The following is a 42483-nucleotide window of genomic DNA, read 5'->3' as shown; positions in this document are numbered from 1 at the left end:
GGCGCCACGCGGCGGACCTGCGGCGCATCGCCGGTCAGATCGCGGCGCTCACCGACCTGCCCGCCGCGGCCCGCACCCCCCTCGGCGAGCTCCACGAAGCGCTCGCCCGCGACGACCCCGCCGAGCTGATCCGCCCGCTGACGGCCACCCGCCCGCACCTGACCGGCACCCATCCGGACCTCGCCGAGCAACTCGACACCCTCACGCCCCCCTGACCGGGCACCCGGGCTGCCTGCGCGTTCTTACGGACCCGCGACCTAGGGGTCGCCCTCGTGGCTCCGGCAGTCGTATGGTCCGGGGTGATTTATGGTGGCTCAAGGAGTATGTCCCACCGGAGGTGCAATGATGCGCGCCGCGGCAGCGACCGTATCTCTGGCTGTCAGCGCGGCGCTCATCGTCGCGGCAACGGCGTGCGACCAGGACGGCACGGAGAAGCCGGTCGTCCGGTACGGGTCCTGCGCGGTGTCCGGCAAGTACGGAGAGTTCCATCTGTCGCCCCGCACGGCGGGGGCCCTCACGGTCAAGACGACGTTGCCGGCACCCGGCTGGTGGAACGGGCAGACACCGGCGACCGTCAAGAGCGGCTACGAGTACTGCATGGCGGCCAACATCGCCTACCGCTCAGGACTCGACCGGCTGAAGGTGGAGAACGCGCCCTTCCCGGTGGTCGTCTCGGGCCGCACCGACAACTTCGACCTCGCCCTGGCCCAGATCACCATCACGCCCGAGCGGCGCGAGGTCGCCGACTTCTCCCCGCCCTACCTCTCCTCGACGCTGGGCGTGCTGATCCGGGACGGCGAGGACATCGACCAGGACAACATCAGTGAGGTCCGGATCGGTGTGGCCGAGGGCACCACGGGTGAGAAGTTCGTCGAGGACCGCATCAAGCCGACCCAGCCCGTCGTCTCCTACCCCAACGACCCCGAGATGGTCGCGGCGCTGGAGAAGGGCCGGATCGACGCGGTCGTCCACGACACAACGATCCTGCTGGCGTACCCGCAGGAGAAGGAGAGCCGGGTACGCCTGATCGGCCAGTACCGGACCAACCAGGGCTACGGCGCCCTGTACCCGAAGGGCTCGCCGAACCAGGACGAGCTGGACCGGATCATCAAGCAGCTCATCGACGACGGGACGCTCGCCAAGCTGTCGGCCGTCTACCTCGGCTCCGCCTTCGGCCAGGACCCGGCCAAGATCCCGTACCTCAAGGTCGTCCCCGGGTCCTGAGCCGCGTACCAGGGCCTTGCGAGCCCCTCACAGCTCCTCCGCTTCCGCCATGAGGAACGCCCCGAGATCGGCCACGGCCCCGCTGTCCAGCGACTGCTCGGCCCAGATGATCTTCCCGCGGTCCGTGTACCGGGTCCCCCAGCGGCGGGACATCTGCGCGACGAGGAACAGACCCCGTCCGCCTTCATCGGTGGAGGCCGCCCGGCGCAGATGCGGTGAGGTGCTGGTGCCGTCGGCGACCTCGCAGATCAGGCTGTCGCGGTCGTGCAGCAGCCGCAGCCGGATGGGGCTCGCCCCGTAGCGGATGGCGTTGGTGACCAGCTCGCTGAGGATCAGCTCGGTGGTGAAGGCCGCCTCGCCGAGCCCCCAGTCGGCCAGCCTGCGGGTGGCCTCGGCGCGGATACGGGGGACCGCCGCCGGGTCGTCGGGCACCTCCCACTCGGCGATCTGGTCCGGGTCCAGCAGCCGGGTGCGGGCGACGAGCAGCGCGACATCGTCACCCGACCGGGTGCGCAGCATGGCGTCCAGCACCGCCTCGCAGGTGTCGTCGGGGCTGGCGCCCTCGGTCTGGGCGAGTGCCTCGCGCAGCACGCCCAGACCGATGTCGATGTCCCGGTCGCGGGTCTCGACCAGCCCGTCGGTGTAGAGCACCAGCCGGCTGTCGGCGGGCAGCTGCAGCTCGGCCGTCTCCACCGGCAGCCCTCCTCCCACGCCGAGGGGCGGGGCGACGGGGATGTCCGGGAAGGTCACGGAGCCGTCCGGGGTGACCAGCGCCGGACCCGGGTGACCGGCCCGGGCGAGCACACAGCGACCGGAGACCGGGTCGTAGACGGCGTACAGGCAGGTGGCGCCGGTGACGGCGTCCGTCTTGCCCTGGGCGGCCGCGTCCTCGTCGATCTGGGTGATCAGGTCGTCCAGGTGCGCCAGCAGCTCGTCCGGCGGCAGGTCCAGGGAGGCGAAGTTGTGCACCGCGGTGCGCAGCCGCCCCATGGTCGCGGCGGCGTGCAGTCCGTGCCCGACGACATCGCCCACCACCAGCGCCACCCGCGCGCCCGGCAGCGGGATGACGTCGTACCAGTCGCCGCCCACACCGGCCTGCGCGGGCAGATACCGGTGGCCGACCTCCAGGGCGGACAGCTCGGGGAGCACGCCCGGAAGCAGGCTGCGCTGGAGGGTGACGGCGGTGGTGTGCTCGCGGGTGTAGCGGCGGGCGTTGTCGATGCACACGGCGGCCCGCGCGGCCAGCTCCTCCGCGGGGGACAGATCGTCCGACTCGAACGGGTTCTGCTCCGAGCGCCAGAACTCCACCACCCCGAGCAACTGGCCGCGCGCCTGCAGCGGTACCGAGATCATGGAGTGGATGCCCTGGGCGATCACCTTCGCGGCCCGCTCCGGGTCCTGGGACTGCCAGGCCCTGGCCGTGGTGAGGTCGGCAACCAGGACCGGCTGCCCGGTGGTGATGCCGATGGCCACCGGATTGTCCGGGACGAACCGCAGCAGCGTCCCGACGGGGTGAAAGGGCGCCGGTTGCCGGACGCCCGCGACCGCGATCCGGCGCATGTCCAGACGCGCCCCCGACGGCTCGTCGCCGCGCAGCACCTGCTCCACCAGTTCGACGGTGGCGAAGTCGGCGAAGCGCGGCACGGCCACCTCGGTCAGCTCCTCGGCGGTGCGCTTCATGTCGAGGGTGGTGCCGATCCGGGTGCTCGCCTCGTAGAGCAGTTGCAGCCGTCCGCCGGCCACGTCCGCACGCCCCGCGAGGGCGCGCAGCTCCGTGGTGTCCCGCAGCGTGGCCACGCTGCTGCCCTTCTGGCCGACGGGGCGCACATTGACCGCGAGCAGGGTGTCCCCGGCCAGGAAGACCTGGTCCGTGGCCGACCGGCCCGATTTCAGCAGCTCCGCCAGGGCCGGGCTCAGCCCGAGTTCGGTGACCGGCTTGCCCTCGGCCTGCGGGGGCAGGGTGAGCAGTCTGCGCGCCTCGTCGTTGACCAGCACCAGCTTGCCGTCGCCGTCCAGGATGATCACGCCTTCCCGGACCGCGTGCAGCACCGCGTCGTGGTGCTCGTACATACGGGTCATCTCGACCGGGCCGAGACCCTGGGTCTGGCGCAGCAGGCGCCCGCTGACCAGGGCGGAGCCGCCCGCGGCCAGCAGCAGCGCGAGACCGCCGGCGGTGAAGATCACCGGCAGTTGGTGCTGCACCACGCTGGTGACCTTGTCGACCGTGACGCCGACGGTGACCAGGCCGACGGCCGTGCCCTCGTCGTCGAAGACGGCCACGGTCGAGTCGACCGCCTTGCCCAGGCTGCTGTCGAACGTGGTCTGGTGGGGCTCGCCGCCGAGCGCCTCGTTGTAGGAGGCGGAGACGTGCTTGCCGATCTGGTCGGGGTCGGGGTGCGTCCACCGGAAGCCGTAGGGGCTGAGCGCCACGACGTAGTCGACACCGGTCTTCTTGCGTACCGCCTCGGCATGCGGCTGGAGGGCCGCCGTCGGGTCGTCGCTCTGCATCGCCTCGGCGGTGCCCGGGGCGTTCGCGAAGGACTCGGCCGCCACCAGCGACCGGTCGCGGGCCTCCTGGATCGCCCGGTTGCGGTCCTGGATCACCAGGGCCACCACGGCCGTGGCGATGAGCAGCAGGACGACCACGAACTGCAGCAGGAACACCTGACCGGCGACACTGCGCGGCTTGAGCAGCGTCAGCGCGCGTCGGCGCTCCGATGGGCGACCGGCCTCCGGTCCGGACTCCGGTGGCGGCCCGGCCTTCGGCGGCTCGCGGTCGTCCCTGCGGCTCGCTGGAGCTGTTCGCCCGAGTTTGCCCATTTCCTCAGTATCAGTGACCGGCCGGGCGGGCGCGGCTCAGGAGGTGCGCTCGGGCCGGTGATGTGCTGTCGGGACAGTCACTCGTACGGGTGTATGTGCGCGGTCGGTCGTCTTGCCGGGGCCCGCGCGGCGAACCGTTCCGCGACGGCGCTCCCGGCGGGGAAGGGGAGCGCTATCGGGTCCCCCTGTTGCAGGACTCCTTCTTGGCAGTGAGCAGTCAGGCGGATAACGTGCCTCGACCGTGTTCTCCCGAAGTTCTCCCGAACTGTCGAACTGTCAGTCGACCTGCGTGAGAGGACCGATATGTCCGCACGTCACAGAGGCGCGGCAACCGCAACCCTGGCTGCCGCCGCACTGGTCACCCCCCTCCTCGTTGCCGGACCCGCCACCGCGGGCGGTGACCACCCGAGCCGGTCACACCGGGGTGACGCACTGGCGAGGAAGCTCGTCAAGGAGTCCACAGCGAAGGGCGCACAGCTCCACCTGAAGGTCTTCCAGGCCATAGCCGACCACAACGGCGATACCCGCGCGGCCGGTTCGCAGGGACACAGGCTCTCGGCCGCCTACGTGGAGGCGGTGCTCAGGGCCGCGGGCTACAAAGTCGCCAAGCACGAGTTCGACTTCGTCTACACCGACGAGATCGCCGAGACCCTCGCCGTGGTCACCCCCACCCCGCGCGACATCCCCATCGAGCTGATGACCTACACCGCCAGCGGCCCCGAGGGCGGCGTGACGGCGGACGTGGCCGTCGCTCCCGTGGACGCCGACGGCACCCACGGCTGCGAGGCCACGGACTTCGCGGACGGCGCCTTCACCGGGAGGATCGCCCTGATCAAGCGCGGCGGCTGCACCTTCGCCGTCAAGCAGGCCAACGCCCACGCGGCGGGCGCGGTCGGCGCCGTGATCTACAACAACACCGAGGGCACGCTCAACGGAACCATCGGCGACCCCACCCTCGGCAAGATCCCCACCGGAGGCATCACCCAGGCCGACGGCGAGGCGCTGGCCGCCGAAGCGGCCGGCGGCCCGGTGCGGATCACCCTCGACGTCCGCGAACTGCGCGAGAACCGCAAGACCTTCAACCTCGTCGCGGAGACCCGCGGCGGCGACGCGGACAACACCGTCTTCCTCGGCGCCCACCTGGACGGCGTCAGCGAGGGGCCGGGCATCAACGACAACGGCTCCGGCTCGGCCGGCCTCCTCCAGGTCGCGCAGAAGCTGGGCAAGTCCCAGTACAAGATCAAGAACAAGGTGAAGTTCGCCTGGTGGTCGGCCGAGGAGTTCGGCCTGCTGGGCTCGGAGGCCTATGTCGCCTCCCTCACCGAGGCACAGCGGAAGCAGATCAAGCTCTACCTGAACTTCGACATGATCGCCTCGCCGAACGCCGCGTACTTCGTCTACGACGGCGACGACTCCGACGGCGTCGGCGCCGGACCCGGCCCCGAGGGCTCGGCCCAACTGGAGAAGGGGATCACGGACTTCCTCGACTCCAAGGGCATTCCGCACGAGGGCACCGACTTCACCGGCCGCTCCGACTACGGTCCGTTCATCGAGGTCGGCATCCCCTCCGGCGGCACCTTCACCGGGGCGGAGGGCATCAAGACCGAGGCGCAGGCCGCGAAGTTCGGCGGCCGGGCGGGGGTGGCGTACGACGTCAACTACCACGGCGCGGGCGACGACATCCGCAACATCAACATGCGGGCCCTGGACGTCAACATCGACGTCATCGCCAACGCCGTCGGCCACTACGCCTACGACCTCGAACCGCTGAGCAAGCCGGTCGGTTCCGCCGCGACGGGCGGGGACGCGGGCAGCGGCGGCGGCCTGCACGACGGCCACGGCCTGGTGACCGAGTAACCGAAGGGCGCTGCGACCCCGCCCGGGGTCGCAGCGCACGCCGGGCGTTACCCCGCTTCCCCCTCCAGCACCCGGCGCGCCGCCTCGGCCTCGGCCGCCGGGGGAGACAGCTCGTCGAGGGTGTCCAGCTCGTCGTCCGAGGCCAGCTCCCGTTCCCAGGCGTCCGCGAGGCGTTCTTGCTCCTCGCGCGGTTTGCCACCCACGGCCTCGCGCTGCTCGGGGTCCAGGACGGCCAGGAAGCGTTCGACCGGGTCGGTGCGCATACGGTGCTCCTTGTCACGAGAACGGGTGCCGCGCCGCCCAGCATCGCCGAACCCCCCACCCGCGAGCCGGCCGACACCGCCCGGGCCACTCCGTTGGCTCACGCCTCCAGCGGTCGCGCCGTCACGACGAGATTGGCCTGATAACCGCCGCGCTCCGGCACGAACGGCGGAGCACAGGTGACGAGCGTGAGCACCGGTGCCCCGGTCCGGCGGAACACGGAGGACGGAAGGTCGTCCTTGGACACCGTCGTCCGTGAGACGACCCGGTAGACGACGGGTTCCGCGCCGGTGCGGCGCACTTCGACGCGATCGCCGGGGCGTACGTCGTACAGCGCGGCGAACTCGCCCAGCGCGCCCGTCTCGCCGTCGACGTGCCCGACCAGCACCGCCGACCCCCGCGCGCTCCCCGGTTCCGGCCCGAAGCGGTACCACCCGGCCCGCCCGGGATCGGCCGGTACGGCCACGGCGCCGTCCGCCGTCACCCCGACCGGACGGATCCGGGCGTCGAGGCCGACCGCGGGCACCAGGACGCGCTCAGGGGCTGCAAAACGGGCCGGTGCCGCCGTGGCGGTCGCCGGGGCCGGTGCTCCCGCCGTCGATCCGAAGTCGACGGGAGGCGCGTCCGGCCCGGCGGTGGAGCAGCCCGTGAGCAGGGCCGCCGCCACCGCCAGCGGAATCAGCGCCGAGGTGCGGGCAGCGCCGCGCCGGGCGTTCTCAGACACGGCGGCCCGAGAAGCGGCGGGCCACCAGCAGGCTCAGCGCGACCGTGCCGCCCGCCGCGGCCCAGGCCATCCACTCGCCGGAGGAGTTGGCGGAGACGGCGGCACCGTTGCCGCCCGCGTGGACGGCCTGCGGCGTCGTCTCCATGCCCCCGAAGGTCTGCGTGGCGAGAGCCAGGTTCTTGTCCTCGGCGCTGCCCCACGCGTACACGACGTTGCCGGTGCCCTCCTTCAGGTCGAGGTCGGCCGGGCCGATGACCACGGTGTCGGTGCCGGCCGCCACGACATCGGCGGAGACCGAACCGGCTTCCACCTCGGTGAGCTGCTCCTTGGGGTTCTCCAGGCCCTTGAACACCGGCTGTCCGCCGGCCCGGACGTCCACGGCGGGCGCGGCGGCGACATGGCGGACCGTCAGGCGTGCCTTGCCCGCGTCGACCTTGGACACGTCGTTGACGAAGGCCGTCAACTGCGGGGTGCCGTCGGCGGACAGATGCGCCGCCACGGTGGCGTTCGCCCCGGCGGGCACCTCGATCTTCTTCTCTATGGCGGGTTCGCCCTCGGGGCCCTTGCCCGCCTCGAAGACCTGGATGTCGTAGGTGCCGGCGTCCAGGGGCTGCGGGTCGGTGACCGTGCCGGGCTTGAAGTCGCCGAGGAGTTCGTCGCCGTTGGCGTACACGTCGACGGTCAGGCCGGGAACGCCGTGGAAGACGGAGACCATGGCCTTGTCGTCGCTGTCGGCGGCGGCGGGGGTGACGGTGACGCCGAGCGCGAGGGCGCAGGCGCCGGCCGCCGTGGCGATGGTGAGGGAGGTGCGAGAGACCATCAGGATCAGTCCTTGGAGGGGAGATGTGCGGTTTCCAGAACCCGGCGCAGCCCGTGCAGGCCGCGGCGGGTGTGGCTCTTGACGGTGCCCAGCGGCATTCCGGTGCGGTCCGCGATCTGGGCCTGGGTGAGGTCCTCGTAGAAGGCGAGGCCCAGTACCTGCCGCTGGTGCCGGGGCAGGCGGGCGAGTCCGTCCAGCAGGACGACCCGGTCGAGCACGTCGTCCAGTGCCGCGCTGTCGGGCCGCGGTGTGCCCGTGCCGTGCGCGGCGGAGTCGACGAGGGTGAGGCGTCGGGTCCGGGCGGCGAGCGAGTCGACGATCTTGCGCCGGGTGATGCCGACGAGCCAGGCGCCGAGCGGCCCCCGGTCGGGGCGGAATCCGGCCCGGCCCCGCCAGGCGCCGATGAACACCTGCTGGGTCACGTCCTCGGCCTCGTGGGTGTCGCCGAGGGAGCGGGTGGCCATGGTGCGGACGAGTCCGCCCCAGTGCCGGTAGATCGCCGCGAAGGCGTCCTCGTCGGCGGCGCGCAGTCCGCGTCCCAGTTCGTCCTCGTCCATGGCCCGGTTCCTTCCGCCCTGTGTGTGCCTCCCAGTGTTTGAATCAGAAACGACGCGGACAACATGCATCGGTTGTGCGTCGTTTTGAGGGCGTAGGCTGACGGCATGGAGGAACACCGGGAGGACATCACGAGCGGCGGCCTGACCACCGGCGAGGTCGCCAGACGGCTCGGCGTCGCGCCCACCACGGTCCGGTCCTGGGACCGCCGCTACCGCCTCGGCCCCGACACCCGCACCGATGGCAGGCACCGCCGCTGGACGCCCGCGGACGTGGCCCGGCTGGAGCGCATGTGCGCCCTCACGGCCACCGGAATGGCCCCCGCCGAAGCCGCCCGCCTGGCACTGAGCGGAGAGCCCGTCGACGTGCCGAAGACGGCACCGTCACGCGGCCGCCGCAAGGCCGGAAGCGGGCTGAGCCTGGGCGACGCCCGCCAGGAGTGCAAGGGCATCGCACGCGCCGCCCTGCGCCTCGACGCCGCCGCCCTGGACGACCTCCTGGCGGCTGCGATCGACAGGCACGGACTGGTCACCGCCTGGACCGAGGTCATCGTGCCCACCCTCCAGGCGGTGGGCCGCAAGTGGGAGCGCTCGGGCGAGCGTTACGTCGAGGTGGAGCACTTCCTGTCCTGGCACGTCTCCTGCGCCCTGCGCCGCGGCCTGCCGCCCGCGGCCGTCGACCGCCCCGGCGCCACCACCCTGCTCGCCTGCGTACCGGGCGAGAACCACACCCTGCCGCTGGAGGTGCTGGCCGCCGCCCTGGCCGAACGCGGGCTCCCGGTGCGCATGTTCGGCGGTGCGGTCCCGGTCGAGTCACTTGTCGCGGCCGTACGCAGGACCGGACCGGCCGCGGTCGCCCTGTGGGCCCAGTCCCGCACCACGGCCAGCCCGCCCCTGGCGCAGCACGTCGCCGCCATGGGGTGGGGCGTCCGAGGGGCCCGCAGGCATGCGGTGGTCCTCACCCTGGGCCCCGGCTGGGCGGGCCGGGCCGTGGCGGGCCTGTCCCGCCCCAGAGGCCTCGCGGAAGCCGTGGCGGCCCTGGAATCGGTCGTACGAACGGACTCGTGATCCTGCGGTTGTCCGAACCGGACGCGTGATGCGCCGGTTGTCCGAACCGGACTCGTGATCCTCCGTCAGTCCCGGCCGCGGGCCCGCTTGAACCGGGCCAGGCCGTCGGCGAGGTCGATGAGCGGCTCCGGGTAGTCGTCGGGCCGCTCCGGCCCGCTCAGCCGCCACGGCTCGTGGACCCGGCCGTCCTTGACGTCCCGCAGCTCCGGCACCCAGCGCCGCACGTACTCGCCGCGCGGGTCGAACCGCTTGCCCTGGACCACGGGGTTGAGGACCCGGTGCGGACGGGTGTCGGTGCCGGTACCGGCGACCCACTGCCAGTTGAGCTGGTTGTTGACGATGTCGCCGTCCACCAGCAGCTCCAGGAAGTGCCGGGCGCCGACACGCCAGTCGACGTAGAGCGTCTTGGTGAGGAAGCTCGCCGTCAGCAGGCGCGCCCGGTTGTGCATCCAGCCCTCGTGACGGAGCTGGCGCATGGCCGCGTCGACGACCGGGTAGCCGGTACGGCCGTCCCGCCACGCGGCGATGTCCTCGGCCGCCTCCTCCTCGGACCGCCACCGGTCGCCGCGGGTGCGGTAGTCCCGGCGGGAGGCGTCGGGCCGGGCCGCCATGACCTGGTGGTGGAAGTCCCGCCAGCACAACTGCCGTACGAACGCCTCCGCTCCCGGCCCCGTGTGCGCGCCGCGGGCCCGGTGGACCAGTTCCACCGGGGAGAGCGCGCCGAAGTGCAGGTACGGCGACAGGCGTGAGGTCGCGTCGCCCGCCAGGTCGTCGTGCTGGTCCTCGTACGCGGCCAGGTCGTTGCGGAGCCACCGGGTCAGCCGGTCGCGGCCCCGGCTCTCGCCCCCGGCCGGAAGACCGGGGGAGACGCCCTTCACCTCGTCCCGGGCCGGCAGCGGCTCGCCGCGCACCGCCTCGGGAACGCGGACGGTACGGGGCGCCGGACACAGGTCCCTGAGCGGTTCCCGCGCCCAGCGCCGGAAGTACGGAGTGAACACGGCGTAGTGATCGGTGCCGGACGGGGTCACCGCGCCGGGCGCGACGACCGTGGTGACGGAGTCGTGGACGTGCAGCTCGACGCCCTGCCCGCGCAGTGCGTCCCGCAGCCCTTCCTCCCGGCGGTGGCCGTACCCCGTGGCACCGGCGGCCATGTGCACCTCGGTCGCCCCGCACTCGGCGGCCACCGCGCGCACCTGCCCAGCCACCGGTCCCGTACGCACCACGAGCCGTCCGCCCCGGCTGTGCAGCGAGGCGTCGAGGTCGGCGAGGCAGTCGGCGAGGAAGGCGTTCCGGTTGGGCGCGGCGAAGCCGGTCGCGCGGACACCGGGGTCGCGGACGAACAGCGGCACCACTTCGTCCGCTGCCTGCAGCGCGGCGCGCAGCGGCGGGTGGTCGTGGACGCGCAGGTCAGAGGTGTACAGGACGACCGCGACGGTCATGGGGTGCTCCTGGAGGTGCGATGTCCGCTACTGACGCACACTTCGCTCGTGGTGCGGCTCTCGGATGCGGTCGCCGGTGGCGGAGCTCCGGCGTGCCGCGGCCTGGGTGATGTTGCGGGCCATGCCCCCGAAGACGACCGCGTGGAAGGGGGAGACGGCCCACCAGTAGGTGTGGCCCAGCAGTCCGCGCGGGTGGAAGAGCGCGCGCTGCCGGTAGTGGGTGCCGCCCTTGTCGTCCGTCTCCGCGCGCATCTCCAGCCAGGCCAGGCCCGGCAGCCGCATCTCGGCGCGCAGGCGCAGCAGGTGTCCGGGTTCGATCTCCTCGACCCGCCAGAAGTCCAGCGAGTCGCCCACGCGCAGCCGTTCGGCGTCCCGGCGCCCGCGGCGCAGTCCGACCCCGCCGACGAACCGGTCGAGCCAGCCCCGTACGGCCCAGGCGAGCGGGAAGGAGTACCAGCCGTTGTCACCGCCGATGCCCTCGATCACCTTCCACAGCGACTCGCGCGGTGCCTCGACCGTGCGCTCGCGCTCGTCCTTGTACAGGCTGCCGCCGGCCCAGTCGGGGTCCGTGGGCAGGGGATCGCTCGGGGCGCCGGGGAGGGCGGCGGAGGACCAGCGGGTGGCGACCTGCGCCTCCCGGACCCGGCGCAGGGCCAGGCGCAGGGCGTCGTCGAAGGACAGCGGGCGGCCGGGCAGGTCGGGGACGTACCGGGCGATGTCGTGTTCCCGGCAGACGACCTCGTGGCGCAGCGACTCGGTGAGCGGGCGGGCCAGAGAGGCGGGGACCGGCGTGACGAGACCGACCCAGTGGCTCGACAGGCTCGGGGTGAGCACGGGCACCGGCACGATCAGCCGTCGCGGGAGCCCGGCGACGGCGGCGTAGCGGCACATCATCTCCCGGTAGGTGAGGACGTCCGGCCCGCCGATGTCGAAGGCGCGGTCGACGTCGTCCGGCAGCGTTGCGCAGCCGACGAGGTAGCGCAGGACGTCACGGACCCCGATGGGCTGGGTGCGGGTGTGGACCCAGCTGGGGGTGACCATCACGGGCAGCCGTTCGGTGAGGTAGCGCAGCATCTCGAAGGAGGCCGAGCCCGAGCCGATGACGACGGCCGCGCGCAGCACCGCGGCGGGCACCGGTGAGTCCAGGAAGATACGGCCGACCTCGGCCCGGGACCGCAGGTGCGGCGACAGTTCCCGCTCGGGGACGTTCGCCGGGGTGAGTCCGCCGAGGTAGACGATCCGGCTCACGCCCGCCGCACGGGCCTGCTCGGCGAAGACGCGGGCGGCCCGGCGGTCGGTGTCCTCGAACCCCGAACCACTGCCCAGCGCGTGCACCAGGTAGTACGCGACATCGACGTCCCGCATCGCGGCGGCGACCGAATCGGCGTCCGTGACATCGCCCCGGACCGTCTCGACCTCGCCCGCCCAGGGGTGGTCGCGGAGCTTGTCGGGGGAGCGGGCCAGACACAGCACCTGATGCCCGGCCGCCAGCAGTTCCGGGACCAGCCGTCCGCCGATGTATCCCGAGGCTCCGGTCACCAGGCAGCGCAGGCGAGGTGTGCCGTTGGGTCCGTCAGTGGTCATGTTCGGTGCTCCACAGGTCCTCCACTGGGCCCTCCACCGGGTCCTCCACGGGGTCCTCCACAGGTCCGTACGGCACTTCGGCGCGGGCGCGGCTCATGGATGCGGGGTCCGGTCGGCGTCTCCGGCAACCGGGGCAGGCGCCCGGACGGTCCGGCCGCTGACGGTGAGCGGCTCCGGGGCGGCGAGGCGGGCCAGTTCGCGGCGCGACAGCAGGGTGACGAGCGGTGGCAGGCCCGCGCGGACGAGCTGGGCGGCGCGCAGTGAGCGCGGCACGTAGACCGCCGGCCGACGCCGTTCCACCGCTGTCACGAGCCGGTCGGTCACCTCGGCGACGGGGAGCGCTCTGCGTATCGACGGTGGCAGATGGCCGCGCAGGTCCCGCAGGACGGGGTGTTCGTCGGTGTCCCGGACCCTGTCCGTGTCGGTCCGGCCGACCAGGCCGATGTAGGCGATCCCCACCCCCACCTGCCGATAGGTGACTTCGGCCCGCAGCGCGTGCGCGAACGACTCGACGCCGGCCCGGGAGGCGCAGGAGGCGCTCAGCGTCGGTGCCGCGGCGAGCGAGGCGATCTGGAGCAGATAGCCGCGGGTGGTGAACAGGTCCGGCAGGAAGGCGCGCGCGGTGAGGGCGCTGCCGAAGAGGTTCACCTCCACCACCCGGCGCCACACCGCGAGGTCGGTCTCGGCGAACAGTCCGGGCCCGGCCTCGCCCGCACCGGCGATCACCACCGAGGGCGGTCCGAACCGGGCGCGGATCGCGGCGGCCACCCGGAACATCGCGGTCTCGTCCGTGACATCGGCCTGCCAGCACTCGGCCTCACCCGGCAGCGCGTCCCGGACGTGGACGAGCGACTCGCCCTCGCGGTCGATCAGGGCCACCCTCGCACCCCGGTGGGACAACTCCAGCGCGACCCCCGCGCCGAGGCCGCGGGCGGCTCCCGTGACGACGGCGGTGCGGGCGTACAGGGGCCCGCGGGTGACCGACATGGGAAGCCTCCGCTCCGTGAGGCGGCACCGGCCCGGTCCACGCTAGGGGCGGACCGGGCCGTCGGCATGTCGGAGCGGCTACCGAGAGGACGCGGCCCCGGCGTCACCGCGCGCCAGGGCGCTCGGCCACCAGGCCCGGGGCCCGATGTCGATCACCAGGGCGGGGACCAGGAGCGACCGGACCACGAGCGTGTCCAGCAGCACGCCGAAGGCGACGATGAACGCGATCTGCACCAGGAAGGCCAGCGGAATGACCATCAGCGCCGCGAACGTCGCCGCGAGCACCACACCGGCCGAGGTGATCACCCCTCCGGTGGTGGTCAGCCCGCGCAGCACCCCGCGCCGGTTGCCGTGGACGAGGGCCTCCTCGCGGACCCGGGACATCAGGAAGATGTTGTAGTCCACGCCGAGCGCCACCAGGAACACGAACCCGTACAGCGGGACCGAGGCGTCCGTGCCGCTGAAGTCGAGGACATGCTCGAAGACGAGCGCCGAGACCCCCAGTGTGGCCAGGAAGTTCAGGGCGACGGTGGCCACCAGCAGGACCGGCACGAGCAGCGAACGTAGCAGCAGCATCAGGATCAGCAGGATGATCGCCAGCACGATCGGGACGATCACCGTGCGGTCGTGCGCGGAGGTCTCCTGGATGTCGTACTGCTGCGCCGTGTACCCGCCGACCAGGGCGTCCGCGCCGGGGACGCCGTGCAGGTTGTCCCGGAGGCGTTGGACCGTCTCTTTGGTCGCGTCGCTGTCCGCGGCGTCCTTGAGGGTCGCGTCGATACGGACCCGGCCGTCCACGACGAGCGGCTCGCCGCCGCCGGGCCGCCCGGACTCGGACACCGCACCGGCCGAGGCCACGCCCTCGGTGTCCCGCGCGGCGGCGGTCACCTCGGCGGCCCGGCCGGCGTCGGCGATGATCACCGCGGGGTTGCCGGACCCGCCGGGGAAGTGCTCGCTCAGCGTGCGCTGCGCGGCGACGGAGGGGGCGTCGTTGACGAAGATCTCGTCCAGCGGCACCCCCTTGGAGGACAGGGTCGGGGAGAAGGTCGCGAGGATGCCCAGCGCGAGGGCGGTCACGATCCAGGTGCGCCGAGGGCGGGCGTTGACCGTCGAGGCGACCCTGCGCCACACGGGGCTGCCGTCCGCGGCCGGCTTCGCCCGGGAGGGCCAGTAGGCGGCCCGGCCGAGCAGGGCCAGTACGGCGGGCAGGAAGGTGAGCGTGGCGAGTACGGCGCAGCCGATGCCGATGGCGCCGACGGGGCCGAGGGCGCGGTTGTTGGTGAGGTCACTGGCGAGCAGGGCGAGCAGGCCGAGCGCCACGGTGGCGGCACTGGCGGTGATCGCGCCGAAGGAGCGGCGGACGGCGTAGAGGGCCGCCGTGCTCCTGTCGCGGCCCTCGGCGAGTTCCTCGCGGAACCGTGCGGCGAGCAGCAGCGCGTAGTCGGTGGCGGCGCCGATCACCAGGATGGAGAGGATGCCCTGGACCTGGCCGTCGACGCGGACCACGTCCCGCTCCGCCAGCGCGTAGACGACCGCGCAGGCCAGGGCGAGGGCGAAGACGGAGCTGACGATGATCAGGAAGGGCAGCAGGACGCTGCGGTAGACGAGTAGCAGGATCAGCAGCACCGCGAGCAGTGCCACCCCCAGGAGCAGGCCGTCCACGCCCGAGAAGGCGTCCGACAGATCCGCCTGGCTCGCCGCGGGTCCGGCGATGCGCGCCTCGGTGCCGGGCACGCCCTCCGCCGCCTCGCGTATCGCGTCGAGTGCGGCGGGCAGGTCGTCGGCGAGGTCGGGATCCAGCTGCACGACGGCCTGCAGGGCGAGGCCGTCGTCGGAGGGCAGGGCGGGGGAGGGCTGTCCGACGACGCCCTCCTTCCCGGCGAGTCCGGCGACGGCACGGGTCGCGGCGGCCTGCTGCGCCTCGCTGACGCGGTCGCCGTCCGCCGTCCAGACCACGATGGCGGGCATGGTCTCGGACTGGTCGAACGCCTCGCGGGCCTTGAGGACTTGGGTGGACTCGGCGCTCTTCGGCAGGAACGACGTCTGGTTGTTGGTGGCGACCTCGCCCAGCTTGCCCGCGTACGGGCCGAGCATGCCGCCGACGCCCAGCCAGACCAGCAACAGGGCGAGGGGCGCCAGCCACCGGGCCCAACGCGGTGCGATTCTCATGAAGGTTCCCAGCGGTCGGACGAACTAATTCGACGGTAAAGTATCTCAATCATCGAGCGACTTTATACTGAGGGCATGAGTGATCACCGCGCGCCCTCGCCCTCTCTTCCGGGCGAGGACCCGACAGGGTTGCAGTCCTTCGCCGTTCTTCTGCGGCGGATGAACGGCGAGTTCAACCGGATCGCTCAGGAGTTCGCCCAGGCGCAGGGTCTCCACCCGACGGACGTCCAGGCCCTCGTCGTGGTCCTGGACGCCGACCCCGCCGAGGGCCCCATGACGCCGAGCCGGCTGCGCAAGGAGCTCAACCTCACCTCCGGCGCCATGACCGCGTGCATCGACCGGCTGGAGCGGTCGGGGCACCTGCGGCGCGAGCGCGCCCTGGACGACCGCCGCGTCGTCCACCTGCACTACGCGGAGGCGGGCAGGAGCCTCGCCCGGGACTACTTCGGACCCCTGGCCCGCAGTACGGACACGGCGCGGGGCCGTTTCACACCGGACGAACTGGGGGTCGTCGTACGGTTCCTGTCCGAGATGAACCGGGAGCTCGAACTGCTGCGGCGGAGCGCCGGCGGGGAACAGCGCGACGCATAGCTCCCTGCACGACTGCTGCGCTCGGAGCTACCAGCGAGTACGCTCCTGCTCCGTTGTCATGACCCGTACGGGCCCGGGAGCAGGAGGACGCGTGGCCGACGACACGCTGACGGATTTCGCACGGGAACCCTTCACCCACGCGGGCCGCACCCATCCCGTCCTGCGCTCCGGCACCGGACCGGCCGTGATCGTCATGGCCGAGATCCCGGGCATCACCCCGAAGGTCGCCCGTCTGGCGCGGCGGGTGCGCGACATCGGCTGCACCGTCGTCATGCCGGACCTGTTCGGCGTCGCCGGACGCGATCCGGATCCCAAGGCCCACGGATGGACCGGAGCCGCGGTGACCGGGCTGCGCGCCGCCGCGCAGATCTGTGTGAGCCGCGAGTTCACCGTGCTCGCCTCGGGCCGCACCTCACCCGTGGTCACCTGGCTGCGGGCACTCGCCGCCCATGAGCACGAGCGGTGCGGCGGGCCCGGGGTCGGCGCGCTCGGCATGTGCTTCACCGGCGGCTACGCCCTCGCCATGGCCACCGACGAACGCCTCCTCGCGCCCGTGGTCTGCCAGCCCTCCCTGCCCCTCGCCGTCACCGCGCGCAGACGCCGGTCCCTCGACCTCTCCCCGAACGACCTCGGCGCCGTCCGGCAGCGCTGCGCGGCGGGCCTGACCGTGCTCGGCGTACGCTTCCGCGGCGACCGGATCTCGCCCGCCGACCGCTTCGCGCTGCTGCGGGAGGAACTCGGCGAGGCGTTTGTCGGCGTCGAGATAGACGACAAGGCGGCGAACCCCGAGGGACAACTGCCCCCGCACTCCGTCCTCACCGAGCACCTGATCGACGAACCCGGTCAGCCCACCCGCGAGGCACTAGACCAGGTCCTCGACCATTTCCGCGCCCGGCTGCTGGCGCGTACCGCCTGATCCGGCCAATTCCACTCGGCCCACGCCGGGTTTTCTGCTGAAGTACTGTCCCATGACTGATCGGCCTTTGACGCTCATGGCGGTACACGCCCACCCCGACGACGAAGCCACCGGAACCGGAGGGGTGCTGGCGCGGTACGCGGCGGAAGGCGTCCGCACGGTTCTCGTGACCTGTACGGACGGTGGCTGCGGGGACGGACCGGGGGGCGTCAAACCGGGTGACCCCGGGCACGACCCCGCCGCCGTCGCCCTGATGCGCCGTCAGGAACTCGAAGCGAGCTGCGACGTCCTGAAGATCGGCCATCTCGAACTGCTGGGCTACGCCGACTCCGGAATGGACGGCTGGCCGACGAACGACGCCCCCGGATCCTTCTGGCAGAGCCCCGTTGAGGAGGGCGCGACCCGGCTCGCGGCGCTGATGGAGCACTACCGCCCTGACGTGGTCGTCACCTACGACGACTACGGCTTCTACGGCCACCCCGACCACATCCAGGCCCACCGCATCACCATGGCGGCCCTGGAACTGACCGGGCTGAACCCGAAGGTGTACTGGACCACGATGCCCCGCTCGCAGATGCGCCGCTTCGGCGAGCTCATGCGCGAGGCCGACCCCGGCATGCCGGAACCGGACCCCGCCGAGGCCGAGGTGCTGGCCAGGATCGGCCTCCCCGACGACGAGATCACCACCTGGGTCGACACCACCGCCTTCAGCGACCAGAAGTACGACGCGCTCGCCGCCCACGCCAGCCAGGGCGAGAACATCTTCTTCCTCCGGATGGGCAAGGAACGGTTCGCCGAACTGATGGGCGTGGAGACCTTCCTCCGCGTCCGGGACACGACAGGCGCCCCCCTCCCCGAGACCGACCTGTTCGCCGGCCTGCGCTGAGCCGGCCGGCGACGCGGGGCACTCGCGGCTTTTGTGTTGCGGGAGCATGTGCGCCATGAATCTGGTGTGGACCCTCGTCGTGGCCGCGGTCACCGCCCTGGTGACCGCAATCACGGTCGGCTTGGTCGCGACGCCGCGGCTGGACGCCCGCAAGAAGCGGATCGGCGACGCCCATGCCGCCCGGGACACCTTCGGCACCCACCTGCTGACAGTTCTGGCGGCCTGCACGCTCCTACGGCTGACGCCGCGGGACGACCCGGAGTGGACGCCCGTCCTGCGGGAGCGGGTCAAGGGCGAACGCGCGCGGTGGCTGGAGCAGCTCGACGACTCCACGCGATGGATGGTGGACCACGTCTTCACGTACGCGGGCAGTTGGCCCCTGCAGCGGCACAAGAACCTGGCCGTCTCCTACGCGACCAACGCCCGCGGCGTGTTCCTGTCGGAGCGGCAGGAGACGACCAAGCTGGAGCTGCTTGTCGCCCTCACCACCCCCGTGCAGCGCCAGTTCTTCGGATTCTGGTGGAGCCGGGCCCGGCACCATGCGGCAGATCAGCGGGCGTTCGACGAGGCCGTCGCCCGGCTCACCGAGGCAGCACCTCGCGTGCCGGGTGGTCCGGGCGGCGCGGACTGACCGGGCGGCACACCGGCCGGGCTCGGGCTCCTGTTGCTCCGAGTGGCCCAGCTCAGTCGTGCGGGTCATCCGGGGGCGTCGGAGGCTGGCGTTCGTGTCCTCGCTGGTCATGGGCGGGGCACAGTCCTGCCAGCTGTCTCCCGGCCCCTTGTGTCCGGGGGCGCCAGAGAGACGAGAGCCAATGGCGGAACTGGAGAGCGGCCCCGGGTCCCGTGCTTCGCGGGCCCGACGGGGAGGACGGGCCCGGGCGGCGTTGCTCGCCGCGTGCCTCGGGGTGGTCGGTGCGGTCGGGACGGCGCCGGGCAGCGCACAGGCAGCGCCTCCCGGCGAGCCCGAGCCGCGGCATCCGGCACGGTTCGTGCCCGGACCGTGTCCCTCGACGCCGGATCCGGTGCCCGGGCGGTGCGGTTTCCTGGAAGTGCCGGAGAACCGGGAACGCCCCACGGGCAGGACGATCCGGCTGGCCGTCGCGATCATCCCGGCCGTGTCGAGGAAACACACCGGCGATCCGGTGGTGTTCATGGAGGGCGGGCCCGGCGGCGACGCCATCGGGGCCATCCCGTTCCTCATCGACTCCGGGGTCAACCGGGACCGTGAGCTCATCGTGATGTCGCAGCGCGGCACGCTGCACGCGCAGCCCAACCTTGCCTGCCCGGAGATCGACCGCTTCAACGCCGCAGCCGTGGGCATGCCGTACGACGCCCCCTCGACCGGACGCGGGCTCGTGCGCGCCGCCAAGCAGTGCCGGGACCGGCTCACCGCCGAGGGCAACGACCTGTCGGCCTACAACACCACCGAGAACGCCGCCGACTTCGCCGCCCTGCGCCGAGCCCTCGGCATCAAGAAGTGGAACGTCTACGGCTACTCCTACGGCACCGACCTGGGCCTGACCTACCTGGGCCAGCACCCCCGCGGCATCCGCTCGCTGGCCATCGACTCGGTCGTACCGCCCCAGACCGTGAGCCTGCCCTGGGCCTGGGACAGCGCCCGGGAGGGCATCAACGCCGTCTTCGCCGCGTGCGCGGCCCAGCGGGCCTGCGCCGCCCGTTACCCCGACCTCGCCCGCACCCTCACCCAGCAGGTCAGACGGCTGGAGGCCAACCCGCTCACCCTCACCGTGCCGCCACCCGGCGGCGGAACCCCGGTGAAGGTCGTCCTCGACGGCGGCACCCTGGTGAACCTGCTGGTCGCCAATGGCAGCCTGGTGCGGCCCGTCGACGTCCCCGCGGCGCTGTACGAACTCGCCGCCGGCAACCCGGAGCGCCTGGCGCGGGCCCAGGCGGCCGGAGCGACGCCCGCCATCGGTGAGTTCGCCCACGGGCTGACGCACTCGGTGGCGTGCGCGGAGTGGGCACCGGGCTTCTCCCAGCGCGACCTGCTGGAGGCGGGCCGACGGGCCTTCCCCGGCTGGCCGGACTCCGTGCTCGCCCACGCACCCCAACTGCCCTTCGAACACGACCTGTGCCGCGTGTGGAACGTGCCGGACCGCACCGCCGTCCAGCGGATCGCCACCTACAGCGAAGTGCCCGCACTGATCATCAGCGGCACCTTCGACGCGAAGACCGGCGCGAGATGGGGTGCCTTCGCCGCCCGTACGCTGCCCCGCTCGACCGTCGTCGTGGTCCCCGGCATCACGCACTGGGTGGTGCCGCAGGAACCCTGCGCCGCCTCCGTCCTGCGGTCCTTCCTCGCCCGGCCGACCGCACCCGACACCCGCTGCGTGTCCAGCGTCCGGCCCAAGCCGTTCACCATCATCCCCTGACCGGAGTTCCCACGATGCCCCCACGCACCACCCCGCACCGGCGCCCCGCGCGCCGACTCCCGGCAACCCTGGCCGCGGCCACGGCCGGCGCCCTCGTCACCGGCCTTGCCGCCCTGCCCGCGCACGCCGGACCCCGTACCCACGACCCGATCGGCACGGTGGCCCGCACCGTGGGAGACGCCCGCTTCGAACCGGGCCCCTGCCCCAGAACCGCGGACCCCGTCCCCGACCTCGCCCGCGCCCGCTGCGGCACCCTCACCGTGCCCGAGGACCGCTCCAGGTCCCACAAACCGCGAGCGCACCCCGGCCACGGCAGACGCACGATCACCCTCGCCGTCGCGATCATGCCCGCGCAGAGCAGCAGACCCGCCCCCGACCCGATCGTGTGGTTCGCGGGCGGCCCCGGCGACGACGCGGTCTCCGAGATCCCGCTGGCGACGGCGGGCAACCTCAACCGCGACCGCGACGTGATCTTCATGTCCCAGCGCGGCACGTACTCCGCCGACCCGGAACTGACCTGCCCCAACATCGACCGCTTCAACGCCCGCGCCCTCGGCCTGGTCTCCAACGCGCCTGCCACCGGACGCCTGCACGTCGCCGCGACCCGGGAGTGCCGTCACCGCGTGGACGGCACGGGCGCCGAACGCCGCACCTACAACGACATCGAGAGCTCCGCCGACTACGACGACCTGCGCCGCACCCTCGGCATCAGGAAGTGGAACGTCTTCGGCATCTCCTACGGCACCCACCTGGCCCTCAACTACATGCGCCTGCACCCCAAGGGCATCCGCTCGGTCGGCATCGACGGCATCCTGCCCCCGTCGACCGCGGGCGGCGCCGTGACCTGGAAGGCCGCCCGCGAGGGCTTCGACGGCCTGTTCCGGGCCTGCGAGCAACAGCCCGCCTGCAACACCCGCTACCCGAACCTCAGGTCCACCTTCCTGCGCCTGGTGAGCCAGTTGGAGGCCAACCCGGTCACCACCACCGTCACGGTCCCCGGCGAGCCCGAGCCCGTCGAGGTCGTCCTCGACGGCAGCAACCTGGTCACCTGGCTGACCTCCGCCACCCATGTGGCGGAAGGCGTACCGCGCTCCCTCGACGAACTCGCCCACGGCAACCCCCAGCGGATCGCCGAACAGCTCGCCGGCGGCAAGTACAGCCCGCAGGCCATCGGCAGAGTCGCGCACGGACTCGTCTACGGCGTCTTCTGCAGCCAGTGGACGCCCTACGAGAGCCGGGCCGACATCGTCCGGGGCGGCCACCGGGCCTTCCCGACCTTCCCCCGATCGATGCTGGCCAACGCCCCCCAGCTGGCCTGGCTGCACGACGACTGCCGCGCCTGGGACATCCCGCCCGCGCCCCCGTGGATCCGGGACGTGACCCGAAGCGACATCCCCACCCTCGCCCTGTCCGGCGGCTTCGACGCCCAGACGGCGCCGAGCAACGGCGCCTACGTGGCCCGCACACTGAGCCGCGCCACCACGGTCACCGTGCCCTACGTCGCCCACGTGGTGTTCGCCGACTCCCGGTGCGCCCAGACGATCACCACGTCGTTCTTCGAACGCCCGACGGCACCCGACACCAGGTGCCTGGCGGGACTCCAGCCACCGCAGTTCGAGATCGCGCCCTAACGGGTGCCGCCGAGAGCGGTCGTGGACGGGTGCGTGTGCGCGGACAGCAGGAGCGTGGCCGCGCCGCGCACCGCCGCCGTGTGCGGCGCGGCCACCGGCCGGACCGGGGCGTGCAGCCGGTCGGTGAGGGGGCGGGTGATGTCCGGGCGCAGCGCGCCGCCCCCGGCCAGGAGGACGCCGTCCCGGAGGGCGTCCAGCGTCTGCGAGGTGCGGTCCTGCTCCAGCATCGCGGTCACCATCGTGGCGACCGCGTCGGCGATCCGCGTGGCCGGGGTGTCGCCGCCCAGGTCGACGGTGCCCAGGGCGGCACAGCGGGCGTCGGTCACCGCGCCGTCGGTGAGCAGCACGACCTCGGTGAGGTGGGCGCCGATGTCCACCACCAGCAGGGGCCGGTCCGGCTCGGCACCGGCCGCCGTGGCCACCGCCCGCGCTGAAGGGACGGTCAGCAGCGTGTGCGGCCGGAGCGCCTCCAGGGCGGTACGGGCCGAGGCCCGGAAGGCGGGGCCGCCGAGCGCGGGAACGGTCAGGACGATCAGCCGGCTGCCGTAGCGGGGCAGACGGTGGCCGAGCAGCCGGTCCAGCATCCGGGCGGCCGCCGGGGTGTCGACGATGGTGCCGCGCTGCACGGGATGGACGGCACCATCCCCGGGGACGGTCACGGTCGGCGCGTCGAGTATCGACCCGCGGCCCGACACCCAGGCGCGGGTACGGGCGCTGCCGAGGTCGAGGGCGACCCCTGACAGCTTGCGGTACAGGGGCCAGGGACGGCGCCCAAGTGCGGTGGTCATGCCCCGGCCTCCCGTACGTGCTGGCAGCGGGCGCAGTAGCGGGCCTGCGGTACGATCGTCAGCCGCACCCGGTCGATGGGCCCGCGGCACAGGTGGCAGGTGCCGTACGTGCCACGGTCCATGCGCGCCAGCGCCGCCTCCACATCGGCGAGGACCATACGGGCGGAGGCGGCGAGCTTGGCGCGGACCTCGTCGAGCGGCGCCCCGGCGCCGGGCACCGGGGCCGCCGTGAGCTGCTGGAGCTGTTCCCTGCGGAAGAGGCGCTGCTCGTGCAGGTCCTCGCGCAGCGCGGCGAGGTCCTCGGCCGACAGGGCCGTGTCGCGGTCGCCGATGATCTGCTGGTTCACCACATCACCCCTATGGCAGGGCGGACATTTCCGGGGACGGGACGGTCGCGGCTCAGCCGGCGGTGTGCTGGCAGGGCACGCAGAACCTCGTGTACGGCAGGATCTCCAGCCGCTCCACCGGGACGGACTTGGCGCAGCCCTGGCAGACGCCGTAGGTGCCGTCCTCGACGCGTGCGAAGGCGGCCTCGACCTCCTTGAGTACCCGCTCGACGGTCTCCTTCTGCGCGGCCAGCACCTGCTCCGTCGCGTCGCGTCCGGCCTCGTCGATGGCCCGGAGCTGGGCCAGCCGCGTATTGCGCTCGTGCTCCAGCCGCTGACGGGCCTCGTGCGCCGTCAGCCGCTCGGGGGCGGCCTCGGTCCGGGACGTATCGAGCGACATGCCATTCCTGCCTTTCATGGGTGCGCCGCGACGGGCGGCGCGCGAACGGGGCCCGCCGGTCGGCGGGCCCAGGGTGAGTCGGTGGAGGAACCGGAGTGATCACGGCGGGCGGGTCATGACCCCACCGTCGCCGAGGGGCACCGGGAAAGCCATCGGGCGCAATACCCATTTGCTTTCGCCCGAAGGGCCCAGCACCGTGTAGGCAGGTCAGGGCCGGAAATGGGCATTGGTGCCCATGGCCGCGACGCCGGGGCGGAGGCAGGCTGGGCGACAGGCCGGTGCCGTACGCGGCGGCGACCGTGCGTGCCCGGGGCATGCGCCGGCCGATGGAACGACACAGGCCGTGTCACGGAAAGGAAAGGCTTCGTCGCGGTGTCCCTGTTCTGGCGGATCTTCGCACTCAACGCCGTTGTGCTGGGGGCCGCGACCGCACTCCTGCTGTGGGCCCCGGTGACCGTCTCCGTACCGGTCCTGCTCACCGAGGCGGTGATCCTCGTGGGCGGCCTCGCCGTCATGCTCATCGCCAACGCCGCCCTGCTGCGCATCGGGCTGGCCCCGCTGGAACGCCTGACGAAGCTGATGACCACCGTCGACCTGCTGCACCCGGGCCAGCGGCTGCCCGAACGCGGCCGGGGCGAGGCCGCCGAGGTGATCCGCACCTTCAACGCCATGCTCCAGCGGCTGGAGCACGAGCGCGCGGCCAGCAGTGCCCGCGCGCTGCTCGCGCAGGAGGCCGAACGGCGCCGGATCGCCCAGGAACTCCACGACGAGGTCGGCCAGAGCATGACCGCGATCCTGCTGACGCTCAAGCGCTCGGCGGACGAGGCCGACGAACCCCTGCGCGGCGAGCTCCAGCAGGCGCAGGAGATCACCCGGGGGAGTCTGGACGAGGTCCGGCGCCTGGTACGCCGCCTGCGCCCCGGCGTCCTGGAGGACCTCGGTCTGATCAGCGCCCTGAACTCGCTGACCCACGAGTTCGCCACCCACACCGGACTGCGCGTGGTGCGCGACTTCGCCCCCGACCTGCCCCAACTCGACCAGGAGACCGAACTCGTGCTGTACCGGGTGGCCCAGGAGGCCCTGACCAACGTGGCCCGCCACGCCGAGGCCGGACGCGTCGACGTCAGCCTGCGGCCCCTCGACGGCACGGTGGTGCTGGCCGTCACCGACGACGGCCGGGGAACCGGAGTCGCCAAGGAGGGCGCGGGCATGCGCGGGATGCGTGAGCGGGCCCTGCTCATCGGGGCCACGCTGGAGGTCAGCTCACAGCCACAGGCCGGAACGCAGGTGCGCCTGGCCGTGCCCGTCCCCAGGAAGCAGTCATGACAGCAACCGACCCGTCCGTGATCCGCATCCTCCTCGCCGACGACCACGCGCTCGTACGGCGGGGTGTACGGCTCATCCTGGACCGGGAGCCGGACCTGGAGGTCGTCGCGGAGGCCGGGGACGGCGCCGAGGCCATCGCGCTGGCCCGCACCCATGACGTCGACCTGGCCGTCATGGACATCGCCATGCCCCGCATGACCGGTCTGCAGGCCACACGGGAACTGATCGCGCTCAAGCCCGACCTGCGCGTGCTGATGCTGACCATGCACGACAACGAGCAGTACTTCTTCCAGGCGCTCAAGGCCGGTGCCAGCGGCTACGTGCTGAAGTCCGTCGCCGACCGCGACCTGGTGGCCGCCTGCCGGGCCGCGATGCGCGAGGAGCCCTTCCTCTACCCGGGCGCGGTCACCGCCCTCATCCGCCGCTACCTCGACCGGGTACGCCACGGCGAGGAGCCCCCCGACCAGGTGCTCACCCCCCGCGAGGAAGAGGTGCTCAAGCTCGTCGCGGAGGGCCACTCCTCCAAGGAGATCGCCGAGATGCTCTTCATCAGCATCAAGACCGTCCACCGGCACCGGGAGAACCTGCTGCACAAGCTCGGCCTGCGCGACCGGCTGGAACTGACCCGGTACGCGATCCGCGTCGGCCTCATCGAACCGTAGGACCGGCCCCGTGGAGGAGCCGTCGGCGGTGAGGCGTCCGGGGCTGTGACGCGAAACCCGAGTGACCGCGCGTCCTTCAGGCGCGCGCGGTGGGCGCTGATGGCTCCAGAGGTTCGTGCGGGTCCGCCGCGGTGACGCTGCGGAACTCCACCTCCACCACACCGTCGACATTGCGGCACAGCGCCTCAAGGACGGGGACCGCGGCAGGGGAGGAGAGGTGTCCGGTCAGGACGACATGGCCATGCGTCACGTCCACCTGCACGGCCGAGGGTGCCTCGCCCAGTTCCTTGACGAGGATCTCCTCAACGATTTCTCTCCGGATCGCCTGGTCCGTGCGGAGGAACACGCGCAGCAGGTCGCTCCGGCTGACCACGCCGATGAGGCGTCCGTCGTCGCCGGTGACGAGCAGCCGCTTGACACCGTGCTCGGCCATCATGCGGGCCGCCTCGACCACGCTCCAGTCCTCGCGGGCACACAGCGGTGGGGAGGTCATCAGCCCGGCCGCGTCGGTGGCACGGGCCTTGTCCGGAGGTGCCGTGGCCTCGGGAGTGTCGGTGTCGTCCTGCACACTGCGCATCTTGTGCAGGAGGTCGGCCTCGGACACCACGCCCAGCGGGCGGTCCTGATCGTCCACCACGGGAACCGCGGTGATGTCGTACTCCTGCAACAGATGGGCGATTTCCTTGAACGGTGTACCGCCCTGGACCCGGACGACCGCGTCGCTCATCACGTCGCGCACCCTCAGGTGGTTCATCGAGGCATTCCTTTCTCTCACCACCGTTGTAAAAGGAAGCGTCCCGTGGTGCCTCGGTGATTCCCTCGGCCTCCCACCCCAAACGTAGCCGGAATGGGGGTGTGGACCTTGTAAGGCCCGTTCGCCAGCCGTAACAGCAGTCGAGCACGGATTGCTCAGGTATCGCCCGCGAACCGCTGGAACCGTCGTGCCGTAGCCCAGGAATGCGGGGGCGGCGGTCTTGTTCGGCGACACCGGGGTCCCCGCTCGGTTCCCCTCAAGCCCCGGCCGCGAGGACGAGTAGTGACTACTCACCCGGGCAGCCCGACCCCGGACTGGAGCTCGCGCACCAGTTGCGGCGTGAGCAGGTCGCCCGCGCGGTCGGCGAGGACGGCCATCTCGTAGCCCACCAGGCCGACGTCGCACCCCTCCGCCGCGAGGACGCCGAGGCAGCTGCCGTCGCGGATGCGGCCGACCATGAGGAAGCCGCCCAGCATCTCGATCATGACGAGCTTCATGCCGTGGAAGCCGTGGGCCGTCGCCGCGTTCTGGGCGAGGCTGGTGATGCCGGAGACGATCGCGGCGAGATGGTCGGCGCGATCCCGGCCGAGGTTGTCCGAGGCGGCCATGAGCAGGCCGTCGGAGGAGACGGCGACGGCGTCGGTGACGCCGTCCGCCGTGCGGACGAAGTCCGAGATGAGCCAGCCGAAGCTCTGGACGGCGGTGGTCATGAGGACGCTCCTTGTGCGGTGCCGGCCTCCGCGCGGGCGACACCTGCTCGGAAGCCGTTGAGCAGGGCGGCGACGGCGGGCCGTGCGGGCAGGGACGGGGCAGCGGCGTCCTGCGCGGGGGCGAGGAGGCGCTTGGGGAGGGTGACGAGGGCGGACAGACCGCCGCCCGGGGTGTCGAAGAGGTGGACCTGGGTGCCCGCACCGAGGCGGTGCGCGAGCCGGCCGACGACCAGCAGGCCGAGGAACCGGGTGGGCGCGGCGAGGAAGGCGTCCTCGTCCGAGCCGGGGTGGTCCGCGAGCCGGGCGTTGGCCTGCTCGCGGTCCGGCTCCGGCATGCCGACGCCGTGGTCGACGACGGCGAAGCAGTACACGCCGTCCGCGTCGTCGTGCCAGCCGTGGACCTCGACCGCCTCGGTCGGCGGCGAGAAGGTCAGCCCGTTCTCGATCAGCTCGGCGAGCAGGTGGGCCACGTCGGAGACGGCGTGCCCATGCACCCGCACCGGCTCCACCGTCGTGATCAGGACCCGCCGGTACTGCTCCACCTCGGCGACGGCGGACTGCACGACCTCCAGTCCACTCGCCGGTGCCGTCGTGGGCCGCGGCGGATTCTGCCCGGCGAGGACGAGCAGACTCTCGGCGTTGCGCCGCATCCGGGTGGCCAGGTGGTCGAGTTCGAACAGCTCGGCGAGGGCGTCCGGGTCGAGTTCCTGGCGCTCCAGACGGGTGATGAGGCCGAGTTGGCGGCGTACGAGATTCTGGTTGCGGCGGCCGAGGTTGGCCAGGGACTCGGTGGTGTTGCGGCGCAGACCGGCCTGCTCGGCGGCCAGGTGGAGGGCGGTCCGCTCCACCTCGCGCAGGGACTTGGCGACCCTGGCGATCTCCTCGGCGCCGCCCAGCAGATCGTCCGGTACGTCCTTTGGGGGCTCGGCGGGTTCGCGCGGCGAGCGCTGGATCCGGGCGACCGCCTCGGGCAGCCGGTGCCGTGCCACATGATGCGCGGCCTCGGCCAGGGCGCCCAGCGGGCGGGTCAGGGAGCGGGCGGCGAAGGCCGCGAAACCGGCGAGGAGAGCGGACAGGAGCGCTCCGGCGAGGAGGAACGCCGCCAGTTCCGCTTCGGCGTCGTTGCGCAATGCATCGGCGCGCCGACGTACGTCGTCCCCGAGCGACCGCTGGACGCCGTGCAGATCGTCGACGAGTACGGTCATCGCGTCCCACCAGGTGCGGGCGTCGGCGGTCAGCGCCGAGCCGTCGGCAGCCGCCTCCGCCCGCTTCTCGAAGGACGTGGCGCGCTCGGCGCTCTCGGTCCCGAGGGCCTTCGTCAGGGCGGCCCGCTGGGAATCCGTGGCGACCTGCCGGAAGCGGGCGAGGGCGGCGACGCGGGTGGCCCGTACCTCGGTGAAGGTGAGGTACTCGCCGCCGCGGAAGGCACCGCGGGCGAACACGCCGTTGAGGAAGCCGCGTTCGAGCGCGACGGACTCCTTCGCCGCGGCCAGTTCGCGCAACGCGGCCAGCCCGTCGCGCAGTTGGCGGTCGGCGCCCGCCGTGGTCCGCGCCGCCGGATCGACGGCGTTGAGTGCCTCGACGGCGTCGGTGTAGAAGGTCAGGGTCGCGCCCGGATCGGCCTTCCCCGCGTCGGCGGCCGAACGGACCTGGGAAAGGCGCTTCAGCCGCCGCTGGACCACCCCGTTCACCGCGTCCTCGTCGCGCATCTCACGCAGCGCCGCGTCAACTCGCCCGCGCACCGCGGCGAGCGGCTCCCGGAACTCCTTCTCCCCGCCCAACAGGCCGTTGGTCAGGCCCCGTTCGCGCTGTAAGTGATGGACCAGGGACTGCACCCGCAGGCTGAGACCGACCTCGGCGCGTGTCGTCCGCGCCGCGCCCACCGCCTCGGCCCGCTCGTGCACGGCATACCCGGCCACACCCAGCAGCAGACAGATCGGGACCGCGATGACCACGGCCACCCGGCCCCTGACGCTGCGCCAGCCGATCACCGGCCGTGACGACTTCCGCACCCTCATGCGTCATGAAGCTAGACCGACCGCGACGGCGGGCGGTTTCCGACCTGTTAGACCGTGTGGGAACTTCGGTTGCGCCGCCCTCACACCCCCGGCCCGGCCCCTGTGACGGCCGCAGAGGGCCGTACAGGTGAACGCGCCACCCCTCGAACGGAGTACTGCCGGGGACGGGTGGCGAGATCACTCCTATCTTGGAACAGCTCACCGACGGTCGGCGCCAAGGCAGGCAGTGCATGACGGAACCGCACATCGACTATGCGGAGGTCTTCCATGCCCTGCCGGGCATGGTGGCACTGCTCACCCCGGACCTCGTCTACGTCGACGCCAACGAGGACTTCCTGCGGCTGGCCGGACGCACCCGCGAACAGCTGCTGGGCCGCTACATCTTCGACGTCTTCCCCGAGAACCCGAACGAGCCCGCGGCGGCCGGCATGCGGGAGACCCGGGAGTCGATGGAACGGGCGGTGGCCACCGGCCAGCGGGACACCATGGCGCTGCTGCGCTACGACATCGAGGACGCCGACCGGCCGGGCCACTGGCACGAGCACTACTGGAGCCCGGTCAACGCCCCCGTAGTCGACAAGGACGGGCGCGTGGTGCTGCTCGTGCACCGGGTCGAGGAAGTCACCGACCTGATCCGGGCGTTCGGCGGCGACGGCGGCAGCGACACCCGCTCGCGCGTGCTGGAGGCCGAGCTGTACACCCGGGCCCGTGAGCTCCAGGAGGTCAACGAGCGGCTCCGCAGGGCGCACGCCCACGAACGCGAGGTCGCGCTCGCCCTCCAGGACGCCATGCTGCCGCCGCCCGGCCCGACCGGCCCGCACGGAGCCGCCGTACGCTACCGGCCCGCCGTCGGCGGGCTGAACGTGTGCGGCGACTGGTACGACCTGGTCGACCTCCCCGACGGATCCCTCGCGGTCGCCGTCGGGGACGTCGTCGGCCACGGACTGGTCGCCGCCTGCGCCATGGGCCAGCTGCGCAGCGCCCTGAGCGCGGCCTGCCGGGTCGCGGACGGCCCGGCCGAGGCACTGGACGCCCTCGGCCTGTACGCCCGCTCCGTCGAGGGCGCCGAGTCCACCACCGTCGCCACGGCCTTCGTCGACTGGGACGACCGCACCATCATCTACAGCTGCGCCGGACACCCCCCGCCGGCGCTGCTGCGCCCCGACGGCTCGGTGGTCTTCCTCGACCAGGCCACCGACCCCCCGCTCGGCGCCCGCCCCGAGCACATCCCCCGGCTCCAGGCCAGCGCCCCGTTCGCCGACGGCACCGTACTGGTGCTCTACACCGACGGTCTCTTCGAGCGCCGCGACGAGGACGTCGACGTCGGCCTCGCCCGGCTGGCGGACTCCCTGGCCCGGCACCGGGACCTCGACCCCGAGGCCCTGGCCGACGTCCTCCTGGCGGACCTCCTGCCGCCTCAGGGCAACACGGACGACACCGCGCTGATCGTCATTCGGCTGTGAGACCGCCGCGGGCGATGACCTCCGCGTACCAGCGGGCGCTGTCCTTGAAGGTGCGCCGCTGGGTCGCGAAGTCCACGTGCACGATGCCGAACCGCTTGCTGTAGCCGTAGGCCCACTCGAAGTTGTCCAGCAGCGACCACAGGAAGTAGCCCCGCACGTCCGCCCCGTCCTCGATGGCCCGGTGCACGGCGGCCAGGTGGGCGTGCAGGTAGGCCACCCGCTCGGGGTCCTTCACCTCGCCCTGCGGGTCGGCGTAGTCGTCGTACGCCGCGCCGTTCTCGGTGATCACCAGCGGGGTGCCCGGCAGGTCGTCCCGCAGCCGCAGCAGCAGCTCGTGCAGCGCGTCCGCGTCGATCGGCCAGTCCATCGCCGTACGCGGACCGGGTGCGGGCAGGAACCGCACGTACTGCTCCGCGCCCGCCCACGGGGACGGCTCGGTGAACGGCACCACGGCCTCCGGGGCGACCGCGGCGACCAGGGAGGGGGAGTAGTAGTTGATGCCGAGGGAGTCGATGCGGGTGGAGGCGATCTGAAGGTCGCCGTCCTGCACGAAGGACCAGTCGGTGACCGCGGCCGTGTCCTCGATCAGGTCCTGCGGCAGGGCGCCGCGGAAGACCGGGTCGAGGAAGACCCGGTTGCCGACCGCGTCGATGCGCCGGGCGGCGTCCACATCGGCGGGGTCCTGCGAGTCGGGCCGCACCGCGTGCAGGTTCAGGGTGAGGGAGATCTCCGAGCGGGTGCCCAGCGTGGTGCGCAGGGCCTGCACCGCGAGCCCGTGGCCCAGGTTGAAGTGGTGCGCGGCGCGCAGGGAGGCGAGGTTGGACGTACGGCCGGGGGCGTGCACGCCGTTGCCGTAGCCGAGGAAGGCCGCGCACCAGGGCTCGTTGAGCGTGGTCCAGGTGGCCACCCGGTCGCCGAGCGCGTCGGCCATGATCTGCGCGTACTCGCCGAAGCGGTACGCCGTCTCGCGGTGCGGCCAGCCGCCCGCGTCCTCCAGCTCCTGCGGCAGGTCCCAGTGGTAGAGCGTGGCCACCGGGCGGATGCCGGCCTCCAGCAGCTCGTCGACCAGCCTGCGGTAGAAGTCCAGCCCCTTCTGCACCGCGGGCCCGCGGCCGGTCGGCTGCACCCGCGGCCAGGCGATCGAGAAGCGATAGTCGGTGACACCGAGCCGCCGCATCAGCGCGATGTCCTCGCTCACGCGGTGGTAGTGGTCGGCGGCGATGTCCCCCGTGTCGCCGTTGCGCACCTTGCCCGGGGTACGGCTGAAGGTGTCCCAGATCGACGGGGTGCGGCCGTCCTCGGCTGCGGCTCCCTCGATCTGGTACGCCGCCGTGGCCGTGCCCCACCGGAAGTCCGGCGGGAAGCGGTGCGTGATGGCGTCGGGGCGGGTGTCGAGCGCGGTCATGAGGTTGGGACTCCCAGGAGTGAGACGGTGGTGCCGGAACGGGCGGATGCGGGTGCCGCGGGGTCAGCCCTTGACCGCGCCCTGCATGATGCCGCCGACGATCTGACGGCCCAGCAGGCCGAAGACGAGCAGCACGGGCAGGGTGCCGAGCAGGGTGCCGGCCATGATCACGGACTGGTCGTGGACGTATCCGCCGCCGAGCTGGCGCAGGGCGACCTGGACGGTCGGCTCCGAGGAGGTCAGCGCGACGATCGGCCAGAAGAAGTCGTTCCAGGCGGCCATGAAGGTCAGCAGGCCGAGCACGGCCATACCGGGCCGGGCGATGGGCACCACGATCGACCAGAAGATACGGGCGGTGGACGCGCCGTCCACGCGGGCGGCCTCGATCAGCTCGTCCGGCAGGGACTGCACGAGGTACTGCCGCATGAAGAACACACCGAAGGCGGAGACGAGCCCCGGCAGGATCACCGCCTGGAGCTGGTTCACCCACTGGAGTTCGGCGATCAGCATGAACAGCGGGATCACACCCAGCTGCGGCGGGATCATCATGGTGCCGATGGTGAGGGCGAGCAGCGCGTTGCGGCCCTTGAACTTGAGCTTGGCGAAGGCGAAACCGGCGAGCGTGGAGCACAGCACGGTGCCGACGGTGATCGACCCGGAGACGATGAAGGAGTTCAGCAGCGCCTTACCGATCTCCGCCTCCTCCATCACCGCCTCGAAGTTGCGCATCAGGTTGGGGCCGGGCAGCAGGGTCGGCGGCACCTTCGCCAGGTCGGCGTTGGAGCGGCTCGCGGCGACGATCGTCCAGTAGAAGGGGAACGCGGAGATCAGTACGGCCACGATCAGGACGGCGTAGGCGAGGGGCCCGCCGTGGTTGGTGCGTCCCGCCCGGGAGCGGCGGCGTTTGGCCGGGGTGGAGCCGTCGGCGGTGGGCTGCTTGACCGGCGGGTCGGCGAGCGCGGTCATCGGCCGGCCTCCTTGCGGATACGGCGGCGCGCGATCAGGGTGTTGACCCCGACGAGCACCAGGATGAGCAGGAACATCACCCAGGCGATGGCGGCGGCCCGGCCCAGGTGGAAGAAGCCCCAGCCCTGCTCGTACATGTACAGCCCGAGCGTCTGGTACTGGTGCGAGATGCCGCCGGAGACCGAGCCCTCGAACAGCAGGGGCTCACCGAAGAGTTGAGTGGCGCCGATGGTGGAGACGATGACCGTGAACACGATCGTCGGCCGCAGTCCGGGCAGCGTGACATGGAAGAACTGCCGCCACTTCGATGCGCCGTCCATCTCGGCGGCCTCGTACAGCTCGCCCGGGATGGACTGCATGCCGGCGAGGTAGATCAGGGCGTTGTAGCCGGTCCAGCGCCAGATGACGATGGTGGAGACGGCGATCTGGGAGGCGACGGTGCCGGTCTGCCAGTCCACCGGGTCGATACCGACGAGCCCGAGGACGTAGTTGATCAGGCCGAAGTCACGGCCGAAGAGCTGGGCGAAGACCAGGGTGGCGGCGGCCACGGACGTCGCGTACGGCAGCAGCATGGCCGTGCGCAGGAAGGTACGGCCGCGCAGCTTGTAGTTGAGCAGATGCGCGAGCCCGAGAGCCATGACGAGCTGCGGCACGGTGGAGATCACACCGATGGTGAACGTGTTGCGCAGCGACGTCCAGAAGAAGTCGTCGCTGAGCAGGGCGGTGTAGTTGTCCAGGCCGCGCCACTCCATGTCGCCCGGGGTCTGCAGTTCGACCCGGTACAGCGACACGAACGCCGTGTAGATCAGCGGGAAGAGACCGAAGGCGGCGAACAGGGTGAAGAACGGAGCGATGTAGGCGTAGGGCGAGAACTTCTGCCAAGCACGCCGCACGGCGGGCGGCCGGGACGGCGAGATCGGCTTCGCGGATGCGGTGAGGGTCACGGTGCGGCCCTTCGAGGTGTCGGTGCCGGGTGCCAGTGGGGGCGGGTCGGGCCCGGGGCCGGTCCGCGCGCGGGGTGGCTCGCGCGGGGACCGGCCCCGGTGGGAGGCGTCAGCCGATGGTGTTCTCGACGCCCTTCTTGGCGTTGGACCATGCCTTGTCGGGGTCGGTGCCCTTGCGCTCGACCTCGCTCAGCGCGTTGGTGATCTGCTGGGCCACGTTCTGGTCGTGGATGCCGAGGACCTGGACCGGGGCGGCCTTCGCGGCGTCACCGAAGATCTGGCCGATCGGGGCGTCGTTGAAGTACGGGTCCTTGGCGTCGGCGACCTTGTCGATGGCGCCGGTGGCGGACGGGAAGTTGCCCTGCTTCTCAAAGAGCTTGGCCTGCTGCTCGGGCGCGGTCAGCCACTTGATCAGCTTGTAGGCGGCTTCCTTGTTCTTGGCGGCCTTGGGGACGGCCAGGTAGGAGCCGCCCCAGTTGCCGGCGCCACCGGGCAGCTTGGCGATGTCCCAGGTGCCCTTGCCCGCGTCACCGGCCTGGCCCTTGATGTAGCCGAGCATCCAGGCGGGGCAGGGGATGGTGGCGAAGGAGCCGGCGGCGAACGCCTGGTTCCACTGCGGGGACCACTGGTCGAGCTTGGCGCTCAGCCCGGACTCCGCGGCCTCCACGGAGGTGTCCCAGGCGGTCTTCAGAGCGGGGTTGGTCTCCCAGATCAGGTCGCCGGAGGCGTTGTAGTAGCGCTCCTTCTCCTGGCCGATCATGATCGAGTAGAGGCTGCCGACGGAGTCGATCCAGGCGCTCTTCTTGGGGGCCTTCTTCAGGTACTGCTTGCCGAGCTCGACATAACCGTCCCAGGTGGACCACTTCTGCGCGAGTTCCTCGCGGTCGGTGGGCAGCCCGGCCTTCTTGAACAGGTCGGTGCGGTAGCACATGGCCTCGGGGCCGACGTCCGTGCCCAGGCCCAGGACCTCGCCGTTCTTGCCGGTCGCGGCGGACCACTTGGCGTCCGCGAACTCGTTCTTGAGCTCCTCGGCGCCGTACTTCTTCAAGTCTTCGAACTTGTCGGCCTGCTGCTGGGTGACCGAGGCGATACGGCCCACCTCGATGCCCTGGACATCGGCGAGGCCGCCGCCGCCGGCGAGGCGGGTCTGCAGCGACTTCCAGTAGTCGGCCTCGTCCTCGGTGTCGGTCTGCTTGATGGTGACGCCGGGGTTGAGCTTCTCGTACTCCTCGTACAGCCCGGCCTCCTTGTATCCGAAGGAACCGAAGAGGTCCACGGTGATCGTGACCTTTCCGTCCGCGCTGTCGGACGAGTCCGACGAACCTCCGCAGGCGGCGAGCAGGGCACCGGCGAGGACGACGGCCCCCAGGTTGACGGCGCGCCTCTTGGCGGCTCGGGCGATGGGCATAAGAAGCCTCCCTTGGCTTCGGGGTGGAGCGAGAACGCTTTGAGAGCGCTCTCAAACTGCGGGTGGAGCGTGCCTGTCGCAAGGGGTATCCGTCAAGAGTCGAAGGCATAACGGGTTGAACTCGGTGTCCAACTCCCTTCCGTGTCACATCTATTGACGTCCACGTTTCAAGGGTCGTACGTTTCCGGCCATCTGAGAGCGCTCTCGAAACGTTCCGGACGCACACGGTGAGACCCCACTTACCCGTCGTGATGACATGAGGTGCCCCACAACATGCCAGCCACCCGCACCCGACCAGCCGCTGTGCTGGTCCTGGCCGCCGCACTGGCCGCCACCGGACTAGGTCCGATGGCGAGCCCGGCAGCCGCCGCCACGATCCCCGTCGGCGCCGGCAGCTACTCCGACACCCGCCCCGCCGGTACCACCGGCCCCACCAACAACACCGGCCAGCCGGTCACCCCGAAGGTGACCGACGCCGCCAAGGACAAGCCCGTACCCACCAACGACTGGTGGTCCTCACTGGCCTTCCAGCGGTACGGAGACAACCCCTACTCCACGCCGATGTACGGCCACCCGCTCACCTACCAGGCCGTCTCCGGCGGCCTGGAGATCGGCTACCCGACGTCCCCCAGCATCGTCGGCGACGGCCGCCAGTACGAGTACGCCCACAAGGCCGACCTGACCCTCGGGCTCAGCGGGCTGAACTCGCCCAACACCAAGGCCGACGACTGGTCCGACTGGACCGTCACGCCGTACTGGTCCGACGGCAGCCGCACCCTGCGCACCACCATCGGCCACGGCCTGCCGTTCGTATACGCCAAGGGCTCCGGCGGCGACGCCCGGATCACCACAGCCGCCGCACCGAACGTCTTCGCCGACCAGGGCAACGTCCTCGGCATCACCGTCGGAGGACACCACTACGCCCTGTTCGCGCCGAGCGGCAGCGACTGGAACGTCTCCGGCTCCGCCATCACCGCGGGCCTGAACGGCAAGGACTACTTCTCCGTCGCCGTCCTGCCCTCCACCGACGCACTCGCCACCTACCGCAAGTACGCCTTCAGCTTTGTCACCGGCTCCACCGTGGACTGGGACTACAGCGGCGGCACCGTCCGGGCCACGTACAAGCTCACCACCGAGGCCAAGGAGGGCAGCGAGCGCGGTACGCTCCAGGCCCTCTACCGGCACCAGTGGCTGCACACCCAGGACGCGCTCACCTCGTACACCTACGTCTCGCCACGAGGCACCATGAAGGTCCGCGAGGGCACCACGTTCACCACGTCGCAGAAGGCCTCCCCGGTGCTGCCCGGCCTGCCCAGGACGGACGCCGTCGACACCGCACGCCTGCGCACCTACCTCAACGACGTCGCGAACTCCTCGGACCCCTTCTCCGGGGCCGTCGACACCTACTGGACCGGCAAGGCGCTCGGCAAGCTCGCCCAGCTGGTGCCGCTCGCCGACCAGATCGGCGAGGGCGCGATCCGCGACAAGATGATCAACCTCCTCAAGGGCCGCCTGGAGCAGTGGTTCACCGCGGGCGGCGCCAATGAGTTCTCCTACGACAAGGCCTGGAAGACGCTGATCGGCTACCCCGCCTCCTACGGCAGCGACGCCGAGCTCAACGACCACCACTTCCACTACGGCTACTACGTCTACGCGGCCGCGATCGTCGCCCAGTACGACTCCTCCTGGGCCGCCGACTCCGCCTGGGGCGGCATGGTCAAGACCCTGATCCGCGACGCCTCCAACCCCAGCCGCGGTGACAGCTCCTTCCCCTTCCTGCGCGGCTTCGACGTCTACGCCGGTCACAGCTGGGCCTCGGGCCACCAGGGCTTCGCCGCCGGCAACAACCAGGAGTCCTCCTCGGAGTCCACCAACCTCAGCGCGGCCCTCGTGCTGTGGGGCTCCGCGACCGGTGACGCGCGCCTGCGCGACCTCGGCAGCTATCTGCTCACCACCGAGGCCGAGGCCATCGCCCAGTACTGGTTCGACGCCGACGAGCAGGTCTTCCCGTCCTCCTTCGGCCACGACACCGTCGGCATGGTCTGGGGCAGCGGCGGCGCCTACGCCACCTGGTGGACGGCCAACCCCGAGGAGATCCACGGCATCAACGTCCTGCCGGTGACCGGCGGTTCCCTGCACCTGGGTGGCGAAAAGGCGGCCATCCGGCGGAACTTGGCGGAGATGGAACGGGAGAACGGCGGACCGGCCCAGGAATGGCGCGACATCCTCTGGGAGTTCGAGTCGTTCACGAACCCCTCGACGGCCAAGGCCAAGTGGGACGGGGGCCACGGCTCCTACACCCCGGAGGCCGGCGAGTCCAAGGCGCACACCTACCACTGGATCGAGACCTTCGGCGCGCTCGGCGCACCCGACCCGACCGTGACCGGTGACGTCCCCTCCTCCGCCGTCTTCAGCAACGGCACCACCCGCACCTACGTCGCCCACAACTACGCCTCCAGCCTACGCACGGTGACCTTCTCGGACGGCAAGACCCTGTCCGTGCCGGCCCGTTCGACCGCGTCCGGAACCGGGGACGACAGCGGGGAGCCGGACCCGGACCCGGATCCGGAGCCGACCGGCAACACCTTCGAGCTGCGCTCCGGCGGCAGGCTCACCACGGCCACCGACGGCACGGCGGGCAGCGACACCATCGCCTCCGCCGGGGGCGCCAACCACGACGGCACCCCGAACCAGCCGCTCGTCTACATCGCCCGCGGCGTCAACGGCACCCTCACCCCGGGCGCCTCGACCAAGTTCAAGTTCCAGGTCGACGCCGGCACCACGGTGGGCCTCGGCCAGCAGGTGCGGGTCAGCTACGACCTCACCGGCGACGGCACCTACGACCGCACGGAGACCTACCACTATTTCGCCACCGACCCGGTGCCGGGATGGGAGCAGTACAACCAGACCCGAGGTCTGAAGTCCGCCGGCGGCAGCCTCGGCAACATGAAGAACGGCACGGTACGGCTGGAGGTGTGGAGCGCCATCGGCAACGGCACTTCCAGGATCCAGACCGGTACGGAGAACTCCGTCCTGGTGATCCCCTTCGACTGACCCCGTCCTGACCGCCTGACACGGCGCGGCGGGCACCGGCCATCGAGCCGGCGCCCGTCGCGCCCGTGCGCGTCAGGCGGACGCTCGGTGGATCAGCGAGGTCGGCGTGATGACGGAGGCGGGAGCCGGGCCGCCGGTCTCGTCCAGCAGCCGCATCAGCAGCTTCACCATCAGCCGGCCCATGCCCTCGATGTCCTGGTGGACCGTGGTCAGCGCCGGGTCGGCCTGCTCGACCACCGACGCCATGTCGTCGAAGCCGACCACGGCCACGTCCTCGGGCACGCGCACCCCGCGCTCCCGCAGTGTGCGCAGGGCGCCCAGGGCCGTCAGGTCGTTGGCGGCGAACACCGCGTCGAGGTCCGGGTGCCGCTCCAGCAGCTCGGCCATCGCCAGGGCGCCGCCCTTCTCGGTGAAGTCGCCCTGGCAGACCATCGAGGGGTCGGCGTCGATCAGCACGTCCCGGTAGCCGTCGACCCGGTCTATGGCGGCTGTCAGATCGGGCGGCCCGGCGATGTGCGCGATCCTGCGCCGCCCCTGCGACACCAGGTGCTGGACCGCCTGCCGGGCCCCGCCGCGGTTGTCGCAGTCCACGTACGGGGCCGCGAGGCTCCGCTCCTCGACCGGCCGGCCACCGAACACGGTGGGAATGCGGGACTTCTCGATCAGCGCGGGCAGCTCGTCGTCGTTGTGCACGGAGAAGGCGAGCGCCCCGTCGACATGGCCGCCGCCGAGATAGCGGGCGATCCGGTCGTGGTCGCCGCGCCCCTCGACCCACAGCAGCACGAGCTGGGAGTCGTTCGCCGTCAGCTCACGGCTGATGCCGCGCACCTGCTGGGCGAAGAACGGGTCGGAGAAGATCCGGAACTCCGGCTCGGCGATGATGACGGCGACCGCGCCGTTGCGCCGAGTGACCAGGGTCCGGGCCGCGTGATTGGGCACATAGCCCAGCTCCTCGACCGCCCGGCGCACCTTGTCCACCAGCGGGGCGCGCACCCCCGCACCCCCGTTGACCACGCGCGACGCAGTAGCCCGGGAGACACCGGCGCGGGCAGCGACGGCTTCCAGAGTGGGGCGGGGCCCCGTGATCGGGTCGGGCAAGGCGGGCACTCCTCGACTGGGCACGTTTCGTATCGACGGCGATGCGGACTGTTCCAGGATATCGGCAGAATGCGGCGGTGTGAGAGCGCTCCCAGCAGGGGCCCTCCGCCTGTGCGACGCAGGCCCTTAATTCGCGCGACAGGGGACGCCGGCCCTGGAACGCTACGGCCAGGAACATGATCAGTGCGGCCGCGCGTGATGGGGGATCGATGAGCTTCGTACTTCGGGGACCGGTACTCGAAGGCACGCGGGTGCGGCTGGAGCCCCTGGAGCACCGGCACACGGCCGACCTGGCCCTGGCCGCGGAGGAGGACCGCGGCTCCTACCGGTTCACCTGGGTGCCGAGGGCCGACGAGGTCGGTGCGTACATCGACGCCCAGCTCGCCCGCGCCGCCGCCGGGAAGCTCGCGCCCTACGCTCAGGTGGACCGCTCCTCGGGACGGGCGATCGGCTGCACGTCCTACTGGGACCCCCGGCCGTGGCCGGACGGCACGGACCTGTGCGCGATCGAGATCGGCTTCACCTGGCTCGCGGCTTCGGCCCAGGGCACGGGCGTGAACACGGAGGCCAAGTACCTGCTCTTCCGGCACGCCTTCGAGACCTGGAACGTGGCGCGCGTCGACCTCAAGACCGACGCGCGCAACCTGCGCTCCAGGGCGGCGATCGAGGCGGCGGGCGCCCGCCTGGAGGGCGTACTGCGCAACTGGTCGCGCTCCTGGGTGCCGGGGGAGGACGGCAGGCTCCGCGACTCCGCGATCTTCTCCATCACGGCGGAGGAGTGGCCGGAGCGCCGGGCCCGGCTCGAAGAGCGCATGGCACGGCGGTCGTCCCGTCGTCTGAGGCACGGGCCTGCGTGAGTGGCCCGGCTCCGCCGAGGCGCGGGCGGGCGGGAACGGCCCGGCTCCGCAGAACCTTCACATCCGTACCGGGCCCCACGGGACGGGGCAAAAGGCGTCGGCCGGGCAACTACACTGCGCGCTGGCATCACAGGCCACGCACAACAACTGGCTGAAGGGAACGGGGAGCGGCATGGCTACGGGGGGATGGGGGCCGGGCACCGGTCCAGGTCAGCCGGGCGGCAACGGACCAGGAGGCCAGGGCGGCTGGGGCGCTCCGTACGGACCCCCGCAGGGTGACCCCTACGGGCCGCCGCCGCAGAACCCGGGGCCGTACCCGGGCCCTTACCCCACGCCGATCCCGAACCAGCCGTACCCCTACGGCCCGCAGCCCACCAGGCCCGCCGCCCGGCGCGGTGGCGGGTGCCTGACCTTCATGGTCTTCGGGCCCTGGGGCTGGATTCTGCGCTCCGCGAACCGCGCGGCCGTGCGGCTCTTCGCGCAGCGGGGCGACAACCAGATCATCGACCGCACGGCGGACCGGGTGCAGATGGCCCGTACCGTGCTCGGCGCCGCCGCCAGCGTCCTGCTGATCCTCGCCTACAACGTGAACCCGGACCGCTGGGAGGACGCGGCGTGGCAGAGCGCCGCCCAACTCCTCATCGCACCCTTCGTGCTGATGATCGCCGCGCCCCTGGTCATCACCGGGTTCATCTACTACGCGCCCCCGCATCTGCGCCCGCACCTGCGCTCCCGTCTGCGCATTCCGCTGAAGACGGTCGGCTGGTACGTGCTCACGCTGGCCGTGATCTGCGCGGTGCTCCTCCCGACGGCACTGACGGTCAACGCCGATGACGGCAGGGACTGGTGGGAGTACGCCCTCGCCCTCGCCTCGCTCGTCGTGGTCGTCTGGGGCTTCCCGTTCTTCTTCCTCGCGTCGGTGCACTCCGCCCGCAGCGCCTTCAACAGCGCACAGGTCCACCCGATGCTGGCCCCGGTCCTCACCATGACTCTCGTGTGGGTGTTCGCGGTCATCAACATGATCGGCGACGGCCTGCCCCCGGGTCCGCCCCTGGTCAAGATCTGCGCCGCGCTCGGCGGCCCCCTGACCGTGACGGCGGTCTCGCTGTGGGAACTGCACCGGATGAAGACACGGTTCGGCGTGACGTTGCGCCCGTGAGCGGGCGGCAGTTGGTGAAGATGGCGTGAGAATCACCCAGCCGTGCAACCCTTGGGTCCTAGGGGTTGAAGGTATCTCGACAGTCTGCCACTATCGCTCATAGTCGACAGGGCAAGGAGCCTTGGTTATCGATGTATTGGGGGCGGATCATGATCCACATCACGCTCGGTCGGATGCGTTACGTCGACCCGAAGGAAGACCAACTCGGCCGCGAGCACGTCGGTTTCGACCCGAACATGGGCGACGACGCCCTGTTCCGTGCCAACCGGGGCTGTTGGGTGCTCGGTGAGCGCGCGGAGAAGGAGAAGTACGCGCTGCTCTCCTTCGAGGGCGAGGTGCGCATGGCGATCGAGATCGACCGACTGGTTCCGGTCGCCGGGGGACGCAAGGCCATCGAGGGCCGGTACCTCAAGCCGGGGGACGAGGTCTACGACACGTACGTCGGCAAGCAGCCGCCCGTGGACACGACCCGCAACCCCATCACCTACTTCGACTCCCCGCACGACACCCGCCTGTGCGGCTGCGACTGCGGCGAACCGGTCGCCGGCGGCTGGTTCCTGGCCGGGCACGACCAGAAGGCCCTGCACGCCCGGGTCGCCAAGATCGGTACCGTGCGGGACTTCATCGACTGGTTCGACAGGACGTACGTCGAGGAGAAGAGCGAGTAACCCGCGCTCCGGACGCTCAGGCCGCCCCGGTCGCCTCGCGCAACCGGGCGGCGACGATGACGGCGGTCTTCTCCCCGGCCCGCTGCTTGATCAGGCCTTCCTTGGCGGCTGCCCGCAGCCGGACCCGCGAGGCGGTGCCGTCGGCCTTGAGTACGCGCGCGGTCACCACCACGGGATTCAGGCCGCCGACGCCACCGCCCGTCACCACGCGGACCGTCCGCTCCTCGGCGGTGCCGACAGGCATCGGCTCCACGGCCCGCCCGATACCGCCGATCACCCCGAAGACGCGCTCCACCGCCTCGTGAAAGGGCAGGGGGACGAGCAGTTCGATCTCGTGCACGTTCTTCTTCAGCCGCCTCGCCACGGCTCGGACCAGCCGCCCGCCGCCCCCGCTCGCCGCGCCGAGGGCGGCAAGCCCGTCCGCCAGGATCCGGTCCTCGATGTCACTGTCGTCCACGGGGGCCACACTAACTCCGCCGGTTCGGGGGAGCGGCGGCGCGGCCACGGCCCGTATCAACTGCCCTACTGCCCTACTGCCCTATGCCCCCTGCTT

At 71.8% G+C, this 42483-nt stretch carries 37 protein-coding genes and 1 pseudogene; 17 read left to right on the top strand and 21 right to left on the bottom strand.

The window, feature by feature from the left end; genetic code table 11:
* Both GA0115233_RS30130 and GA0115233_RS30125 read left to right on the top strand, forming a co-directional pair.
* A pseudogene (locus GA0115233_RS30130) lies at nucleotides 1–215 on the top strand (type III effector protein); the annotation flags it as partial.
* A gap of 130 nt (nucleotides 216–345) precedes the next feature.
* On the top strand, nucleotides 346–1224 hold the full coding sequence (locus GA0115233_RS30125; protein WP_255310406.1) for an ABC transporter substrate-binding protein: 879 nt from the start codon (nucleotides 346–348) through the stop codon (nucleotides 1222–1224).
* Between the two features lie 27 nt (nucleotides 1225–1251).
* Here GA0115233_RS30125 and GA0115233_RS30120 read toward each other — a convergent pair whose 3' ends face one another.
* Complete coding sequence (locus GA0115233_RS30120; protein ID WP_093723474.1) at nucleotides 1252–4044, bottom strand: SpoIIE family protein phosphatase; 2793 nt, start codon at nucleotides 4042–4044, stop codon at nucleotides 1252–1254.
* Between the two features lie 303 nt (nucleotides 4045–4347).
* On the opposite strand from GA0115233_RS30120, the gene GA0115233_RS30115 reads away from it, so the two are divergent.
* Nucleotides 4348–5901 carry a M28 family metallopeptidase gene (locus tag GA0115233_RS30115; RefSeq protein ID WP_093723473.1) on the top strand — a complete coding sequence of 518 codons (1554 nt, stop codon included), beginning with the start codon at nucleotides 4348–4350 and terminating at the stop codon, nucleotides 5899–5901.
* Between the two features lie 47 nt (nucleotides 5902–5948).
* On the opposite strand, the gene GA0115233_RS30110 is transcribed toward GA0115233_RS30115, so the two are convergent.
* The 4 genes from GA0115233_RS30110 to GA0115233_RS30095 all read right to left on the bottom strand — a co-directional run bounded on the left by GA0115233_RS30110 (nucleotide 5949) and on the right by GA0115233_RS30095 (nucleotide 8263).
* A complete protein-coding gene (locus tag GA0115233_RS30110) occupies nucleotides 5949–6164 on the bottom strand; it encodes a hypothetical protein (RefSeq protein ID WP_093723472.1) in 216 nt (71 codons plus the stop codon).
* Nucleotides 6165–6262: 98 nt separating this feature from the next.
* Nucleotides 6263–6886: a class F sortase gene (locus GA0115233_RS30105; RefSeq protein WP_255310405.1), complete on the bottom strand. Its 624-nt coding sequence runs from the start codon at nucleotides 6884–6886 to the stop codon at nucleotides 6263–6265.
* Nucleotides 6879–7706 carry a DUF4397 domain-containing protein gene (locus tag GA0115233_RS30100; protein WP_093723471.1) on the bottom strand — a complete coding sequence of 276 codons (828 nt, stop codon included), beginning with the start codon at nucleotides 7704–7706 and terminating at the stop codon, nucleotides 6879–6881. The genes GA0115233_RS30105 and GA0115233_RS30100 overlap by 8 nt, the downstream gene beginning before the upstream one ends.
* 5 nt (nucleotides 7707–7711) lie before the next feature.
* Nucleotides 7712–8263 carry a sigma-70 family RNA polymerase sigma factor gene (locus tag GA0115233_RS30095; RefSeq protein ID WP_093723470.1) on the bottom strand — a complete coding sequence of 184 codons (552 nt, stop codon included), beginning with the start codon at nucleotides 8261–8263 and terminating at the stop codon, nucleotides 7712–7714.
* 105 nt (nucleotides 8264–8368) lie between these two features.
* On the opposite strand from GA0115233_RS30095, the gene GA0115233_RS30090 reads away from it, so the two are divergent.
* A complete protein-coding gene (locus tag GA0115233_RS30090; protein WP_093723469.1) occupies nucleotides 8369–9328 on the top strand; it encodes a MerR family transcriptional regulator in 960 nt (319 codons plus the stop codon).
* 65 nt (nucleotides 9329–9393) lie between these two features.
* Here GA0115233_RS30090 and GA0115233_RS30085 read toward each other — a convergent pair whose 3' ends face one another.
* The 4 genes from GA0115233_RS30085 to GA0115233_RS30070 form a co-directional block, all read right to left on the bottom strand.
* Nucleotides 9394–10767 (bottom strand): cryptochrome/photolyase family protein, encoded by a 1374-nt coding sequence (locus tag GA0115233_RS30085; RefSeq protein WP_093723468.1) that lies wholly within the window; start codon nucleotides 10765–10767, stop codon nucleotides 9394–9396.
* A gap of 27 nt (nucleotides 10768–10794) precedes the next feature.
* Nucleotides 10795–12351 (bottom strand): SDR family oxidoreductase, encoded by a 1557-nt coding sequence (locus GA0115233_RS30080; protein ID WP_093723467.1) that lies wholly within the window; start codon nucleotides 12349–12351, stop codon nucleotides 10795–10797.
* Between the two features lie 93 nt (nucleotides 12352–12444).
* The gene (locus GA0115233_RS30075; RefSeq protein WP_093723466.1) at nucleotides 12445–13338 is read right to left on the bottom strand and encodes an SDR family NAD(P)-dependent oxidoreductase; all 894 of its coding nucleotides are present in this window, start codon (nucleotides 13336–13338) and stop codon (nucleotides 12445–12447) included.
* 78 nt (nucleotides 13339–13416) lie between these two features.
* Complete coding sequence (locus GA0115233_RS30070) at nucleotides 13417–15507, bottom strand: MMPL family transporter (RefSeq protein ID WP_093723465.1); 2091 nt, start codon at nucleotides 15505–15507, stop codon at nucleotides 13417–13419.
* A gap of 75 nt (nucleotides 15508–15582) precedes the next feature.
* Between GA0115233_RS30070 and GA0115233_RS30065 the strand changes: the two genes are divergently transcribed.
* The 6 genes from GA0115233_RS30065 (at nucleotide 15583) to GA0115233_RS30040 (ending at nucleotide 21924) form a co-directional block, all read left to right on the top strand.
* Complete coding sequence (locus GA0115233_RS30065) at nucleotides 15583–16098, top strand: MarR family winged helix-turn-helix transcriptional regulator (RefSeq protein ID WP_255310404.1); 516 nt, start codon at nucleotides 15583–15585, stop codon at nucleotides 16096–16098.
* Nucleotides 16099–16189: 91 nt separating this feature from the next.
* A complete protein-coding gene (locus GA0115233_RS30060) occupies nucleotides 16190–17014 on the top strand; it encodes a dienelactone hydrolase family protein (RefSeq protein WP_093723463.1) in 825 nt (274 codons plus the stop codon).
* A gap of 52 nt (nucleotides 17015–17066) precedes the next feature.
* Nucleotides 17067–17900 (top strand): PIG-L family deacetylase, encoded by an 834-nt coding sequence (locus GA0115233_RS30055; RefSeq protein ID WP_093723462.1) that lies wholly within the window; start codon nucleotides 17067–17069, stop codon nucleotides 17898–17900.
* Nucleotides 17901–17955: 55 nt separating this feature from the next.
* Complete coding sequence (locus GA0115233_RS30050; protein WP_093723461.1) at nucleotides 17956–18531, top strand: hypothetical protein; 576 nt, start codon at nucleotides 17956–17958, stop codon at nucleotides 18529–18531.
* A 484-nt stretch (nucleotides 18532–19015) separates the two neighbouring features.
* The gene (locus tag GA0115233_RS30045; protein ID WP_255310403.1) at nucleotides 19016–20293 is read left to right on the top strand and encodes an alpha/beta fold hydrolase; all 1278 of its coding nucleotides are present in this window, start codon (nucleotides 19016–19018) and stop codon (nucleotides 20291–20293) included.
* 14 nt (nucleotides 20294–20307) lie between these two features.
* Complete coding sequence (locus GA0115233_RS30040) at nucleotides 20308–21924, top strand: alpha/beta fold hydrolase (RefSeq protein ID WP_093723460.1); 1617 nt, start codon at nucleotides 20308–20310, stop codon at nucleotides 21922–21924.
* Here the strand turns inward: GA0115233_RS30040 and GA0115233_RS30035 are convergent.
* From GA0115233_RS30035 to GA0115233_RS30025, 3 genes are read right to left on the bottom strand one after another with little or no spacing between them, the layout of a single operon-like run.
* The gene (locus GA0115233_RS30035; protein WP_093723459.1) at nucleotides 21921–22712 is read right to left on the bottom strand and encodes a rod shape-determining protein; all 792 of its coding nucleotides are present in this window, start codon (nucleotides 22710–22712) and stop codon (nucleotides 21921–21923) included. The two genes, GA0115233_RS30040 and GA0115233_RS30035, sit on opposite strands and share 4 nt — an antisense overlap.
* The gene (locus GA0115233_RS30030) at nucleotides 22709–23062 is read right to left on the bottom strand and encodes a TraR/DksA family transcriptional regulator (RefSeq protein WP_093723458.1); all 354 of its coding nucleotides are present in this window, start codon (nucleotides 23060–23062) and stop codon (nucleotides 22709–22711) included. The genes GA0115233_RS30035 and GA0115233_RS30030 overlap by 4 nt, the downstream gene beginning before the upstream one ends.
* A gap of 49 nt (nucleotides 23063–23111) precedes the next feature.
* Nucleotides 23112–23438 (bottom strand): TraR/DksA family transcriptional regulator, encoded by a 327-nt coding sequence (locus GA0115233_RS30025; protein WP_093723457.1) that lies wholly within the window; start codon nucleotides 23436–23438, stop codon nucleotides 23112–23114.
* 372 nt (nucleotides 23439–23810) lie between these two features.
* Here GA0115233_RS30025 and GA0115233_RS30020 point away from each other — a divergent pair, with 372 nt between their 5' ends.
* Nucleotides 23811–24764 (top strand): HAMP domain-containing sensor histidine kinase, encoded by a 954-nt coding sequence (locus tag GA0115233_RS30020; RefSeq protein ID WP_093723456.1) that lies wholly within the window; start codon nucleotides 23811–23813, stop codon nucleotides 24762–24764.
* Nucleotides 24761–25426 carry a response regulator gene (locus GA0115233_RS30015; RefSeq protein WP_093723455.1) on the top strand — a complete coding sequence of 222 codons (666 nt, stop codon included), beginning with the start codon at nucleotides 24761–24763 and terminating at the stop codon, nucleotides 25424–25426. The genes GA0115233_RS30020 and GA0115233_RS30015 overlap by 4 nt, the downstream gene beginning before the upstream one ends.
* Before the next feature lie 76 nt (nucleotides 25427–25502).
* Here the strand turns inward: GA0115233_RS30015 and GA0115233_RS30010 are convergent, their stop codons facing one another.
* The 3 genes from GA0115233_RS30010 to GA0115233_RS30000 all read right to left on the bottom strand — a co-directional run bounded on the left by GA0115233_RS30010 (nucleotide 25503) and on the right by GA0115233_RS30000 (nucleotide 28908).
* Nucleotides 25503–26180: a CBS domain-containing protein gene (locus GA0115233_RS30010; RefSeq protein WP_093723454.1), complete on the bottom strand. Its 678-nt coding sequence runs from the start codon at nucleotides 26178–26180 to the stop codon at nucleotides 25503–25505.
* A gap of 290 nt (nucleotides 26181–26470) precedes the next feature.
* Nucleotides 26471–26890, bottom strand: a complete 420-nt coding sequence (locus GA0115233_RS30005) for a roadblock/LC7 domain-containing protein (protein ID WP_093723453.1) — start codon at nucleotides 26888–26890, stop codon at nucleotides 26471–26473.
* Complete coding sequence (locus GA0115233_RS30000) at nucleotides 26887–28908, bottom strand: sensor histidine kinase (RefSeq protein WP_093723452.1); 2022 nt, start codon at nucleotides 28906–28908, stop codon at nucleotides 26887–26889. The genes GA0115233_RS30005 and GA0115233_RS30000 overlap by 4 nt, the downstream gene beginning before the upstream one ends.
* 230 nt (nucleotides 28909–29138) lie before the next feature.
* On the opposite strand from GA0115233_RS30000, the gene GA0115233_RS29995 reads away from it, so the two are divergent.
* A complete protein-coding gene (locus GA0115233_RS29995) occupies nucleotides 29139–30371 on the top strand; it encodes a PP2C family protein-serine/threonine phosphatase (RefSeq protein WP_093723451.1) in 1233 nt (410 codons plus the stop codon).
* On the opposite strand, the gene GA0115233_RS29990 is transcribed toward GA0115233_RS29995, so the two are convergent.
* The 4 genes from GA0115233_RS29990 to GA0115233_RS29975 all read right to left on the bottom strand — a co-directional run bounded on the left by GA0115233_RS29990 (nucleotide 30358) and on the right by GA0115233_RS29975 (nucleotide 35094).
* Entirely contained in the window at nucleotides 30358–31776 is a 1419-nt protein-coding gene (locus GA0115233_RS29990; RefSeq protein WP_093723450.1) for a GH1 family beta-glucosidase, read from the bottom strand. The genes GA0115233_RS29995 and GA0115233_RS29990 overlap by 14 nt on opposite strands.
* 63 nt (nucleotides 31777–31839) lie before the next feature.
* Nucleotides 31840–32742: a carbohydrate ABC transporter permease gene (locus GA0115233_RS29985; protein ID WP_093723449.1), complete on the bottom strand. Its 903-nt coding sequence runs from the start codon at nucleotides 32740–32742 to the stop codon at nucleotides 31840–31842.
* Nucleotides 32739–33686 (bottom strand): carbohydrate ABC transporter permease, encoded by a 948-nt coding sequence (locus GA0115233_RS29980; protein WP_093723448.1) that lies wholly within the window; start codon nucleotides 33684–33686, stop codon nucleotides 32739–32741. Before GA0115233_RS29980 ends, GA0115233_RS29985 begins: the two co-directional genes overlap by 4 nt.
* Nucleotides 33687–33795: 109 nt before the next feature.
* Entirely contained in the window at nucleotides 33796–35094 is a 1299-nt protein-coding gene (locus GA0115233_RS29975; RefSeq protein WP_093723447.1) for an ABC transporter substrate-binding protein, read from the bottom strand.
* Between the two features lie 273 nt (nucleotides 35095–35367).
* Here GA0115233_RS29975 and GA0115233_RS29970 point away from each other — a divergent pair, with 273 nt between their 5' ends.
* Nucleotides 35368–38148 (top strand): glycosyl hydrolase, encoded by a 2781-nt coding sequence (locus GA0115233_RS29970; RefSeq protein ID WP_093723446.1) that lies wholly within the window; start codon nucleotides 35368–35370, stop codon nucleotides 38146–38148.
* Nucleotides 38149–38220: 72 nt separating this feature from the next.
* Here GA0115233_RS29970 and GA0115233_RS29965 read toward each other — a convergent pair whose 3' ends face one another.
* A complete protein-coding gene (locus GA0115233_RS29965; protein ID WP_093723445.1) occupies nucleotides 38221–39246 on the bottom strand; it encodes a LacI family DNA-binding transcriptional regulator in 1026 nt (341 codons plus the stop codon).
* A 209-nt stretch (nucleotides 39247–39455) separates the two neighbouring features.
* Here GA0115233_RS29965 and GA0115233_RS29960 point away from each other — a divergent pair, with 209 nt between their 5' ends.
* From GA0115233_RS29960 to GA0115233_RS29950, 3 genes are all read left to right on the top strand, one after another.
* Nucleotides 39456–40103: a GNAT family N-acetyltransferase gene (locus tag GA0115233_RS29960; RefSeq protein WP_093723444.1), complete on the top strand. Its 648-nt coding sequence runs from the start codon at nucleotides 39456–39458 to the stop codon at nucleotides 40101–40103.
* A 415-nt stretch (nucleotides 40104–40518) separates the two neighbouring features.
* Nucleotides 40519–41262, top strand: coding sequence for a hypothetical protein (locus GA0115233_RS29955; RefSeq protein ID WP_255310402.1), 744 nt, complete (start codon nucleotides 40519–40521; stop codon nucleotides 41260–41262).
* Between the two features lie 149 nt (nucleotides 41263–41411).
* On the top strand, nucleotides 41412–41930 hold the full coding sequence (locus tag GA0115233_RS29950) for a hypothetical protein (RefSeq protein WP_093723442.1): 519 nt from the start codon (nucleotides 41412–41414) through the stop codon (nucleotides 41928–41930).
* Nucleotides 41931–41946: 16 nt separating this feature from the next.
* Here the strand turns inward: GA0115233_RS29950 and GA0115233_RS29945 are convergent, their stop codons facing one another.
* Nucleotides 41947–42387: a hypothetical protein gene (locus tag GA0115233_RS29945; protein ID WP_176711992.1), complete on the bottom strand. Its 441-nt coding sequence runs from the start codon at nucleotides 42385–42387 to the stop codon at nucleotides 41947–41949.
* Nucleotides 42388–42483: the final 96 nt, after the last annotated feature.

The sequence above is a fragment of the Streptomyces sp. DI166 genome, assembly GCF_900091315.1.
Classification (GTDB): Bacteria; Actinomycetota; Actinomycetes; order Streptomycetales; family Streptomycetaceae; genus Streptomyces; species Streptomyces fuscus.
Note: the sequence above shows the minus strand (reverse complement) of the source record. Positions and strands in the feature narration are given on the sequence as shown.

Excerpts from the sequence above, each read along its gene's own strand:
- GA0115233_RS29960 (WP_093723444.1), top strand. The coding sequence starts at position 39,456 with ATGAGCTTCGTACTTCGGGGACCGGTACTCGAAGGCACGCGGGTGCGG.
- GA0115233_RS30115 (WP_093723473.1), top strand. The coding sequence starts at position 4,348 with ATGTCCGCACGTCACAGAGGCGCGGCAACCGCAACCCTGGCTGCCGCC.
- GA0115233_RS29975 (WP_093723447.1), bottom strand. The coding sequence starts at position 35,094 with ATGCCCATCGCCCGAGCCGCCAAGAGGCGCGCCGTCAACCTGGGGGCC.
- GA0115233_RS30075 (WP_093723466.1), bottom strand. The coding sequence starts at position 13,338 with ATGTCGGTCACCCGCGGGCCCCTGTACGCCCGCACCGCCGTCGTCACG.
- GA0115233_RS30085 (WP_093723468.1), bottom strand. The coding sequence starts at position 10,767 with ATGACCGTCGCGGTCGTCCTGTACACCTCTGACCTGCGCGTCCACGAC.
- GA0115233_RS30090 (WP_093723469.1), top strand. The coding sequence starts at position 8,369 with ATGGAGGAACACCGGGAGGACATCACGAGCGGCGGCCTGACCACCGGC.
- GA0115233_RS29950 (WP_093723442.1), top strand. The coding sequence starts at position 41,412 with ATGATCCACATCACGCTCGGTCGGATGCGTTACGTCGACCCGAAGGAA.
- GA0115233_RS30080 (WP_093723467.1), bottom strand. The coding sequence starts at position 12,351 with ATGACCACTGACGGACCCAACGGCACACCTCGCCTGCGCTGCCTGGTG.
- GA0115233_RS30040 (WP_093723460.1), top strand. The coding sequence starts at position 20,308 with ATGCCCCCACGCACCACCCCGCACCGGCGCCCCGCGCGCCGACTCCCG.
- GA0115233_RS30035 (WP_093723459.1), bottom strand. The coding sequence starts at position 22,712 with ATGACCACCGCACTTGGGCGCCGTCCCTGGCCCCTGTACCGCAAGCTG.
- GA0115233_RS29955 (WP_255310402.1), top strand. The coding sequence starts at position 40,519 with ATGGTCTTCGGGCCCTGGGGCTGGATTCTGCGCTCCGCGAACCGCGCG.
- GA0115233_RS30095 (WP_093723470.1), bottom strand. The coding sequence starts at position 8,263 with ATGGACGAGGACGAACTGGGACGCGGACTGCGCGCCGCCGACGAGGAC.
- GA0115233_RS29995 (WP_093723451.1), top strand. The coding sequence starts at position 29,139 with ATGACGGAACCGCACATCGACTATGCGGAGGTCTTCCATGCCCTGCCG.
- GA0115233_RS30120 (WP_093723474.1), bottom strand. The coding sequence starts at position 4,044 with ATGGGCAAACTCGGGCGAACAGCTCCAGCGAGCCGCAGGGACGACCGC.
- GA0115233_RS30025 (WP_093723457.1), bottom strand. The coding sequence starts at position 23,438 with ATGTCGCTCGATACGTCCCGGACCGAGGCCGCCCCCGAGCGGCTGACG.
- GA0115233_RS30065 (WP_255310404.1), top strand. The coding sequence starts at position 15,583 with ATGAGTGATCACCGCGCGCCCTCGCCCTCTCTTCCGGGCGAGGACCCG.
- GA0115233_RS30110 (WP_093723472.1), bottom strand. The coding sequence starts at position 6,164 with ATGCGCACCGACCCGGTCGAACGCTTCCTGGCCGTCCTGGACCCCGAG.
- GA0115233_RS29985 (WP_093723449.1), bottom strand. The coding sequence starts at position 32,742 with ATGACCGCGCTCGCCGACCCGCCGGTCAAGCAGCCCACCGCCGACGGC.
- GA0115233_RS30070 (WP_093723465.1), bottom strand. The coding sequence starts at position 15,507 with ATGAGAATCGCACCGCGTTGGGCCCGGTGGCTGGCGCCCCTCGCCCTG.
- GA0115233_RS29990 (WP_093723450.1), bottom strand. The coding sequence starts at position 31,776 with ATGACCGCGCTCGACACCCGCCCCGACGCCATCACGCACCGCTTCCCG.
- GA0115233_RS30050 (WP_093723461.1), top strand. The coding sequence starts at position 17,956 with ATGAATCTGGTGTGGACCCTCGTCGTGGCCGCGGTCACCGCCCTGGTG.
- GA0115233_RS29970 (WP_093723446.1), top strand. The coding sequence starts at position 35,368 with ATGCCAGCCACCCGCACCCGACCAGCCGCTGTGCTGGTCCTGGCCGCC.
- GA0115233_RS30015 (WP_093723455.1), top strand. The coding sequence starts at position 24,761 with ATGACAGCAACCGACCCGTCCGTGATCCGCATCCTCCTCGCCGACGAC.
- GA0115233_RS30000 (WP_093723452.1), bottom strand. The coding sequence starts at position 28,908 with ATGAGGGTGCGGAAGTCGTCACGGCCGGTGATCGGCTGGCGCAGCGTC.
- GA0115233_RS30005 (WP_093723453.1), bottom strand. The coding sequence starts at position 26,890 with ATGACCACCGCCGTCCAGAGCTTCGGCTGGCTCATCTCGGACTTCGTC.
- GA0115233_RS30055 (WP_093723462.1), top strand. The coding sequence starts at position 17,067 with ATGACTGATCGGCCTTTGACGCTCATGGCGGTACACGCCCACCCCGAC.
- GA0115233_RS30100 (WP_093723471.1), bottom strand. The coding sequence starts at position 7,706 with ATGGTCTCTCGCACCTCCCTCACCATCGCCACGGCGGCCGGCGCCTGC.
- GA0115233_RS30125 (WP_255310406.1), top strand. The coding sequence starts at position 346 with ATGCGCGCCGCGGCAGCGACCGTATCTCTGGCTGTCAGCGCGGCGCTC.
- GA0115233_RS30010 (WP_093723454.1), bottom strand. The coding sequence starts at position 26,180 with ATGAACCACCTGAGGGTGCGCGACGTGATGAGCGACGCGGTCGTCCGG.